This is a genomic window from Kitasatospora sp. NPDC093806, assembly GCF_040683335.1.
GTDB lineage: Bacteria > Actinomycetota > Actinomycetes > Streptomycetales > Streptomycetaceae > Kitasatospora.
Genome location: NZ_JBFBDO010000071.1, coordinates 1 through 44,543, shown reverse-complemented (window position 1 = coordinate 44,543; position 44,543 = coordinate 1). Strand labels below are relative to the sequence as shown.

Here is a 44,543-nt window from a genome sequence, read left to right as displayed (position 1 = left end):
GTCGAGTGCCTCTGGCTGCAGACCCTGCACGCCGAGGAGATGGCCGCCGCGATGTTCACTCTTGCGGGCTATTCGCACCAGGCCACCGTGCGCGGGGAACAGCTGCTGGTGGCGCTGTTCAGCCTGGATCTGGCGGGTGTGCCGCAGCCCGCCAACGGCGCCGCCGAGGCGCTGATGGAGACCGGCTGGACGTCCTGAGCCCCCGTCCGAACCCCGTCCGACCCCCGCCCACACCCCACCGGAACCACCCCCGCCCCTCCCCCACCCCCGTCATCCGGCCCCGCCGCCCGAACGCCCGGAGACCACCCCCACCACGCCCCTGACCGGCCGCTGATCGTTTAGACGAAAACCCGCCCGAGCGCAACAACCTCCGCTCGTGATCTGGTGCACAAGCTCGCCCCCGTGTTGAATTGCCGCCACAGCGCGGGCCGGTGGCGTGTCTTGCCACGTGTGGGGAGGCGTCCGCGTCCTGCTGGATGGCGCACACAAGGAGGTGGCGTTGTCGGAGCACGGATGGGGCCCGGAGAGCCGGGAGACGCGGGGGCGGACGGCGCCCCAGGAGCCCGGGGACACCGTGTGGCGGCTACGGTCCCGGGCCTGCTGGCGGGAGGCCGCCGAACTGTTACGACCGGCCGCCGAACGGGATCCGGCGGCCGCACTGATCCGGGCGGAACTCCTGATCGAGCAGTGCCTGTTCACCGCCGCGCACTGGAGTCAGGCCGAGCAGGCCCTGCGGCTGGCGGAGGCGGTCGCGACCGGCACCGAGCAACGCGCGTCGGCGGCCTGCGCCCGGGGCTTCCTGGCGTACGTGGCGAGCGTGCTCGGCGCGCGCGACCGGCTGGACGAGGCGCAGGCCGCGCTCGGCCGCACCTCCGCGCTGCTGCCGCCGGACGCACCGGGCCGGCCGCTGCTGGACTTCCGCCGGGGCCTGGTCGCGGAGAACCTGCTGCGCGACCCGACGGCGGCCTGGATCGCCTACCGCCGGGCGCACGACGGCGCGGGCGAGCGCGGGGACGAGCTGCTCCGCTCCTCGACCTGGCGGCACCTGGCCGCGTTGGCACTCGCGGCCGGCGACCGGGAGCGGGCCCGGGAGGGGTTCGACGCCTCGCTGCGGCTGCGCGAGCAGCTGGGCTTCACGGTGGGCGTGGCTCCGGCGCTGGCTGCGCTGGCCGAGGTCTCCGAACCGCCCGAGGCGGCGCGGCTACGGGCGGAGGCGAACCGGTTGGTGCAGGCTCTCGGGGGCGTGCCGGTCTGGCTCGCACGCCAGCTGGGCGGGGCGCGCGCGCCGGGCGCTCCCCCGGACGGACGCATCGAGAAGCAGACTCAGGGTCCGATCAGCTAAGGTGAGCCTAACCTGGCCGGGTCGAGCAGTGACCCGGCCGGGTTCGCCTTGCCGTTCCCGGGCTCCGCCAGGCTCCGGCCGGCCGGGCCCGGACCTGCGGTGCGGCCTGGCCAACGGGCGCACCGGCACGGGGCGCGCCGACGGGCGGACCGCCCCGCCGGGCGCGGACCGGACGGTCCGGCACGGGTCCCGGTCGACCCGATGGGGCCCGCACCATGACCGTGAGCAGCACCCGGACCGTGAGCAGTACCCGGACCGGCCCCGCGCCGCAGACCGACACCGCCGTGGGCGGCACCGAGGCCGACGACACCGCCACGCCCCCCGTCCCGGGAACCGCCCCCGGGGCGGCCGCCTACCGACGGCTCGGCGAGCTGTTCCCGGAGCTGCGGGTGCACTGCGCGCCCCCGCGCAGCGGACTCGGCTGGATCTCGGGCACCGACCTGCTGTCCCGCCCGACGGCCCTGCGCGAACTGATCGCCCACGACGCCGCACAGGGCCTGGCCCGCTACGGGCAGCCGCTGCGCCCGGACGTGGCGGCCGGCTTCGGCCTGCACCGGTTCGTCTGGCCGGTCTCGCTGCTGTTCACGCTGCCGTGGTTCCTGGAGCGCCGGGTGCCGCTGCTCGCCCCCGCCGACGTCTCGCTCCGCCGCGGCACCGGCGAACTGACGGTCCGTCCGGGCGCCTTCGTCTGCCTGCCCGACGACCCCGCGGCGCCCGCACCGGCGACGGCGACGGCGGACCGGTCGGCGGCGGCCGGGTCGTCCGGCGCCCGGACGGTGCCCGACGAGGCGGCGCTGGCGGGCGAACTGCGGTCGGCGCTGGCGGACTTCCTGACCCCGGTGCTGGCTGCCTTCCGCCCGGAGGTGCGGCGCGGCCCGCGCACGCTCTGGGCGATGGCGACCGACGCGGCGATCGAGGGCCTCTGGTACGTCGGCGGACTGCTCGGCGAGGAGGAGCGCGCCCGCGCCGAGCTGGCCGCACTGTTCGCACCCGGCGCATCCGGTGGGCAGGCGGTCGGCCCGGCGCCGGAGTGCGCGCCCTTCGCGCCGGGCGCCGGATTCACCGCCCCCGCGTCCGACGCCCCGGCGCGCTCCGACCGGCTCCGGGCCAGCTGTTGCCTCGTCTACACCGCCCAGGCCGAGGCGATGTGCGCGGGCTGCCCGCGCGTCACACGAGGTTGACGGCCGGATTGCCGTCGCCGGTGCCGCCGACCCAGGAATTCCGGGGAATATCCCCTCCAAATTAATATGACGATGCGACTTATCCCCCGCCAGAAATCCCTCTCGTCAGCGGATTGACAGCGAATCAGCCATTCTCCGGCCGAGCATCCGTCATGATGGTCCCCGCCATCACGGCGCAGGAATTGCGACGCAGGAAAGCGAGGCTGGTCCAGGCGATGAAATTGTCCGACATACCGCTCGGTTGGGCCGTCACCGGCGTTGCGGTGCTGCTGGTCAGCGCGCTCCTGGTGGCCCTGGCCCGGAGTCGGGGGTCCGCCGGCGGCCGGGGCGGCGCGGACTCCTGGGAGCGTTCCGAGGAACGCCGCCGCCGCAAGGAGTCCCTGTACGGCGGGGCCTCGTACACCCTGCTGTTCTGCTGCGCGGCCGTCGCCGCCGCGCTCTCCTTCCACGGCCTGGTCGGCTTCGGGGTGCAGAACCTCAACCTCTCCGGCGGCTGGGAGTACCTGGTGCCGTTCGGCCTGGACGGGGCGGCGATGTTCTGCTCCGTGCTCGCCGTCCGCGAGGCCAGCCACGGCGACGCCGCGCTCGGCTCCCGGCTGCTGGTCTGGCTCTTCGCCGGCGCCTCGGCCTGGTTCAACTGGGTGCACGCCCCGCGCGGCTTCGGCCACGCCGGCGCGCCGCAGTTCTTCGCGGGCATGTCGCTCTCGGCCGCCGTGCTGTTCGACCGGGCGCTCAAGCAGACCCGCCGGGCCGCCCTGCGCGAGCAAGGACTGGTCCCCCGCCCGCTGCCGCAGATCCGCATCGTCCGCTGGTTGCGCGCCCCGCGCGAGACCTACGCGGCCTGGTCGCTGATGCTGCTGGAGGGGGTGCGGAGCCTGGACGAGGCGGTCGACGAGGTCCGCGAGGACAAGCGCGAGAAGATCCTGGACAAGGAGCGGCGCAAACTGGCCGGGCGCCGCGAGCGGGCCGAGATCCGGGCGATCAACCGCACCCACAGCGTCTGGCGCCCGCGCGGCGGCGGCCCGTCCGGCTCCACGCCGCAGCTGGAACCCGGCCCGGAGTCCGCCATAGCGGGCGGCTCCGGCGGGCCCGGCGGCACCGGCGCGGAGCGGCCCGCCGTCGAACCGTCGCCCGGGCGGGCCAGGGCCGTCGGGCGGGGCAGGGCCGCCGGCGACCGCGCCGCCGGGGCGGCGGAGGACGTCGAAGCCGTCGAGGGCACGGTGGCGCAGTCCGGTCTGCCGGCCCGCCCGGAGCGGCGCACCATCGACCTCACCGCGGACGAGGACACCGTGGCGCTGCCCCGGCTGGACTCGCTGGAGCGCAAGCTGAAGGACCTGGAGCAGCAGTTCGGCTGAGATCCGGGTTCGACGTTTCGGGGTTGCGGGGTTGCGGGGGGCTCAGGGCCGAGAAGCCCTGAGCCCCCCGCTCAGCCCACTCAGCCCGCTCAGCCCTCGGAGGCCGCGGTGAGCTCCGGCGCCGAGGCGTGCTCGGGCGTCACGGTGAGCTCGAACCACATCCGCTTGCCCGAACCCCGCGGCTCCACGCCCCAGCCGTCGGCCAGCGCCTCGACCAGCATCAGCCCGCGCCCGGAGGAGGCCTGCTCCCCGGGCGTGCGGCGGGTCGGCCAGAGGTCCGACTCGTCCTCCACCTCGACCCGCAGCCGGCCCCGGCCGCCCTCCGCCGCCGGCTCGCGGTAGAGCCGGGCGGTGAACATGGCGTCCCGGTCGGTGTGCCGGATCGCGTTGGTGACCAGCTCGGAGGAGAGCAGCTCGGCGGTGTCGATCAGCTCGGCCACGCCCCAGCGGCGCAGCGCGTCGCGCAGCTCGGCGCGGACCTCGGAGATCCGGGCCAGGTCGGCCTGCCCGATCCGGCGGCGCAGCTGCTGGGCGGCCAGACCGCCCTCGGGGCCGTCCCAGCGCAGCAGCAGCAGCGCTATGTCGTCCTCGCGCTCGCTGGAGTCGGCCGCCTGCGAGGCGATCCGGTCGGCCAGGTGCTCCAGCGGGTCGCGGCCGGTCCGGGCGGGGTCGGCGAGCGGCTCGGCGAGCACCGAGGTGAGCCGGGCGATGCCCTCGTCGAGGTCCATGCCGCGCGCCTCGACCAGGCCGTCGGTGCAGAGCAGCACCGTCTCGCCGGGGTCCAGGCTGAACCGGGTGACCCGGTACTCCTCGTCCGGGGCGATGCCGAGCGGGAGCCCGCCGGCCACCGGGACGGTGCCGGCCGTGCCGTCGGCGCGCCGGACCACCGGGTCGAGGTGGCCGGCCCGGACGGCGTAGACCACGCCGTAGTCGACGTTGACCTCGGCGTAGGTGCAGGTGGCGAAGTGGTCGGTGTCGAGGTCGGCGAGGAAGCGGGAGGCCCGGGCCATCACCGCGGCGGGCGGGTGGCCCTCGGCGGCGTAGGCGCGCAGCGCGATCCGCAGCTGGCCCATGATGCCGGCCGCGTGCACGTCGTGGCCCTGGACGTCGCCGATCACCAGGCCGACGTGGCCGCCGGGCAGCGGCACCACGTCGTACCAGTCGCCGCCGATCTGCAGGCCGGAGCCGGCCGCCAGGTAGCGGACGGCGGTGGTGACGCCGGGCACGGAGGGCACGGTGCGCGGCAGCATGACCCGCTGCAGGCCGGCCGCCAGCTCGTGCTCGGCGTCGTGCAGCCGGGCCCGGGCCAGCGACTGGGCGACCAGGCCGCCGAGGGTGGAGAGCAGGGTGCGCTCGTCGGCGTCGAGCTGGCGGTCGTCGTCGAAGCTGACCACGCAGACGCCGATCGCCCGGCCGCTGGCGACCAGCGGCAGGAAGGCCCAGGAGCTGCGGGTGGTGCGGCGGGCCTGCTCCCAGACGTCCGGGTAGCGCTCGCGGTACTCCTCGCGGCTGGCGCAGAACACCGGGGCGCGGTTGCGCAGCGCCTCGGCGGCCGGGTGGGTGGGCGGCAGCACCGAGCGGTCGTAGCCGGCCAGCTCCTCGGCCCGGTAGCCGGAGGCGCCGAGGATCTGCACCCGGCCGGCCTCGAAGGAGGCCAGCACCAGGCCGTCCGGCGGCAGGCCGGGCAGCGGCAGTTCGGTGAAGACCCGGGCCACGTCGCGGACGGTGACCGCCTCGGAGAGCGCGCGGGCGGCCTCCTTGATGAAGCGGGAGCGCTCCTCGCGGAGCAGCGCCATCCGGTCGGCGCGGTCGCGCTTGTGCAGCTCGACGGTGGCGTCCCAGACGAAGCCGACCATCCGGGAGGCGCGGCCGAAGGCGTCGGCGAGGACCCGGCCGCGGAACCGGACGGCGCGCATGGTGCCGCTCGGGCCGACGGTGCGGTAGTAGGCGCCGCACTGGCCCAGCTCGGCGACGGCGCGCTCGACCCGGCGGCGCACCACGGGGGCGTCCTCGGGGTGGAGCAGGGCCAGGAAGGAGGCGGAGGTGCGGTCGAAGCGGCCCTTCTCGGCGGTGTCGAGGCCGACGATCGTGCAGGCCCGCTGGTCGCCCTCCAGGACGTCGCGGCGGATGTCCCAGTCGAAGGAGCCGATGCCGTTGGCGGCCATCGCCGGCTCCAGCCAGTCCGGCGTGGAGTCGCCCGGGGAGAGCGGCAGGCCGCCGGAGAGCATCGGCGCCAGCCGGCCGGCGGCGAGGCCGGGGGCGGTGCGCAGCGCGTGCCGTCGGACCGCCTGGGCGGGGGGTCGGGCCCGCCCGGAGCCGGTCGTGGACGGACCGGACGGGAGGGCCGGCCCCGGTGACTCTGGCTCTGTGGGCATGCTGCTCCTGCCGCTGCCGTGGCGGACCGCGCCGACCGTCCGGACGGGCCGCGTGGCGGTGTGATTGGGTGGTGCTCGGTGGGTCGGGTGCCGACGGGCGGTCACCGGTCGAGGTGGGGTTTCCCCGCCGCTTCTCGCACGTGGACACACATTCCCACCATCCTGGCCAATGTTCGGCCGAGCGGCAATGGCAACGGGCCGGAAATCTTGCCGCCCACCTTCACTTCCAGGCATCGTTCGGTGACGAACAGTGTTCGTACGGCAAACATCGGGCGGGGTCGGCGGGTGAAGGCCGACGAGGTCAGGCGGGTACCGAGGTCAGCTCGAACCAGGTGACCTTGCCGTCGCCGCGCAGCTGGACGCCCCAGGAGTCGGCGAGCGCCTCGACCAGCATCAGCCCGCGGCCCGAGGTGGCGTACTCGGCGTCCGGGTCGCGGCGGCGGCCGGGCAGCCGGGCGGCGCCGTCCTGGACCTCGATCCGCAGTCTCAGGTCGCTGCTGAGCACCGCGTCGAAGATCGCGCCCTGACCGGTGTGCTGCAGGGCGTTGGTGACCAGCTCGGAGGAGAGCAGCTCGGCCGTGTCGGCCAGCTCCGGCACGCCCCACAGGTCCAGCGCGGTGCGCAGCCGGTGGCGGACCGCGCCGACCGCGACCAGGTCGGCGGCCTCCAGCGCCAGATGGAGCCGGCGGTGCAGCGCGCACCCCGGCGCCGGGACGCCCGGCCGCGTGGTGCCGGTGACACCCGCCGCTCCGGTCGTGCCCGCGGTACTCGTGGTGCCCGTGCCGGTCGGACCGGCCGCGGCGCCCTGACCCGTCGCCGTGGACCGGTAGGCGCCCCCCGAACTCGTCCGCTGCCGCGGGAATCGCGACTGACCGTCCATCACCCCTGCCCCCGCCCTCGCTCCGGGCCCCCGGTCCGGATCCCCCGCCGGTCGGGTGGCCCCCTTGGTACTGACCAACCATCCTCATGCCCAGCTTTCGGCATTTGGAACAGTGCGCGGGCGATCACCTGGGGTGAAAGGGGCACGGGGCGGTTCGCGTGATCCGACTGCCCGCGCCGGACAGGTTTGCGAAGCACAGGGGCGCTTTTCGAGCACCGGCGGCCCACCGGCGATCATCCGGCGGCCCACTCGCCCCCCACTCCCGGCCCACCGGCGAGCATCCGGACGCCCCCGGCGAGCCGAACGGCGCGGGAGCGGCAACGCTGGACAGGGCGAGCGGCTCCGGGTTCAATGGCCCGATAAGTTTGAACGCCGTTCTAAGATCCCCACCCCTCCCGGCGACCGCGAGCGAGGAACCGTGCGACTGACCCCCACCGAGCGGGACCGGCTGCTGATCTTCACGGCAGCCGAGCTGGCCCGCGCCCGCCGCGCCCGGGGCGTGCGGCTCAACATCCCCGAGGCGACCGCGCTGATCGCCGACACCGTCTGCGAGGCCGCCCGCGACGGCCGGCGCCTGGCCGAGGCCATCGAGGCCGGCCGCTCCGTACTCACCGCCGCCGACGTGCTGCCCGGCGTGCCGGACGTGGTCACCGTGGTCCAGGTCGAGGCGGTCTTCGACGACGGCACCCGCCTCGCCGTGGTCAACGATCCCTTCAAGGGCGCCGGCTCGCTCGGCGACGAGGCCCCCGGCGGCGCGCTGATCGGCTCCGGCGCCGGCTACGACCCGGTCGAGGAGACGGTCGTCCTACTCGTCCACAACACCTCCGGGGTGCCGATCTCGGTCACCTCGCACTTCCACTTCTTCGAGGCCAACCCGCGGCTGGCCTTCGACCGCGCCGCCGCCTACGGCACCCACCTCGCGGTCCCGGCCGGCTCCTCGGTCCGCTTCGACCCGGGCGCCACCGTCGAGGTCGGCCTGGTCCCGATCGGCGGCGAACGCGTCGCGATCGGCTTCGCCGGCCTGGTCGACGGCCCGCTGGACGCCCCCGGCGCCAAGGAGGCCGCACTGGCCAAGGCCCGCGCCACCGGGTACCTGACCACCCTCGACGACGCGGAGGTCGAGTCATGAGCGCGATCACGCCGCACGACTACATCTCGGTGCACGGCCCGCGCGCCGGGGACCGGATCCGGCTCGGCGACTCCGGCCTGATCGTCCGGGTCGAGTCCGACTCCCAGGCGCCCGGTGACGAGTTCCTGGCCGGCTTCGGCAAGACCGCCCGCGACGGCCTGCACCTCAAGCCCGCCGCCGTCCGCGACACCTGCGACGTCGTGATCAGCAACGTCCTGGTGATCGACGCGGTGCAGGGCGTCCGGAAGACCTCGATCGGCCTCATCGGCGGCCGGATCGCCTCGATCGGCCGGGCCGGCAACCCCGACACCCTGGACGGCGTCGACGTGGTGGTCGGCACCGGCACCACGATCGTCTCCGGCGAGGGCATGATCGCCACCGCCGGCGCCATCGACACCCACGTCCACCTGCTCTCGCCGCGGATCATGGAGGCCTCGCTGGCCTCCGGCGTCACCACGATCATCGGCCAGGAGTTCGGCCCGGTCTGGGGCGTCGGGGTCAACTCCCCCTGGGCCCTGCGGCACGCCTTCAACGCCTTCGACGCCTGGCCGGTCAACATCGGCTTCCTCGGCCGCGGCTCCTCCTCCGACGAGGCCCCGCTGATCGAGGCGCTCGCCGAGGGCGGCGCGTCCGGCTTCAAGGTGCACGAGGACATGGGCGCCCACACCCGCGCCCTGGACACCGCGCTGCGGGTCGCCGAGGAGTACGACGTCCAGGTCGCCCTGCACACCGACGGCCTGAACGAGTGCCTCTCGGTCGAGGACACCCTGCGCGTCCTGGACGGCCGGACCATCCACGCCTTCCACATCGAGGGCTGCGGCGGCGGCCACGTCCCCAACGTGCTCAAGATGGCCGGCGTCCCCAACGTCATCGGCTCCTCCACCAACCCCACCCTGCCGTTCGGCCGCGACGCCCTCGGCGAGCACTTCGGCATGATCGTCTCCGCGCACGACCTCAAGGTCGACCTGCCCGGCGACGCCGCGATGGCCCGCGACCGGATCCGGGTCGGCACGATGGGCGCCGAGGACGTGCTGCACGACCTCGGGGTCATCGGCATCACCTCCTCCGACGCCCAGGGGATGGGCCGGGCCGGCGAGACCGTCCGCCGCACCTTCGCCATGGCCGGCAAGATGAAGGCCGAACTCGGCCCGCTGGAGGGTCCAGAGGGATCGGGCACAGTCGGCACCACCGAGGGCGGCGACGACAACGCGCGGGTGCTGCGCTACATCGCCAAGCTCACCATCAACCCCGCCATCGCCCACGGCCTCGCCCACGAGGTCGGCTCGATCGAGGTCGGCAAGCTCGCCGACATCGTGCTCTGGCGCCCCGACCACTTCGGCGCCAAGCCGCAGCTGGTCCTCAAGGCCGGCTTCCCCGCCTACGGCGTGGTCGGCGACCCCAACGCCTCCACCGACCGCTGCGAACCGCTCGTGCTGGGCCCGCAGTTCGGCGCCCACGGTGCCACCGCCGCCGACCTCTCGGTGGCCTTCGTCGCCCAGGCCGCCGCCGACGGCGCCTACCTCGACCGGCCCGCCGACGGCCTGCCCACCCGGCGCCGGCGCGTCGGCGTGCGCGGCACCCGCGGCATCGGCCCGCGCGACATGGTACGCAACGCGCGGATCGGCCGCGTCGACGTCACCGAGACCGGCCTGGTCTCGCTCGACGGCGACCCGCTGCGCTCCGAGCCCGCCGACAGCGTCTCGCTCAGCCGCCTCTACTTCCTCTGACCCACGTTTCCGCCCCCACCCCCACCCGAATTCCCCCGAAGGACGCCACGATGACCGCCACCCCCTCCTCGCTCGGCTACCGGATGCCCGCCGAGTGGCACCCGCACGACCGCACCTGGATGGCCTTCCCGACCGACAACCCGACCTTCGACACCCCCGAGCACCTGCACGCGGCGCGCGAGGCCTGGGCGAACGTCGCGAACACCATCGTCCGGTACGAGCCGGTCACCATGATCGTCAACCTGGGTGAGGGCGCGGAGGCCCGCAAGTACGTCGCCGAGCAGGTCGAGCTGGTCGAGCGCCCGCTGAACGACGCCTGGATGCGCGACATCGGCCCGACCTTCCTGATCGACGGCAAGGGCGGCCTGGCCGCCGCCGACTGGATCTTCAACGGCTGGGGCGCGCAGTCCTGGGCCCGCTGGGACAAGGACCAGCACATCGCCGAGCACATCAGCGAACTGACGGACGTTCAGCGCTTCGCCTCCCGGCTGATCAACGAGGGCGGCGGCATCCACGTCGACGGCGAGGGCACCGTGCTCGTCACCGACACCGTCCAGCTCGGCGAGGGCCGCAACGCCGACTGGACCAAGGAGCAGGTCGAGGCCGAGCTGCACGCCCACCTCGGCACCACCAAGGCGATCTGGCTGCCGCGCGGACTCACCCGCGACTACGACGAGTTCGGCACCCGCGGCCACATCGACATCGTCGCCTCCTTCGTCCGCCCCGGCGTCGTCGTCGCCCACGTCCAGCCCGACCCGGCCCACCCCGACCACGCGGTCTGCCAGGAGCTGGTGGCCATCCTGCGGGCGTCCACCGACGCGCAGGGCCGACAGCTGGAGGTCATCGAACTGCCCGCCCCCACCGTCCTGCTGGACGAGGAGGGCGAGCCCGTCGACTACTCCTACATCAACCACTACGTGGCCAACGGCGCCGTCGTGCTGTGCGCCTTCGACGACCCGCGCGACCAGGAGGCCGCCGACATCCTCGCCGAGGCCTACCCCGGCCGCACGGTCGAACTCGTCGACGCCCGCGAGATCTTCGCCAACGGCGGCGGCATCCACTGCATCACCCAGCAGCAGCCGCAGGCCTGACGCCGCCCGCGTTACCTGTGATACCTCCCCAGGTCGTCGGTGGTGAGGCCGTGGGTGCTGTGCATCGCGATCGAGCTGTAGGAGGAGCGGAGGGCCCGTAGCTGGGCCAGCCGCTCCTGCTCGGCGAGCACACCGTCGATGTTCTCGGTCGGGCGGCGGTGGCGGCGGTGCAGGTACACCGCCAGCCCGGCCACCAAGGCGGCGAGGCCGGCGAACAGGGCGATCAAGGTGGCCATGGCCACCCCCTCGGGTCGGGGAACTCCTGATCGGTACGTACCCGGAGGAGTGGGCGGTCGAACCGGCCGACTTCCCACTCCGTGGCCCACCGGACACGGCCGGTATCGTGACCGTGCCCAGGGCCGTCCGGCCGAGACCGAGGAGCAGAGCAGATGGCGGACCCCCGCCCGCGCCGACCCGCGCGCCCCCGCGAGGAGGTCTTCGCCACCGCGCGGGCCGCGATCGCCGAGCACGGGCTCGCCAAACTCACCATGGCCGGCCTGGGCAAGCAGCTCCAGATGAGCGCCGGGCACCTGCTCTACTACTTCGGCAGCAAGGACCAGCTGCTGCTGGAGACCCTCCGCTGGAGCGAGGACCAGCTCGGCGCCCGCCGCCGCGAGATGCTCACCGACGGCGGCCGCGACGTCCGGCAGCGGCTGGCCGAGTACGCCGCGCTGTACCTGCCGGAGGGCCCGGGCGACCCGCGCTGGATCCTCTGGGTCGAGGTGTGGGGCCGCTCTCCCGCCAGCGAGGAGCTGCGCCGGGGACAGCTGGAGATCGAGGCCCCCTGGCAGGCCGACCTGGTCGCCCTGATCGAGGAGGGCACCGCCGCCGCCCGCTTCGCCCCCGGGGACGCCACCGAGCGCGCCGTCCAGATCCGCGCCCTGCTCGACGGCCTCGCCGTCCCCCTCGCCCTCGGCCTCCCCGGCGCCGACCGCCTCCACGCCCACCATCTGGCCACCACCGCCTGCACCGCCCTCCTCGGCCCCCCGGGCGCGTAGGCGGGCACGCAGGGCTGCGCCCCCCGGCCGGATGCGGGCCGAAGCTCGGCCGACCGGTCGGTGCGGGCACCCGTCGCGGGGCCGGGCCGTCGGCGACGATCCTGGGGCAGGTGCAGGCCGAGCGGCTCACCGGCTACACCGCCGAAGGCCCCCGGCCACCGCGCGCGGGCCGGATGCGGGCGGGCGGTTCGGGGGCGGGCGGTTCGGGGGCGGTTCGCGGGTGACGAGGCGGCTACTCCGTCCAGACCGCGGCGGCGGTGCGGTCGTCGGCGTAGCCCTTGGCGCGGACCTGGACCTGGCGGAGGAAGTCGACGGTGCCCGGGGGGTGGGGGTGGGCCCAGTGGGAGGCCAGGAAGTGGGCGACCGCCGGTTCGTCGGCGATCGGCCGGGCCAGGCCCGGGGTGCAGAGCAGCAGGATGTCGCCTGGGGTCGCCGGGACCATCCGGAAGCGGAACGGGCGCGGGCCCGGCAGCGGTCCCTCCGGCGCCGGCGGCTGGCCGTCCGGGTGGTGCAGCAGCCGGGCCGCGTACGCGTCGATCCAGTGGCCCGAGCGCAGCAGGTACAGCCCGCCCGGGCCGACCCCGAACGCCGCCCGGTAGCCGGCCGCCGGGTCGAGCGACACCAGCAGGCAGTGCAGCGAGGCCGGGGACGACTCGGCCTCGCCGTCCGTCACGCCGCCCGCCGCGTCGTCCGGCGCGTCGTCCGGCGCCAGTGCGCGGAGCGGGGCGACGGCGCTGAGGGCGAGCCGCTGGAGGCCGTAGCGGAGCCGGTCGCGGGCCCCGTCGCGCAGGTCGGCGGCCAGGCCCTCGCGGCTGCGGCCGATCGCGCCCGCGAGCTGGCGGCAGGCCTCCCCGGCCGCCGTGGCGACCTCCTCGGCGGTCGGCCCGGACCGGTCGAAGGCGCCGAGCGCGGCGAGCAGCAGTCCGTCCGGCCCCTCGCCGAACCGGGTCACCAGCAGCGAGTCCCGCCGGCTCTCGCCCCGGTAGCGGGCGGAGTCGCCGCGGACGGAGACCGCGCGCAGGGTGGTGGCGGCGTACTGGGCGCCCTCCAGCACGGTGTCGGCGACGACGCCGCCCAGCGCGCCGGGGTCGGCCTCGGGCACGGCGGTCGGTTCGGGGCCGTAGGTGGGCGGGCGTTCGCCGATGTGCGGCACGGCGGGCGCGGTCTCGGCCCGCCCGGCCCGGACGGCCGGCCGCGGCACGGGCGGCGCCACGACGGCGGGCGCGGGCTCGGGCTCGGGTTCGGGCTCGGGCTCTTCGGCGACGACCGGCTCCGGCTCGGACTCCGGCTCCAGCTCCGGCTCCGGCTCCACCGCAGGTTCCGCGACGGGCTTGGGACGGGGCTCGGGCACCCGCGGCGCCACCGGTTCCGCCGCCGGTTCCGCCTCCGTCGCCGCCTCGGCCGCCCAGAAGGGCGCGGGGAAGCGGTGCGTCTCGTCGGCGGCCGGGCGCTGCGGGGTGATCACACCGACCGCCGTGTCGAACCAGTCGTCGATGCTGTCCCGCTCCAGCACCCCCTCATCGGTCACGGAGACCACCGGCTCGGGCTCGGGCTCAGGAGCGGGCTCGGGCTCAGGAGCGGGCTCAGGCTCGGGCCCCGGATCCGCCTCCACCGCGGCCTCGCTCCGCTGCGGTCCGATCAGCCCGGCCGCCGTCTCGAACCAGTCGTCGACGCTGCCCTCCCCCGGCGCCGCGTCCGGGGTGTCGGGGAGGGTGCCGGCCGGGCCCGCGTAGACCGTGTCCCACCAGCCGTCGTCCGGTCGGTGCTGCTGCGCGGGTGCACCCTGCTTGGTCATCTGGCGGCTCCTGGTCGCTCAGTCCTCGCGCCGCCCCCGGCGGGCCGGGCTCGACGTCATTGTTCTCCACGTGCAACGACGCTGTCCGGGTTTCGGCGACAACCGCGCACACATCGGCCGATACCGATCACCCGCGTCGCCGCCCGTTTCGCTTCCCTTTCTCCCACCGTCACCCGAACCGCCCCGACCAGGGCGTTTCCGGTGCATTCCAGCCTCTCGGCCGCCGAAAATGAGGGCCCAGGAGGGGGATCGCTTCACTCGTTCGGCTGATTAAATGTCCGCATGACCGCGTCGGCCCCCAGCACACCCCGACCGGGGAGGGCCGCACTCGCGGTCCGCCCGGTGGGCACGTTGTGGGTCCTGCTGCTGGTCGCACTGCTGACCGCGCTGCCGTGCGCGGGCCACGCCAAGGCGGCCACGGCCGAGCGTCCGGGCCCGCCGGCGGCCGTCCCGGACTGGCCCGCGGTGGGTCCGATCGCCGATCCCCTGACGCTCCTGCTCGGAGCCGCCGGCACGCCGACGGCCTCCGGTCCGGCCGAGGGGCACCAGCACCGCAGCGCGGCGAGCACCGGCCCGTCCGGCACTCCGCAGACCTTCGCCGAGCGCGTCCGCGCGGAGAGCCACCGGCACTGGACCTGGTGCTCGGTGGACGGCGACCCGCCGCACCACAACAACGGCTGCTCCAGCCACCCGTACTGCGCCCAGGACGCCCAGCTCCCCAACCCGCCGCCGCAGCCGCAACCCGCCGCGGCGCCCCGGACGGAGCTGCCCGAGGCGCTGCCCCGGGTGGCGCCCGCCGGGCTGCTGGTCGGTCCGCACCCCGCGCCCGACCTGCACGAACTCCAAGTACACCGGTCCTGAGCGGAACCCGCCGCCGGCCCTGCCCCCACCCTGCCCGCCGATCGGCGGTCCGGGCGGACGGGCCGACGGATCCGCCCCCTCCCGCCACCTCTTCAGACCGCCGCGCCCGATGCGCGGTGGGGACAAGGACACCACATGGGTTCCGCCTCCAAGCCGTCGACCAAGGCGCAGGCCAACAAGCCGAGCGGCAAGCAGGCCGGCCTCGACCGCCGCGCCCGGATCGCCGAGCTGCGCGCCGCCGAGCAGCGCCGTGACCGCCGCAACAAGATCATCGCCGGGTCGGTCGCCGGCGTGCTGGTGATCGCCGCGATAGCCACCGGCACCTGGATCGTGGTCGACGCCAACAAGGACAAGAAGGCCAAGGAGGCCGCCGCCAGCGCCCCGATCGACGGCGTGCAGACCTTCGGCGACCTGGGCCGCACCCACGTCAAGGAGAAGGTCACCTACCCGCAGACCCCGCCGGTCGGCGGCGACCACAACGCGATGTGGCTGGACTGCATGGGCCGCGTCTACGACCAGCCGGTCGAGAACGAGCGCGCCGTCCACTCGCTGGAGCACGGCGCGGTCTGGGTGACCTACAACGGCAAGGCCACGCCGGAGGACATCAAGGCCCTCTCGGACAAGGTGAAGGCCACCCCGTACTCGCTGATGAGCCCGTACCCGGACGAGAAGGGCACCATCACCCTGAGCGCCTGGTCGACCCAGCTCGTCGTGGAGAAGGCCGACGACCCCCGGGTGAACCAGTTCTTCACCAAGTACGTCCAGGGCAAGCAGACCCAGGAGCCCGGCGCCTCCTGCTCGATGGGGGCGATGTGACCGCCGCCGAGGGCACGGCGCCGGGGACGGAAGGCGGCGCGGAGGACGCGACGGAGCCCGTCGCCTCCGCCGCCCCGGCGACGTCCAACCGGCGGCTCTGGTGGCCGGCCGCGCTGGCCGCCGCGGTCGCGCTCGCGCTCGGCGTGCCGGCCCTGGTGGCCGGCGGGTCGCCGGCCTCCGGCTCCTCCGCCCTCACCGTGCCGGCGAACGACTCCCCCGAGGCCGGGTTCGCCCGCGACATGGCGACCCACCACCAGCAGGCGGTCGACCTGTCGTTCATCGTCCGCGACCGGACGACCGACCAGCCGACCCGCACGCTGGCCTTCGACATCATCAACACCCAGGCCAACCAGCGCGGCATGATGATGGGCTGGCTCGACCAGTGGGGGCTGCCGCAGCACTCCACGGCCAAGCCGATGGCCTGGATGTCGATGTCGATGGGCGGCCACGGCCATGGCGCCGACTACCAGGCGCACGACGGTTCGCTGATGCCCGGCATGGCCACCAACGCCCAGCTCGCCAAGCTCCGCACGCTGGACGGGCGGGAGGCCGAGGTGTTCTTCCTGCAGCTGATGCTGGAGCACCACAAGGGCGGCGTCGACATGGCCCAGGGCTACGTCGACATGGCGCGCAACGAGTCGGAGAAGCGGCTCGCGCAGACGATGGTGATCGGGCAGTCCTCGGAGATCGAGCTGATCACCGACATGCTCAAGGAGCGCGGCGCGGCCCCCGGGGTGCCCGCCTCCTGACCTGCGGGACGCAGCACGCACCAGGCACCAGGCACCATGCACCAGGCACGACACGGCCGGGCGGCGGACGGGAGTACTCGTCCGCCGCCCGGCCGTTTCCGTCCCCGACCTCCCGGCCGTCCTCAGCGGCGCCGGACCGACCGGGTGAGCACCGCACCCACGGCCGCGACGACGGCGAGCGCGAGCAGCACCGACCGGCCGCCCTGCGCCGGGCCGGCCAGGTGGACGCCGAGCACCGGCAGCGCGGTGCCGAGCGCCGTCCCGAGGCTGCGGGCCATGTTCACCATGCCGCCGCCGACCGCCGAGCACTCGGCCGGGATCGCCCGCATCACCAGCGCGTTGTTGGCCGGCAGCAGCAGGCCGAGCCCGCCGCCGGCCAGCAGCAGCGGGACCGCGACCAGCAGCGGGACCGTCGCCCCGGCGGCCGGGAGCAGCGCGCAGCAGAGCAGTCCGGTCCCGGCCAGGGCCGCGCCGAGACGGCAGCGGGTGACGTCCGTCCAGCCGCGCGGCAGCAGCGCGCCGCCGACCGTCGCGGCCACCGCGAACGCGGCCGGGAGCAGGGTGATCAGCAGGCCGGCCCGGGCGGTCGACAGGCCCGCCTCGGCGAGCAGCACCGGGCCGAGCACCAGTGGGCAGAACAGCAGCAGGTAGCCGATCAGCGAGACGGCCAGGCCCGGGCGGACGCCGGGGGTGTTGACCAGGCCGGGGGCGAGGATCGGCCGGGTGGCGCGGCGTTCCTGGCGGACCAGGCCGAGCGCGCACAGGACGGCGGCGAGCAGCAGGCCGGCGACCGCCGGGCCGGGCAGCGGCAGACCGGAGGCGGCGGAGAGGGCGAGCAGCAGGGCGGTGGTCGAGCCGGTGAGCAGCAGCAGTCCGCCCAGGTCGAAGCGGCCGGCCTGCCGCCCGTCGTCGGAACGCCGCGGCCCGGGCACCCGCTGGGTGCCGGATTGCGTGCGGGGCAGCAGGAACCAGCCCGCCAGGATGCCGACCAGCCCGATCGGCACGTTGATCCAGAACACCCAGCGCCAGGAGGCGTGCTCCACCAGCAGCCCGCCGAGGCTGGGGCCGAGCGCGAGGCCGAGGCCCTGGGCGGCGGCCTGGACGCCGAGCGCCCGGCGCATCGCGTGCTCGGGCACGCCGCGCGCGACCAAGGCGACGCTGTTGGCCTGCATCATCGCGCCGCCGACCGCCTGGACGGCGCGGCAGGCGACCAGGGTGGCGAGGTTGCCGGCGAATCCGGCGCCGAGCGAGGCGAGGGCGAAGACGGCGAAGCCGCCGAGGTACATCGTCTTGCGGCCGACCAGGTCGGAGAGGCGTCCGACCGGCGCGAGCAGCGCGACCAGCACCAGCAGGTAGGCGAGGGCGACCCATTCGACGGCGGCGAAACCGGTGTGGAAGTGGCGCTGGAGCGCCGGGTAGGCGAGGGCGGTGACGCTGGCGGTCAGCTGGCCGAGGAACGCCCCGAGGCAGACGGTGCCCACGGCCAGCCAGTGGGCGTACCGCCGGCCGGCTATGACGCGCGGCCGGGGGTGCTCGGTGAGGAGCCGAGCGGTGAGGGTTGACGCGGCGTTCATACGGCGAAATATATCGGATACAGATATGTTCCCTCTACGATCTGATCTGCCGACGATCGAAGCGGCCCCGTCGGGGGTCGGTCGCCCCCGGCCGGGGATCGGTCGTCCGCGACCGGCCGAGGGCCGTCAAGGACCGTCCGGACCAGGCGATACGCTTTCCGCCATGCCGTCGTCGCCCCCCGTTCCCGACCCCGCCAGCACGCCCGACCCCGCCGCCGCGCCCGTCACCGGATCCGCCGTCGAGCCCGCCGCCGGACCGCGGGACCCGGAGCCGACGGCGATCGAACGCGCCCGACGGCTCACCGACGCGGTGACCCGGCTCCGCCGCGCCCTGCGCAGCAGCATCCGCACCGACTACCCGTGGGAGTCCCTGCCGATGGCGCAGGTCGAACTCCTCCAGACGCTCGCCGCCGCGCCCCTGCGGGTCGGTGAACTGGCCGCCCGGCAGCGGCTCGCCCCGAACACCGTCAGCGGCCTGGTCGGCAAGCTCCTGGAGGCCGGGTTCGTCGACCGCCAGGCCGACCCCGGCGACCGCCGCACCGCCCGGATCGCCCTCACCCCGGCCGGCCGGCGCCAGCTCGACGACTGGCAGCGCGCCCACGAACGCCGGATCGCCACCGCGCTCGACACCCTCTCCCCCGCCGACCGCGACGCCGTCATGCTCGCCCTGCCCGCCCTGGAGCACCTCGCCCGCGCCCTCGCCGACCCGACCGCCGACTGAGCCGGCCGACCGGGCCGCGCAAACCGGTGGCCGCCGGTCGATCGGCCGACTATCGTCCTGACATGGACCCCTCACTGCTGCGCCTCGAACCCTGGACCGACGCCGATCTCGCACTGCTGCGTCTGATCAACACCCCGGAGATGCGCAAGCACGTCGGCGGCCCGGAGACCGAGGAGCAGGTCCTCCACCGCCACCGCCGCTACCTGGACTTCGTCCCCTCCGGCATCGGCTGCATGTACCGCATCGTGCTGGCGGAGGACGGAACGGCCGTCGGGTCGGTCGGCTACGCGGAACGCACCTGGCAGGGCGAGGCCGTCTACGAGATGGGCTGGAACGTCCTCACGCCCTACCAGGGCCGGGGCATCGCCGCGGCCGCGACGACCGCCGCCGTGGCCGCCCTCGCCCGCCTCGCCCGCCTCCCCCACCTGCACGCCTTCCCCGCCATCGACAACCCCGCCTCCAACGCGGTCTGCCGCAAGGCCGGCTTCACCCTCCTCGGCGAGACCGACTTCGAGTTCCCGCCCGGCCGCTTCACCCGCAGCAACGACTGGCGGGTGACCCTCGCTGACCGCCCGGCCTGACCCCGCCCGGCCAGGGGCTCAGGGCCCTCCGACTGCCACCCGCCGCGGCGGACACCGGCTCCGCGTCCTCGAAGACCTCGCCGAGCCCACCGGGCGGCGGGGCATCGGGCAGCCGGGTGGGCGGGTGGGCGGGTGACCTCTTCCAGCGGTCAGAACAGGGCGCCGCTTTCGAGGTCGAGGAGCCAGCGCTTGCGGTCGGTGCCGGCGGCGAAGCCGGTGAGGGTGCCGTTGGCGCCGAGGACGCGGTGGCAGGGGCGGACGATCAGGAGCGGGTTGGCGCCGACCGCGCCGCCGACCGCGCGGACGGCCCTCGGGGACTCGCCGGCCAGCTCCGCGAGCCGGCCGTAGGTGACCGTCTCGCCGTAGGGGATCTTGTCGAGCGCGGCCCAGATCCGGCGGCGGAACTCGGTGCCGACCGGGGCGAGCGGCAGGTCGAAGGCGGTGCGCTCGCCGGCGAAGTACGCGGTGAGCTGGGCCACCGGTTCGGCGAGGGCGTCCGGGTCGTGCACCCAGTCGTCGGCGGGTTCGGCGAGCGCGTACTTCTGGCCGGGGGCGGTCACGGTGGCCAGCGCGGCCGGGCCGCCGTCCGCGGGCAGGACGCCGCTGAGCAGCAGCCGGCCGAAGGGGCTCTCCATGAAGGTGAAGACGGTGGTGGTCTTCTCGGTGGCGGTCTTCTCGGTGGCGCTCATGCTCGGGTGTTCTCCGTTCCGGTGGTGCCGGTGGTTCCGGTGCGGTGGTCGTCGGCCGGGCCCGCCCACAGGCGGTGCACGGCGTAGGAGCGCCAGGGGGCCCAGGCCTCGGCCGCGCGGGCGGCGGACTTCGGGTCCCCGGGGGCGTCGAGCCGGAGCAGTCCGTGCTTGACGCCGATGTCGCTCGGGAGGAAGACGTCGGGGTCGGCGAGGGCGCGCATCCGCAGGTAGCCGACGGTCCACGGGCCGATGCCGGGCAGGGCGAGCAGCTGCGCGGCCGCCTCCTCCCGGTCGACGCCGCCGTCGAGCCGGACGGCGCCCTCGGCGAGCGCGGCGCAGAGGCCGATGAGGGCGCGGCGGCGGGCGGCCGGCATCGCGAAGTCCTCCGGGTCCGCGGCCGCGAGGGCGGCCGCGGTCGGGAAGAGCAGCCGCAGTCCGCCGCTGGGTTCGGGCAGCTCGGTGCCGTACTTCGCGGCGAGCCGGCCGGCCAGGGTGCGGGCGGCGCCGACGGTGACCTGCTGGCCGAGGACGGCGCGGACGGCGAGTTCGTGCGGGTCGACGTGGCCCGGCGAACGCAGCCCGGGGCGGGCGCGGACCAGCGGGCCGAGCAGCGGGTCGGCGCCGAGCTGGTCGTCGACCGCGAGCGGGTCGGCGTCCAGGTCGAACAGGATCCGCAGGCGCTGGACGGCGGTCGGCAGGTCGCGCAGGTCGGTGAGGAGCAGCCGGCAGTCCAGCCAGCCGCGGGTGCGGGGCCGGTCGGGGGCGAGGCCGTCGACCTCGGCGATGCCGTGGCCGTACGGGAGGGCCAGGGTGCGGCGGTAGGTGCGCACGCCGGGGACGGCGCCGGGCACCACCTCCTCCACGCCGGGGACGGCACGCAGGGCGAGGAAGTCGATCAGGTGGTCGCTGTCGAGCGGGCCCCGGTAGGCGAGCCGCAGGGCGAGGCCGCCGGCCGGGGTGGCGGTGCGGCGTCCGGCCGCGACCTCGGCGCGCAGTCCGCTCGGGGTGCGGTCGTAGACCTCGCGGACGGTCTCGTTGAACTGCCGGACGGAGGCGAAGCCGGACGCGAAGGCGATCTCGGTGACCGGCAGCTCGGTGGTCTGGAGCAGCAGCCGGGCGGTCTGGGCGCGGCGGGCGCGGGCCAGCGCGATCGGGCCGGCGCCGAGTTCGGCGGTGAGCTGGCGCTGGAGCTGGCGGGAGCTGTAGCCGAGGTGCTGGGCCAGGCCGGCGACGCCCTCGCGGTCCACGACGCCGTCACCGATCAGGCGCATCGCCCGGCCGACCAGGTCGGCGCGGTGGTTCCACTCGGGCGAGCCGGGGACGGAGTCGGGGCGGCAGCGGCGGCAGGCGCGGAAGCCGGCGCTCTGCGCGGCGGCGGCGCTGGGGTAGAAGGTGCAGTTGACGCGCTTGGGGGTCACGGCCGGGCAGCTCGGCCGGCAGTAGATGCCGGTCGAGGTGACGGCCGTGAAGAAGACGCCGTCGAAGCGGGCGTCCCGGCTGTCCACGGCCCGGTACCGGATGTCGTCGTCGATCACGCTGTCCAGTCTGCGGCACCCGGCGGGCTCCGACTGGCGGAAATCGGACGTGGGCGTGGGGGCGAGTGGGGCGCGGCGACGGGCGGCGGTGGGCGGCGGAAAACCGCGCGCGGGCGGGCCGGGCGGCCGGATAGCCTGCGCACGACCCCGCCCCCACAGCCAAGGAGCTCCCGTGCCCGAGCCGACCGACGACGGCTACACCGGTCCGGACGACCCCCGGGTCACCGCGCTGCGCGTCGAGCAGTTCGCCTTCCCCGGTCCGCTCCGGGACCAGCTGGTCGGCGCCGTGCTGTCCGGGGCCAAGACCAGCACCACCGGCCTGCTCGTCGAGTACGAGACCGAGGGCGCGCCGCTGCCGGTGAGCGGTACCCGCGGGGCGGTGGTGGACTCGGCCGGGCTGATCGTCGCGGTGACCGAGACCACGGACGTCCGGGTCGTCCCGCTCGGCGAGGTGGACCTGCGGCACGCGCTGGACGAGGGCGAGGGCTACGCGACGGTCGCCGAGTGGCGGGCCGGGCACGAGCGGTTCTGGCAGAGCGCGGAGCTGCGCGCGGCGCTCTGCGACCCGGGCTTCACGGTGGACGACAGCACGCCGGTCGTGCTGGAGCGGTTCCGCCTGGTCGCCGACCTCCGCTGAGGCCCCGGCGGCGGAGCCCTCGACGGGTGCGGCGCCCTTGACGGGTAGGCGCCCTTGACGGGTGCGGCGGCGGGCGGCAGCCTCCGGAGCAGTCCGCCACCGCTCCCCCCGGAGGCACCGATGACGAACCCGACGCCCGCGACGCCGGCCACGAAGACGCCCACCCCGACGCCCGCCTTCCCGCCCGGTTTCCGCTGGGGCGCCGCCACCGCCGCCTACCAGGTGGAAGGCGCCGCCGCCGAGGACGGCCGTACGCCCTCCGTCTGGGACACCTTCTGCCGCACCCCCGGCCGGGTGCACGACGGCGACACCGGCGACGTGGCCACCGACCACTACCACCGCTACCGCGAGGACGTCGCGCTGATGGCCGGGCTGGGCCTCGACGCCTACCGGTTCTCGCTCGCCTGGCCCCGGGTGCGGCCGGGCGGCAGCGGCCCGGCCAACCGGGCCGGCCTGGACTTCTACGACCGGCTGGTGGACGAGCTGCTCGCGCACGGCATCACGCCGGTCGTCACCCTCTACCACTGGGACCTGCCGCAGCCGCTGGAGGACGCGGGCGGCTGGACGACCCGGTCGACCGCGCACCGCTTCGCCGAGTTCGCCGCCCTGGCGGCGGGCCGGCTCGGCGACCGGGTCACGTCCTGGACCACCCTGAACGAGCCCTGGTGCAGCGCCTTCCTCGGTTACGGCAGCGGCGTGCACGCCCCCGGCCGGGCCGATCCGGTGGCCGCGCTGACCGCCCACCACCACCTGCTGCTGGCCCACGGGCTGGCCGTCGGGGCACTGCGCGCGGCACTGCCCGCCGGGGCCGAGGTGTCGCTGACGCTCAACCTCGCCGACGTCCGCGCGCGCACCGACGACCCGGCGGACCGGGACGCGGCACGGCGGATCGACGGCCTGGCGAACCGGATCTTCCTGGACCCGGTCTTCCACGGCCGCTACCCCGCCGACGTGCTCGCCGACACCGCGCACCTCACCGACTGGGCGTTCGTCCGCGACGGCGACCTCACCGCGATCGCCCGGCCGCTGGACGCGCTCGGCCTCAACTACTACACGCCCACCGTGGTCTCCGCCGAGCAGCCGACGGCCCCGGACCACACCCCGGCCGAGGGCCCGCGCGAGGACGGCCACGGCGGCGGCGAGCGCTCGCCCTGGCCGGCCGACGAGGGCATCCGGTTCCACCCCGCCGCCGGCCCCCGGACGGCGATGGGCTGGCCGGTGGACCCGGACGGGCTGTACCGGCTGCTGAGCCGGCTGCGCACCGAGCTGCCCGGACTGCCGCTGCTGGTGACCGAGAACGGCGCCGCCTACGAGGACCGCCCGGACGCGACCGGCGCCGTGCACGACCCGGAGCGGATCGCCTATCTGCACGGCCACCTGGACGCCGTCCGCCGGGCGATCGCGGACGGCACCCCGGTGCGCGGGTACTTCCTCTGGTCCCTGCTGGACAACTTCGAGTGGGCGTACGGCTACTCGAAGCGGTTCGGCATCGTCCACGTGGACTTCGCGAGCCTGCGCCGCACGCCCAAGTCGAGCGCGCACTGGTACGCGGAGCTGATCCGGACCGGCCGGCTGCCCGAGGCGGGCCACCACCCCACGGAGCGCCGACCGCTCACCTGAGCGGGAGTCACCACTTCACGGTGCCTCCCGCCGCGCGCATCGTCTTGGTGATGGTCTTCCACTTCTTCACCCGGGCCGTGGCGAGCCGGGCGTCCGAGCGGGAGGCGATCCACTCGTTCTCCCGCTGGAGCTTGCGGTAGCTCTCCATCCGCCGCTCCGGGAGGGTGCCGTCGGCCAGCGCGGCCCGCACCGCGCAGCCGGGCTCGCTCTCGTGGTGGCAGTCGTGGAAGCGGCACTCCTCGGCCAGCTCCTCGATGTCGGCGAAGGCCAGCGCGACGCCCTCGCCACCGTAGAGGCCGACCTCGCGCAGGCCGGGGGTGTCGATCAGCACCCCGCCGCCGGGCAGCGGGACGAGCTCGCGGGTGGTCGTGGTGTGCCGGCCCTTCTGGTCGCCGGAGCGGGCCTCCTGGACGGCCATCACGTCGGCCCCGGCCAGCACGTTGGTGAGGGTGGACTTGCCGACGCCGGACTGGCCGAGCACGGCGGTGGTGCCGGGCGTGCAGGCGCGCAGCACGTCGATCCCCTCGCCGGTCTCGGCGCTGACCACCAGGACGGTGACCCCGGGCGCGGCGGCCTCGACGTCGGCCCGGATGAAGTCGGCGTCGTCGACCAGGTCGGCCTTGGTGAGGGCGACCAGCGGCTCGGCGCCGGACTCCCAGGCGAGGGCGAGGAAGCGCTCGATCCGGCCGAGGTCGGGCTCGGCGGCGAGCGAGGCGGCGACCACCACGGTGTCGACGTTGGCGGCGAGCACCTGGCCGTCGGAGCGCTTGCCCGCGACCTTGCGGATGATCGCGGTGGAGCGCGGCAGCAGGGCCACGACGGCGGGCATGGGCAGGCCGGCCGAGAGGTCGACGGCGGCCCAGTCCCCGGTGCACGGGCAGTTGATCATGTCGGCGTCGCCGACCTGCCGGGTGTCGGCCCGGACGGTGCGCAGGTCACCGCTCTCGGGGTCGACCAGGACGGCGTCGCACTGGCCGCGGTCGACCCGGACGATCCGGGCCGGGACCAGCCCGGCCGCGGCGAACGGCGCGAACAGCTCGGCGAGCTCGGCCGTCCAGCCGTAGCCGGTCAGCGAGAAGACATCGTCCGAGGCGGAGATGGAGGAAATGGAGGAAGGAGAAGAGACGGAAACGGAGGCAGCGTTGGACAACGCAGTGGGCCCTTCGGGAGGAAAGTGATCCCGCCAGGGCTCGGCTGCACGCGCGAAAGGGCTACGTCAGCCGGCGGCCGGCAGGGAGAGGTGGATGCGGGCGCTGCCCAGGGCAGCCGTCATGACAGTCGTGGCCATGGGACTCACCTCCTGCTTTCTCTCCTCGGGCCGGCGACGACGCCGCCCGAACCGGACTGCTCACACCGTAGCCAACCCGTTCCGCCCTGCCAACAGGTTTTTCACCTGCGGATTCACCCGCGAGGACAAGGCCTCAGCGCTGGTCCCACGGCGGCCGCGGCGGGTGGCTGGGCAGCGGGTACTCCGGCGGCGGCGCGGTCGGCCGGTCGCTGTCCGGCGGCGGCGGGGTGGGCCGGTGGTGCGGGCCGCCCCCGCGCGCGCCGAGCCGGCCGCGGAGGTTGTCGGCGGCGAGCACGTCGGCCCACCGCTCGGGGTACTCGGAGGGCACGTCGAGGTCGTCGCCCTCGTCCTCCCAGTACTCCTCCTCGCCGCCCTCGGCGAGGCCCAGCTCGCGCGCCCGGCGGGCCCGTTCGACGGCGCGCCGGGCGGCCACCTCGCGGACCACGGCGGCGGCCGCCTCCTCGTGCGCGCGCTCGTTCTCGGCGCGGGCGTCGGCGGTCTCCAGGGTGGGCCAGCGGCGGTCTATGGCGGCGTTCATCGCGGCGCCGATGAGCACCGCGAGCGCCACCACGAAGATCCAGAGCAGCACCGCCACCGGCGCGGCCAGCGAGCCGTAGACCGAGTGGCCCTCGATCGAGCTGACCAGGTAGAGGCGGAGCGCGACGCTGCAGAAGACCAGCACCACCAGCGCCACGAGCGCTCCCGGGATGTCCTCCCGCCAGGGCGTGGAGACCGGCACCGCGAGGTGGTAGAGGGTGGTCAGCGAGACGATCAGCAGCAGGATCGCGAACGGCCAGTAGGCGGCGTTGATCAGCGCCGCGCTCTCCGGGACGGCGTTGGTCACCAGCCCCGGCCCGGCCATCAGCAGCGGCAGCACCAGCGAGCCGATGACCAGCGCGCCGAGGTAGAGGCCGAGCGACATCAGCCTCGTCTTGACGATGCCGCGCTTGCCGTCGAGCCCGTACATCACGGTGATGGTGTCGATGAAGATGTAGAGCGCCCGGGAGCCGGACCAGAGCGACAGCAGGAAGCCGATCGAGATCAGGTCGGGTCTGGTCTGGTCGAAGACCTGCCGCAGCAGCGGCTGGACCACCTCGGTGATGGAGGAGTCCGAGAGGACCGTCCCGGCCGCCTTGACGATGTCGGCCTTGAGCTTGTCGATGGTGCCCGCGCCGAGGAAGTCGTCCAGGTAGCCGAGCGTGCCGGCCAGGCAGAGCAGCAGCGGCGGGATGGAGAGGAGGGTGAAGAACGCCGCCTCCGCGGCGAGCCCGGTGACCCGGTACTCGACGCAGGTGTTGGTGGTGTCCTTGACCAGGGCCCAGGCGGTGGTCCGCCAGGTGATCTGCTTGGCCGCCCGCCGGGATCCCTTGCCCCGACGACGGGAGGGCCGCTCGGGGTTCGGTCTCGTCGTTTCGCCTGCTGCTTGCACAGGGGTAACGGTATCGGGACCTGCTGGGGACCCGGCACGGGCCCGCCGCAGGCCGCGGTTCACGGAGCGATTCCCCGAGCGTTTCGGCAAGGGATCCGGGGAGCGATCCGGGGAGCGATTCCGGGAGCGGCCGGAACGCTCGGGCATCTCGTCATTCGAAACTCTGGCGTCCAGAATACGGACGTTAGTGGACCGCGAGTCGTGCGCCGTGCGAATCTCTTGCCATGCCAAGCGCCGGAGCCACCCTAGTAGGTCGACTGCACGTCGATCTCCTTCGCGTGTCCAGCGCCATCTGTCCGGTGACCTGAGCCTCACTCCGCCGTCCCACCGCCCCCGGCGCCACCTCCCCGCCGTCCCCGCCGAAGCGGATGCGCGGGACGCCTGCCCGGCCACCGCTCCCTGCGTCTCAAGTCCTGAGAAAACCGCAGGTCACAGCAGTCCCGCCGGGCCGAGCCCGCCCAGCGACCCACCCGGCGTCAGAGCCACCTGCCCCGAAGGACTTCACCATGGCCACCACTCCCGAGAGCGCCGAGCCCACGGCCGACCGCGCCCCCGAGCGCCGCCCCGCCGCGGCGCGCAAGGTGACCCGTCACCGCGGCGAGGGCCAGTGGGGCATGGGCCACTTCACTCCTCTGAACGCCAACGAGCAGTTCAAGAAGGACGACGACGGTCTCAATGTGCGGACACGTATTGAGACGATCTACGCGCACCGGGGCTTCGACTCGATCGACCCGGCCGACCTGCGCGGCCGGATGCGCTGGTGGGGTCTGTACACCCAGCGCAAGGAGGGCATCGACGGCGGCAAGACCGCGATCCTCGACCCGCACGAGCTCGACGCCGAGTTCTTCATGCTCCGGGTCCGGATCGACGGCGGCCGGCTGACCGTCGCCCAGCTGCGCGCCGTCGCCGAGGTCTCCGAGCAGTACGGCCGCAACACCGCCGACCTGACCGACCGGCAGAACATCCAGTACCACTGGATCCGGATCGAGGACGTCCCGGCGATCTGGCAGAAGCTGGAGGCCGTCGGCCTCTCCACCACCGAGGCCTGCGGCGACACCCCGCGCGTCATCCTCGGCTCCCCGGTGGCCGGCATCGCCGAGGACGAGATCATCGACGGCACCCCCGCCATCGACGAGATCCAGCGCCGCTTCATCGGCAACCCCGACTTCTCCAACCTGCCGCGCAAGTTCAAGTCCGCCGTCTCCGGCTCCCCGCAGCTGGACGTCGCGCACGAGATCAACGACGTCGCCTTCGTCGGCGTGGTCCACCCGGAGCACGGCCCCGGCTTCGACCTCTGGGTCGGCGGCGGCCTCTCCACCAACCCCAAGCTGGGCGTCCGGCTCGGCGCGTGGGTCCCGCTCGACGAGGTCGCCGACGTCTACGGCGGCGTCATCGGCATCTTCCGCGACTACGGCTACCGCCGGCTGCGCAACCGCGCCCGGCTGAAGTTCCTGATCGCCGACTGGGGCGTGGAGAAGTTCCGCCAGGTGCTGGAGGACGAGTACCTCAAGTACCAGCTCATCGACGGCCCCGCCCCGCAGGAGCCGGCCGGCCGCTGGCGCGACCACGTCGGCGTGCACCGGCAGAAGGACGGCAACTACTACGTCGGCTTCGCCCCGCGGGTCGGCCGGGTCGACGGCGCGCTGCTCGGCCGGATCGCCGACCTCGCCGAGGCGCACGGCAGCGACCGGCTGCGCACCACCGCCGAGCAGAAGATGCTGGTCCTCGACGTCGCCGAGGAGCGGGTCGAATCGCTGGTGGCCGGCCTGGAGGCGCTCGACCTGCGGGTCACCCCCTCGCCGTTCCGCCGCGGCACCATGGCCTGCACCGGCATCGAGTACTGCAAGCTCGCCATCGTCGAGACCAAGGAGCGCGGGCGCACCCTGATCGACGAGCTGGAGCAGCGGCTGCCCGACTTCGAGGAGCCGCTGACCATCAACATCAACGGCTGCCCGAACGCCTGCGCCCGCATCCAGGTCGCGGACATCGGTCTCAAGGGCCAGCTGGTGACCGACGACCAGGGCAACCAGGTCGAGGGCTACCAGGTGCACCTGGGCGGCGCGCTCGGCCTGGAGGCCGGCTTCGGCCGCAAGGTCCGCGGCCTCAAGGTCACCAAGGACGGCCTGCCGGACTACGTCGAGCGCGTGCTGACCCGCTACCGGGCCGACCGCGCCGAGGGCGAGCGCTTCGCCCAGTGGGCCGCCCGGGCCAGTGAGGAGCAGCTGTCGTGAGCGAGCGCGCCGCACCGTTCTTCTGCCCGTACTGCGGGGACGAGGACCTGCGCCCGTCCGAGGCCGGACACGGCGCCTGGGAGTGCCACGGCTGCCGCCGGGCCTTCCAGCTGAAGTTCCTCGGCCTGCTGTCGCCGACCAACGGAGCACCGACCGGCGGGGCTTCGACCAACGGAGCACCGACCGGCGGGGCGTCGACCAACGGGGGTGGCCAGGGTGACCGGCACGACCACTGACCACGAGGAGCTCGCGACCAGGGCCGCGCTGGAGCTGGAGGAGGCCACCCCGCAGGAGATCCTGCGGTGGGCCGCCGACACCTTCGGCAAGCGCTTCTGCGTCACCTCCTCGATGGAGGACGCGGTCGTCGCCCACCTCGCCTCCTCGGTGTTCCCCGGCGTGGACGTGGTCTTCCTGGACACCGGCTACCACTTCCCGGAGACCATCGGCACCCGGGACGCGGTGGCGGCGACCATGCCGGTCAACGTCATCACGCTCACCCCGACGCTGACCGTGGCCGAGCAGGACGCGCGGTACGGGCCGGAGCTGCACGACCGCGACCCGGACCTGTGCTGCTCGCTGCGGAAGGTCGAGCCGCTGAACCGCGGCCTCGGCGGGTACGACGCCTGGGCCACCGGGCTGCGCCGCGACGAGTCGCCGACCCGGGCGAACACCCCGGTGGTCGCCTGGGACGCGAAGCGCCGCAAGGTCAAGCTCGCGCCGATCGCCCGCTGGACGCAGGAGGATGTGGACGCCTACGTCAACGCCAACGGCGTGCTGCTCAACCCGCTGCTGTGGGAGGGGTACACGTCCATCGGCTGCTCCCCGCTCTCCTGCACCCGCAAGCCGGGCGAGGGCGAGGACGCCCGGTCCGGCCGCTGGTCCGGCTCCGGCAAGACCGAGTGCGGCATCCACCTCTGAACCACCGCACGAGACCACCGCACGAGCACCACCCCGCAGGACCCCGCACCACCCCGAACCACCGTCAACACCCCTCTGGAGACCCCACCGTGACGACAGCCGACACCCTGGCCGCCGACGGAGCCGCAGAGGCGGCCCCCGCGGCCGCCCCCTGCGAGCGCGGCGCCACCGTGTGGCTGACCGGGCTGCCGAGCGCGGGCAAGACCACGCTCGCCTTCGCCCTGGCCGAGCGGCTGCGCGCCGAGGGCCACAAGGTCGAGGTCCTGGACGGCGACGAGATCCGCGAGTTCCTCTCCAAGGGCCTCGGCTTCACCCGCGAGGACCGGCACACCAACGTCACCCGGATCGGCTTCGTCGCCGAGAAGCTCGCCGCCAACGGCGTCAAGGTGCTCGCCCCGGTGATCGCCCCCTACGCCGACTCCCGCGCCGCCGTGCGCGAGCGGCACGGCGCCCACGGCACCGAGTTCCTGGAGATCCACGTCGCGACCCCGGTCGAGCTGTGCGCCGAGCGCGACGTCAAGGGGCTGTACGCGAAGCAGGCGGCCGGCGAGCTCTCCGGCCTGACCGGCGTCGACGACCCGTACGAGGCCCCGGAGAACCCGGAGCTGCGCCTGCAGACGCAGGGCCGCGCGGTGGCCGAGTCCGCCGCCGAGCTGCACGCCTTCCTGACCGAGAGGGGCCTCGTATGAGCACCGTGACCGACCGCCCGGTCCACACCGGCGACACCCCCTTCGCGCTGTCCCACCTGGACGCGCTGGAGGCCGAGTCGGTGCACATCTTCCGCGAGGTCGCGGGGGAGTTCGAACGCCCGGTGATCCTGTTCTCCGGCGGCAAGGACTCCATCGTCATGCTGCACCTGGCGCTCAAGGCCTTCTGGCCGGCCGCCGTCCCGTTCTCGCTGCTGCACGTCGACACCGGCCACAACTTCCCCGAGGTCATCGCCTACCGGGACCGCGTGGCCGCCGAGCACAACCTGCGCCTGCACGTCGCCCACGTCCAGGACTTCATCGACGACGGCCGGCTGCGCGAGCGCCCCGACGGCACCCGCAACCCGCTGCAGACGGTGCCGCTGCTGGACGCCATCGAGACCAACCGCTTCGACGCCGTCTTCGGCGGCGGCCGCCGCGACGAGGAGAAGGCCCGGGCCAAGGAGCGCGTCTTCTCGCTGCGCGACGAGTTCGGCGCCTGGGACCCGCGCCGCCAGCGCCCCGAGCTGTGGTCGCTGTACAACGGCCGGCACGCGGTCGGCGAGCACGTGCGCGTCTTCCCGCTGTCCAACTGGACCGAGCTGGACGTCTGGCAGTACATCGAGCGGGAGAACATCGAGCTCCCGGAGATCTACTACGCCCACGAGCGCGACGTCTTCGCCCGCAGCGGCATGTGGCTGACCGCCGGCGAGTGGGGCGGCCCCAAGGAGAACGAGCCCGTCGAGCGGCGGCTGATCCGCTACCGCACCGTCGGTGACATGTCCTGCACCGGCGCCGTCGACTCCGACGCCAGCACCATCCAGGCCGTCATCGCCGAGATCGCCGCCAGCCGCCTCACCGAGCGCGGCGCCACCCGCGCCGACGACAAGCTCTCCGAGGCCGCGATGGAAGACCGCAAGCGCGAGGGATACTTCTAATGAGCACCACCCAGGCCGACACCACCCAAGAGGCCACCGCCACCTCCCTGCTGCGGTTCGCCACCGCCGGCTCCGTCGACGACGGCAAGTCCACCCTGGTCGGCCGGCTGCTGCACGACTCCAAGTCGGTGCTCGCCGACCAGCTGGAGGCCGTCGAGCACGCCTCCCGCAACCGCGGCCAGGAGGCGCCGGACCTCGCGCTGCTCACCGACGGCCTGCGCGCCGAGCGCGAGCAGGGCATCACCATCGACGTCGCCTACCGCTACTTCGCCACCCCCCGGCGGCGGTTCATCCTCGCCGACACCCCGGGCCACGTGCAGTACACCCGGAACATGGTCACCGGCGCCTCCACCGCCGAGCTCGCCGTGGTCCTGGTCGACGCCCGCAACGGCGTGGTCGAGCAGACCCGCCGGCACGCCGCCGTCGCCGCGCTGCTGCGGGTGCCGCACGTCGTGCTCGCCGTCAACAAGATGGACCTGGTCGAGTACGCGGAGCCGGTCTTCGCCGCCATCGCCGCCGAGTTCACCGCCTACGCGGCCTCGCTCGGCGTCAAGGACGTCGTCGCGGTGCCGATCTCCGCGCTCGCCGGGGACAACGTCGTCGAGCCGTCCGCGCACATGGACTGGTACGGCGGCCCGACCCTGCTGGAGCACCTGGAGACGGTGCCGGTGGGCAGCGACCCGAGCGTCGAGCCCGCCCGCTTCCCGGTCCAGTACGTGATCCGCCCGCAGACCGAGGAGCACCCCGACTACCGCGGCTACGCGGGCCAGCTGGCCTCCGGCGTGCTGCGGGTCGGCGACCCGGTGACGGTGCTGCCCTCGGGCCACACCACCACCGTCGCCGGGATCGACGCGCTCGGCCGGGAGACCGACATCGCCTGGGCCCCCCAGTCGGTGACCGTCCGGCTCGCCGACGACCTCGACATCTCCCGCGGCGACCTCATCGCGGCCGGCTCCGTCCCCGTCCCCACCAAGGACATCGAGGCCACCGTCAGCCACCTCTACGAGCGCCCGCTGCGGGCCGGCGACAAGGTGCTGCTCAAGCACACCACCCGCACCGTCCGCGCGCTCGTCAAGGAGATCACCTACCGGATCGACATCGACACCCTCGAACAGCGCTCCGGCGCCGAGGGGTTGAACGTCAACGACATCGGCCACGTGGTGCTGCGCACCGCCGAGCCGCTGGCCCTCGACGGCTACTCCGACAACCGCCGGACCGGATCGTTCCTGCTGATCGACCCGGCCGACGGCACCACCCTCACCGCCGGCATGGCGGGCGAGGCCTTCGAGACCGTACGCACCACCGACGCACCCGACGCATCCGAAGAGGAGGACTGGGTCTGATGCCCAGCGAGGCGTTCTCGGGCATGGACAAGGAAGGCGGCCGCATCGGCAGCGGCGTCCTCGGCAGTGGCCAGGGCGGCCTGACGCGATGTGGAGGCTGACAGGAGCTCCGTCTCCTGTCACCGGGCCGTCCTTCCCGGACAGCCCGGCCTGCCCGGCAATCCGATGCCGCGAGCACCACTTCCGCCCTTCCTTCCCACGAACAGGACGACTCCGATGGCAGTCAACACCGGGATCCCCCATACCTCCGAGCGCCCCCGCGGCGGCCGGATCAGACGCGCGGCCGCCGCGGCCGCCGCCGTCGTCACCGCCGCCGGGCTGCTCTCCGCCTGCGGCTACGGCTCGAAGAGCGAGGACAACAAGCCGGCCGCCGCTCCGGCCGGTGACTCCGCCTCCGCCGCCAAGCTCTCCGCCGACACGGTGAAGATCGGCTACTTCGCCAACCTGACCCACGGCACCCCGCTGGTCGGCCTCCAGGAGGGCATCCTCCAGAAGGAGCTGGGCGCCACCCAGATCAAGACCCAGGTCTTCAACGCGGGCCCGGCCGAGATCGAGGCGCTCAACGCCGGCTCGATCGACATCGGCTGGATCGGCCCCTCCCCGGCGATCAACGGCTTCACCAAGTCCGAGGGCAAGTCGCTGAAGATCATCGGCGGTTCGGCCTCCGGCGGCGTCAAGCTCGTGGTCAACCCCGAGAAGATCACCTCGCTGGACGACCTCAAGGGCAAGAAGATCGCCACCCCGCAGCTGGGCAACACCCAGGACGTGGCGCTGCTCAACTACCTGGCCGGCAAGGGCTACAAGGTCGACGCGTCCTCCGGCGCCGGCGACGTCAGCGTGGTCCGCTCGGACAACAAGGTCACCCCGGACGCCTACAAGCAGGGCTCCATCGACGGCGCCTGGGTCCCCGAGCCCACCGCGTCCAAGCTGGTCACCCTCGGCGCGAAGGTCCTGCTCAACGAGAAGGACGTCTGGCCGGACAAGAAGTTCGTGATCACCAACATCATCGTCTCGCAGAAGTTCCTCGCCGAGCACCCCGACGTCGTCGAGGCCGTGCTGCGCGGTTCGGTGACCACCAACGCCTACATCAAGGCCAACCCGGACAAGGCCAAGGCCACCGCCAACGAGGCCATCAAGAAGGAGGCCGGCAACGCCCTGGAGCCGGCCGTCCTCGACCCGGCCTGGGCCGACATCGACTTCCTGGACGACCCGCTGGCCGCCACCCTGCAGGCCGAGGCCGACCACGCCGTCACCGCCGGCCTGCTCAAGAAGCCCAACCTGAACGGGATCTACGACCTCACCCTGCTCAACAAGGTGCTCAAGGAGAAGGGCCAGAGCCCCGTCGCGGACGCCGGACTCGGCGCCAAGTAGCGCCCGCGGCCGCCGACGCGCGGCCGCGCCCAGCACGGCCGCCCCGTCGCGGCCACGCACCCGAACCCCGCGGTCCGGCCCCCCGCCAGCCCGGTCGATGCCCAGTCGATTGCCCGCTCGATGCCCCGAGCACGGGCCTGGCGGGGCCCGGACCCCGGCCCCAGCTCCCGAACGCCACAGGCCAGACCACACCACGCAGGAGGTGCCCGGATGTCCCCGGCACTGACCACCTCGGACGACGCCACCGGCGTCGGCACCCGCGACGGCGCCCCCGCCGTCCGGCTCTCGCACGTGCACAAGACCTTCGGCCGTCCCGGCGCGCAGACGCACGTCCTGGACGACATCACCCTCGACGTCGCGCCGGGCGAGTTCGTCACCCTGCTCGGCGCCTCGGGCTGCGGCAAGTCCACCCTGCTCAACCTGGTCGCCGGCCTCGACGCGCCCACCGCGGGCAGCATCGAGGTCCCCGGGGGACGCCCCGCGCTGATGTTCCAGGAACACGCGCTGTTCCCCTGGCTCACCGCCGGCAAGAACATCGAACTCGCCCTCAAGCTCGCCGGCGTCCCGCGCGCCGACCGGCGGGCCGAGGCCGAGCGGCTGCTCGAACTCGTCCGCCTGCACGGCTCCTACGGCAAGCGCGTGCACGAGCTGTCCGGCGGCATGCGCCAGCGCGTCGCGATGGCCCGCGCGCTCGCCCAGGGCAGCTCCGTACTGCTGATGGACGAGCCGTTCGCCGCCCTCGACGCCATCACCCGCGACGTCCTGCACGACGAGATCACCCGGATCTGGGCCGAGCGGAAGCTCACCGTCCTGTTCGTCACCCACAACGTGCGGGAGGCCGTCCGGCTCGCCGAACGCGTCGTCCTGCTCTCCTCCCGCCCCGGCCGGGTCGCCCGCGAATGGCGGATCGACCTGCCGCAGCCGCGCCGCATCGAGTCCACCGGTGTCGCCGACCTGTCCATCGAGATCACCGAAGAACTGCGTGGGGAGATCCGTCGCCATGGCCAGCACTGACACCGCACCCGACCTGGTCAAGACCCTCACGACCGACACCGCCGACGTCGGCGCCGGCCTCGACGTGCTGGACGCCGTCACCGCCCAGCGCAGCTCGCTCGCCGAGACGCTCCGGCAGAAGGCGCTGCCGCCGCTGCTCGGCGTCGTCCTGGTGCTCGCCCTCTGGCAGGGCGCCTACAGCCTCCACCTCACCACCGCGTACAAGCTCCCCAGCCCCGCCGACGTCTGGCGGGCCGCCGGGGACCTCTGGAGCGCCGGGACGCTGTTCTCGATCATCTGGACCAGCGTCTGGCGCGGCCTGTCCGGCTTCCTGGTCGCCCTCGTCATCGGCACCCCGATCGGCCTGCTCGTCGCCCGGGTCAAGCCGGTCCGCGCGGCGCTCGGACCGGTCCTCTCCGGCCTCCAGTCGCTGCCCTCGGTCGCCTGGGTGCCCGCCGCCGTCATCTGGCTCGGCATCAACGACTCGATGATGTACGCGGTCATCCTGCTCGGCGCCGTCCCGTCCATCGCCAACGGCCTGGTCGCCGGCATCGACCAGGTGCCGCCGCTGTTCCTGCGCGCCGGCCGCACCATCGGCGCCACCGGCCTCACCGGCGCCCGGCACATCCTCATACCCGCCGCCCTGCCCGGCTACCTGGCCGGCCTCAAGCAGGGCTGGGCCTTCTCCTGGCGCTCGCTGATGGCCGCCGAACTCGTCGCCTCCTCCCCCGACCTGGGCCTCGGCCTCGGCCGGTACCTGGAGAACCAGCGCGAGTTCTCCGACATGGCGGGCGTCCTGCTCGGCATCATCCTCATCCTGTTCGTCGGCATCGCCATCGAACTGCTCGTCTTCACCCCGGTCGAGCGCCGCGTCCTGCGCAACCGCGGCCTGCTGGCCGCCGTCAAGTAAGGCCGACCCCGCCCATGTCCGCACGCCGGCTGCCCGCCGCCCCCGCCACCCCGGTGGCGGCGGGCAGCCCCGCCCTGCTGCTGATCGCCCACGGCAGCCGCGACCCCCGGCACGCCGCCACCGTCGCCGCCCTGGTCGGGCAGATCCGCGCGCTGCGCCCGGACCTCGACGTCGCGACCGCCTACCTGGACCACTGCGCCCCCGGCATCCCGCAGGTCGCCGGCCGCCTCGGCCCGCACGCGGTGGCCGTCCCGCTGCTGCTCAACCGGGCCTTCCACGCCAAGCACGACATCCCCGCCGCCCTCCGCGCCGCCGGCCTCTCCCTCCCGGTGGCGGACGTCCTCGGCCCGTCCCCGCTCCTCCTCGACGCACTCGACCGGCGGCTCGGGGAGGCGGGGCTGGACGTCTCCTCCCCCGCCGTCCGGGCCCGCACCGGCGTCGTCCTCGCCGCGGCCGGCTCCTCCGACCCGGCCGCCGACGCCGCCACCCGCGCCGTCGCGGCCGAATGGCGCCGCACCCGCGGCTGGGCCGCCGTCGAGGTCGCCTACGCCTCCGCCGGCGGCCCCCGCGTCCCCGAAGCCCTCGCCGCCCTCCGCGCGGCGGGCGCCACCCGCACCGCCGTTGCCCCCTACCTCCTCGCCCCCGGCCGCCTCCCCGACCGCATCGCCGGGGCCGCCACCGCCGCCGACCACCTCGCCGACGTCCTCGCCCCCACCCCCGAACTCGCCCACCTCCTCCTCCACCGCTACACCGAGGCCCACACAGCCGCGGCCGCACCCCGGGCCGCCCTCACCGCCTGAGCCGTCAAGACGCCTTGCGGTGCTGGTACTCCGCGACCGCCGCGGTGATCACGCTGAGCGGCACCACGACATCCTGGTCCGCCACGGCCGCCTCGATCCATTCCCTCATGATCGCCGTCGGCTTCACACCACGGGCCTGCGCCCGTCGCCGCACCTCGTCCATCACGGGCTTGGGCAGCCGGAGCGAGGTCGTGATCATCACCGACTCCACGGGCACCGGCTCCACCGGCTCGGCCGCCATGATCTCGTCCTCGGTCAGCTCGTGCGTCTCGTAGTACTCGGCCAACGCCTCGAGGTCCGCACCGTTGTCAGTCATCTGCCACCCTCAACTCGTCCGCTTGAGGAACAAGCGCCGCTCGGAGCCGGTCATGTCCCGCGCCGTGGCGCAGTACCAGCTGGATTCCACTGCCGTGCTCGCAACCAACACCACCAACAGGTGACGCCCGGCATCCGTCACGCCGAGGCAGAGCGTCGAACCGTCGCGCCCGGAGCTGAGCCATCTCGGCCGGGTGAACACGACCTGCTCCACCTCGTCGGGTGTCACCCCGTGCCTGGCGATGTGGTCCTCGGACCGGTCGGTCCAGTAGATCTCACTATGCACGACAGGAAGCGTGTTGCAAACGCATTGCACTCGGCCACCTCGTCTCACTCGATCGGGCGAGGCGCGCAAGCGCAGGCGACCGGCGCGCGGTAGCGTCGCGCGCCGTCCCGGGAAACCGGGACCCGGCGTCAGTGGGCCTGACCGGTGAGGTGGATGGTGAGGACGCCGGCGGTGATGAGGGTGAGGCCGAGGAGGGCGGCCGGGGGTGGGGTCTCGTGACGGAGGGCGAGGGCGGTCAGGACCGTGCCGAGGGTGCCGATGCCGGTGAAGACGGCGTAGGTGGTGCCGACCGGGAGGTCCCGGAGGGCGAGGGAGAGCAGGTAGGCCGCGCCGAACATGAGGGCGAGGCAGAGGGCGGTCGGCGCGGGGCGGGTGAAGCCCTCGGTCGGCTTGATGGACTGGGCCCAGGCGACCTCGACCGCGCCGGCCAGCAGCAGCCAGATCCACGGCACGGCGGTCAGCCCTCCCGCGGGACGCGGTGGCCGGCCAGCTCCGCGCCGAGTTCCCCGGCCCGGCGCAGCGCGCCGGCGAAGGAGTCGACGTGCTGGTCGCGGCGCCCGGCGAGGGCGGGGTCGACCAGGGAGTTGACCAGTTCGGCGGCGACGACCTCGCCGTCCGCCACGGCGTAGTGGCCGTTGAAGAAGTCGAGCAGGTAGCGGCCGTGGTGGTCGAAGGGCTCGCGCGGGGTGCCGGGGCCGTAGGCGCCGCCGCGACCGGCGACGACCACGAACCTGCGGGGCGCGAGGACCATCTTGGGGAAGGTCACCTGGTCGATCCAGGCCTTGAGCGCGGCGGGGATGCCGAAGTTGTACATGGGAGCGCCGATCAGCACGACGTCGGCCGCGACCAGTTCGTCGAGCAGGGGGCGGACGACCGCCCACGCCGCGCGCTCCTCCCCGGTGCGGACGGCCTCCTCGTAGCGCGCGATGTCGGTGATGCCCTCGCTCAGCAGGGTGTCGCAGATCCGGGTCCAGCCCGTACGGATCGGCGGGACGGGGTCGGCGGCGAGGTCGCGGTGGGTGACCTCGCCGCCGCCGGCCTCGCGCCAGGCGCCGACGAAGGCCGCGCCGAGGCGGCGGGAGAAGGAATCGCTGCGCGCACTGCTGTCGAGGTGCAGGAGTCGGGACACGGTGAACCCCCAGATGAGGACGGCACGGGTCGGGGAAAGGGCAAGTGGACACACTGTCCGCTTGCCGACCCACCAAACGGTAGAGGGAAGTGGACTGCGTGTCCACTTCCCTCTAGCGTTGGTCCCATGACGCCCGAACTCCCCCTGGCCGACGGCCCCCCGCCCCGCGAGCGGGCCGACGCGGCCCGCAACCGGGCCAAGGTCCTCGCCGCCGCCGAACGGCTCTTCGCCGCCGGCGACCCGACCGCCGTCACCATGGACGACATCGCCAAGGCCGCCGGCATCGGCCGCGGCACGCTCTACCGCCGCTACCCGGACCGGGCGTCGATCGCCCGCGCCCTCCTCGACGAGCACGAGCGCGCCCTCCAGGAGCGGCTGCTGCGCGGCGCCCCACCGCTCGGCCCGGGCGAGACCGAGGAATCCGGCCCCGCCCCGGCCGACCGCCTGGCCGCCTTCTACGCGGCGATGGTCGAGCTGCTGGAGACGCACAGCCACCTGGTGCTCGGCGCCGAGACCGGCGCGGCCCGCTACCGGACCGGCGCCTACGGCTTCTGGCGGCTGCACGTCGCCCATCTGGCCAGGCAGGCCGGCAGGCCGGACCCGGAGGTCCTGGCCGACCAGTTGCTCGCCCCGCTGGCCCCCGAGCTCTTCCGCCACCAGCGCGAGGCCGGCCGCACCCCCGAACGGATCGCGGCCGGCCTCGCCGTGCTGGCCCATGGCGTGCTGGGCTAGGCCGGCACGCGCCAGACCTGGTTGGCGTAGCCGTTGCAGTCCCAGATGACGATCGCACCGCCGTTGGTGGCGGAGAACGCGTACTCGTCCAGGCAGCGGCCGGACTGCGGGTTGTACAGCGAGCCGTCGGCGCGGGCCTGCCACTGCTGGGCGCCGGTCCCGTTGCAGTCGTAGACCTGCACCGGGGTGCCCTGGGCGGTGCGGCCGCCCTGGACGTCCAGGCACTTGCCGAGGGCGCGGACGGTGCCGTCGGCGCCCATCTTCCAGTTCTGGGCGGTGTTGCCGAGGCAGTCCCAGATCTGGACGGGGGTGCCGTTGGCGGTGTTGCCGTCCTTCACCCCGACGCACTTGTTGCCGTACCCGACGATCGGGCCGGTCGGCCCGGTCGGGACCCGCGGGCCGAAGCCGATCGCGGCGTAGGACGGTATCCCGCCCTGGATGCAGTAGCCGGTCACGCTGCCGTCACCGGAGACCGTCGGGCTCCAGAGCGGCTTGCTGACCTGCCAGCCGTTCTCCCAGACCGTGCACCAGCCCCCGACGCCCCAGGTCTGGTACGGGTCGAGGCCCGTGCAGGTGCCGGTGACGTTCAGGCCGTTGTAGGTGACGGAGCAGTTCTCGGCGGCCAGCGTCTCGTTGGACTTCGAGGACTCGGCGGCCGGCGCGCCCCCGGTGGACGGCGCGGCACCCGCCGGCGAGGCGGTGAGCGCGGCGGCCCCGGCCAGCAGGGCGGTCGCGAACAGGGCGGCGGTACGACGCATGCGGAAACTCCTCGGGTGGGATGGTGTTCCGGTGGACCGGGCTGCCATGCGCGTCACGCGGGCCTGGGGCCGAAGACGACGCCTATGTACCAGACGAACATCGCGCCGCCGCACGAGGCGGTGGTGCTGGTGTTGCCGGTGACCCAGTCGCTGCTGTAGCCCGGCGTGATGATCGGGACCCCGGGGTTGTTCCAGTCGTAGTTCGCGCAGGTGGCCGAGAGGAGCCAGGTCTGCCTCGGGTCGAGGCCCGAGCAGGTGCCGCGGTAGACCAGGCCGTCGGGCTTGACGGTGCAGTTCTGGTCCGGACTGGCGGCCTGCACGGCGGGGGTCTCGACAAGACCGGCGGCACCGGCCGCCGGCGCGGTGCTGAGCGCGGCGGCCCCGGCCAACAGGGCGGTGGCGAACGACGTGACGATACGGCGCACGGGGAATCTCCTTGGGGGTGAGGGCGGTCGACCGGTCAGGCGGGCACGTGCCACAGCTGGTTGGCCGTGTTGTTGAAGTCCCAGAGCTGCACGGCCACACCGTTGGCCGTGTCGTAGTTCCGTACGTCCAGGGCGCGGCCGGACTTGACGTTGACGATCGCGCCGTCGGCCCTGACCCGCCATTGCTGACTGACGGCGCCGTTGCAGTCCCACATCCACACCGACGTGCCGTTGCCGGTGTTCCCGCTCTGCGGGTCGAGGCACTTGCCGACGGCGCGGATGGTGCCGTCGGAGGCCATCCACCAGCGCTGGTTGACGTTGCCGAGGCAGTCCCACATCTGGACCGGGGTGCCGTTGTTGCTGCTGCCGCCGGTCACGTCCAGGCACTTGCCGGCCTGACCGGTGATCTGGCCGGTCGGCCCGGACGGGGGCGTGGGACCGAAGGTGATCCCCGCCTGCTGGATCGTCTCCAGGTAGCCGCACCACGCGCGGCCGATGCCGTTCCCGGTCACCCACCCGTTGCTCGCGGCCCCGGTCACCCTGAAGAAGCCGTTGGCGTCGACGCCATAGCACAGAGCGCTGACCCGCCAGGTCTGCGCCGGGTTGATGCCCGTGCAGGTACCGGTGGCGTCCCCCATGCCCTCGGTGAGGGTGCAGCCCGCGGGGACGGCGGCCTGGGTCGACGGGGCGGCCTGGGTGCCGACCGGGGCCTCGGCGGCACCGGCGGCACCGGCGGCCGGGGCGGTGGTCAGGGCGGCGACCCCGGCGAGCAGGGCGGTGGCGAACAGCGCGGCGGTACGACGCATGCGGAATGTCCTTACGGGTGAGGGTGATCCGGTCGAGGGGGCCGACGCGTTCGTCACGCGGGCGCGTGCCACAGCTGGTTGGCGGTGTTGTTGAAGTCCCAGAGCTGCGCGATCGCACCGTTGGCGGTGTCGTAGCCCCGGACGTCCAGGGCGCGGCCGGACTTGACGTTGATGATCGCGCCGTCGGCCCGGACCCGCCATTGCTGGCTGATGGCGCCGTTGCAGTCCCACATCCACACCGGCGTGCCGTTGCCGGTGTTACCGCTCTGCGGGTCGAGGCACTTGCCGACGGCGCGGATGGTGCCGTCGACGCCGACGCGCCAGGTCTGGTTGACGTTGCCGAGGCAGTCCCACATCTGGACCGGGGTGCCGTTGTTGGTGCTGCCGCCGCGCACGTCCAGGCACTTGTTCACGTAGCCGGTGATCTGACCGGTCGCTCCGGCCACGGGCGCGGGGCCGAAACTGATCCCCACTCCCCACGAGAACTGGGGGCACGAACCGATGGTGGTGCTGGTGTTCCCGGCCGCCCAGCTGAGCCAGGTCGGCCCGGGGACCGGGAGCCCGGGGTTGTTCATGTCGTAGCTGTAGCAGGAGATCGAGAGGACCCAGGTCTGCATCGGGTCGAGGCCCGAACAGGTGCCGCGGTAGCCGTACCCCTCGGGCCGGACGGTGCAGTTCTCGTTCGGGCTGACGGTCTGCACGGTCGGCGCGGTCGGCGCGGCCTGGGCGGCCTGGGCGACGGCGGTCGGTGCGGTGGTGAGCGCGGCGGCCACGGCCATCAAGGCGGTGGCGAGCAGCGTGACGATACGACGCACGGGGAAGCTCCTAGCGAGGTGAGGGTGATGGTCCGTCAGGCGGGGAGGTGCCACACCTGGTTGGCGGCGCCGTTGCAGTCCCAGATGCCGAGCTGGTTGCCGTTGTTCGTGGCGAAGCCCAGGTCGTCCAGGCAGCGGCCGGACTGCGGGTTGAGGATCGAGCCGTCGGCCCGGGCCTGCCACTTCTGGGCGCCGGTGCCGTTGCAGTCGTAGAGCTGCACCAGGGTGGCGTTGCCGGTGCGGCCGCCCTGGACGTCCAGGCACTTGCCGAGGGCGCGGACGGTGCCGTCGACGCCGACCTTCCAGGTCTGGCCGGTGGTGCCGAGGCAGTCCCAGATCTGCACCGGGGTGCCGTTGGCGCGGTTGTTGCCGCGCACGTCCACGCACTTGCTCGCGTAGCCGCTGATCTGGCCGGTCGGGCCGGCCGGGACGGCGGAGCCGAGCGAGATCCAGGCCTGCTGGAGCGTCGACAGGGCGCCCATGCAGCCGGCGGTGCCGGTGCCGTTACCGGCCACCCACCCGCTGCTGATGGCCCCGGTCCAGGTCTGGTTGGTGCCGTCCCAGCCGTGACAGAGGCCGCCGACGATCCAGGTCTGGTTCGGGTCCATGCTGGTACAGGTACCGGTGGCACCGTACGCGTTGTAGGTGATGCTGCAGCCGGCCGGATCGGCGGCCTGCGCGGCCGGGGCACCAGCGGTCCGGGCGCCGGCCGGGGCCGCGGTCTGGGCGCCGGCGGCCGGCGCGGTGGCGAGCGCGGCCGCTCCGGCGAGTACGGCGGAGGCCAGCAGTGTGGCGGTACGACGCATCGGAAGATCCTTCCGGGAACGGGGAACCGGTCGGCCCGCTTGCCAGGGAATCGCGATGACGATGCATCAGTTGTGCGGGCCGTGTGAAAGCTTCGGGTGCGGCATGACCACGGTCAACAATGCGGGGTGGAGATCACGCCAACGGTCCGTCCACGGAGGGGGCGCATACGGTGCGGTCCGGCGCACGCCGGAGCAGGCCGGAGCGCTCGGCGATCCGGCCGGAATGACAACGGCCCGGCGGGAACAACAACGGCCCGGCACCCCTCCGTCGAGGGGTGCCGGGCCGTCGGGCGCGGGGCGGGTGCGGTCAGTCGGCCTTGCGGCGCTGGCGACCGGTGCCGTAGTTGGAGCCGGACTTGGAGCCCGTACCGGCCTGGGGCCGGCCCGAGGAGCGGCCGATGAAGCCGGCCGCCTGGCGGCGCCCGCCGTTCTCGCCGCCGCCGGCACCGCCGACGCGCTGCTTGGGGCGGGGGCGGCGCGGGTTGCCGTTGATGTCGACGTCGGTCGGCAGCGTCGAGCGCTTGCCGGGGCGGCGGCGCGGGGCGCCCGAGGCCTTGGCGGCACCGTCCGCGGCCGGGGCCGCGGCGGGGACGGGCACGGCCACGGTGACCGGGACGCCGCTGGGGGTGCGGGCGCCGGTGATCCGGGCCAGCTCGACGTCGCCCGGGCGGACCTTGGTGGTGGTCGGGCGGATGCCGGCCACCGTCATCAGCCGGCTGACCTCGCGGCGCTGCTCCGGCAGCACGAGAGTGACGACCGTGCCGGACTCGCCGGCCCGGGCGGTGCGGCCGCCGCGGTGCAGGTAGTCCTTGTGGTCGATCGGCGGGTCGACGTTGACGACCAGGTCGAGGCCGTCGATGTGGATGCCGCGGGCGGCCACGTTGGTGGCGATCAGCGCGGTGACCAGGCCGTCGCGGAACTGGTCGAGCACCCGGTTGCGCTGCGGCTGGGACTTGCCGCCGTGCAGGGCGGCGGCCTTCACGCCGTTGGCGAGCAGCTGCTTGGCCAGCCGGTCGGCGCCGTGCTTGGTGTGCACGAACATGATCACGCGGCCGTCGCGGGAGGCGATGTGGGCGGTGGTGGACGCCTTGTCGGCCGGCTCCAGCTGGAGCAGGTGGTGGTCCATGGTGGTGACCGCGCCGGCCGACGGGTCGACCGAATGGGTGACCGGGTCGGTCAGGAAGCGCTTGACCAGCCGGTCGACGTTGCGGTCCAGGGTGGCGGAGAACAGCATCCGCTGCCCGCCCTCGGCGACCTGCTCCAGCAGCTTGGTGACCTGCGGCAGGAAGCCCATGTCGGCCATCTGGTCGGCCTCGTCCAGCACGGTGATCCGCACGTCGGAGAGGTTGACGTCGCCGCGGCCGATCAGGTCGTCCAGTCGGCCGGGGGTGGCGACCAGGACCTCGGTGCCCCGCCGCACGGCGTTGGCCTGCCGGTTGATCGACATGCCGCCGACGACGGTGGTGATCCGCAGGTTGACTGCGGTGGCGTACGGGGTGAGCGCCTCGGTGACCTGCTGGGCGAGCTCGCGGGTCGGCGTCAGGACCAGCGCCAGCGGGTGGCGGGCGTCGGCGCGCCGGCCGGCGGTGCGGGCGAGCAGCGGCAGGCCGAAGGCCAGGGTCTTGCCGGAGCCGGTGCGGCCGCGGCCGAGCACGTCGCGGCCGGCGATCGAGTCGGGCAGCGTGGCGGCCTGGATCGGGAACGGCTCGGTGACGCCCTCGCGGGTCAGCGCGCTGAGGATGGCCTTGGGCAGCTCCAGCTCGGCGAAGCTGGCCGCCGGGGGCCGGGGCGGGGTGCCCTCGACCACGGTGAAGTCGGCGGCCTCGGCGACGCGCGGGGCGTTGCGGCGCGGGGCGCGCGAGGCGCCTCCGGAGCGGGCGGCGCCCCGCGTACCGGCGGTGCCCCGCG

General features: G+C 74.1%; 45 protein-coding genes and 1 pseudogene. 27 read left to right on the top strand and 19 right to left on the bottom strand.

Annotated features, from left to right (window positions below; translation table 11 throughout):
* The 4 genes and pseudogenes from AB0N76_RS27385 to AB0N76_RS27370 form a co-directional block, all read left to right on the top strand.
* Positions 1-198, top strand: a pseudogene (locus AB0N76_RS27385) (hypothetical protein); the annotation flags it as partial.
* A gap of 376 nt (positions 199-574) precedes the next feature.
* A complete protein-coding gene (locus AB0N76_RS27380) occupies positions 575-1,342 on the top strand; it encodes a hypothetical protein (protein ID WP_363561398.1) in 768 nt (255 codons plus the stop codon).
* Positions 1,343-1,557: 215 nt separating this feature from the next.
* Positions 1,558-2,523: a (2Fe-2S)-binding protein gene (locus AB0N76_RS27375; RefSeq protein ID WP_363561383.1), complete on the top strand. Its 966-nt coding sequence runs from the start codon at positions 1,558-1,560 to the stop codon at positions 2,521-2,523.
* 215 nt (positions 2,524-2,738) lie between these two features.
* Complete coding sequence (locus AB0N76_RS27370) at positions 2,739-3,878, top strand: DUF2637 domain-containing protein (RefSeq protein WP_363561381.1); 1,140 nt, start codon at positions 2,739-2,741, stop codon at positions 3,876-3,878.
* A gap of 89 nt (positions 3,879-3,967) precedes the next feature.
* On the opposite strand, the gene AB0N76_RS27365 is transcribed toward AB0N76_RS27370, so the two are convergent.
* Together AB0N76_RS27365 and AB0N76_RS27360 are read right to left on the bottom strand one after the other, a co-directional pair.
* Positions 3,968-6,253, bottom strand: coding sequence for a SpoIIE family protein phosphatase (locus AB0N76_RS27365; protein WP_363561379.1), 2,286 nt, complete (start codon positions 6,251-6,253; stop codon positions 3,968-3,970).
* A gap of 301 nt (positions 6,254-6,554) precedes the next feature.
* Complete coding sequence (locus AB0N76_RS27360; RefSeq protein ID WP_363561377.1) at positions 6,555-7,133, bottom strand: ATP-binding protein; 579 nt, start codon at positions 7,131-7,133, stop codon at positions 6,555-6,557.
* Between the two features lie 418 nt (positions 7,134-7,551).
* Here AB0N76_RS27360 and ureA point away from each other — a divergent pair, with 418 nt between their 5' ends.
* From ureA to AB0N76_RS27345, 3 genes are read left to right on the top strand one after another with little or no spacing between them, the layout of a single operon-like run.
* Positions 7,552-8,262 carry an urease subunit gamma gene (gene ureA / locus AB0N76_RS27355; RefSeq protein WP_363561375.1) on the top strand — a complete coding sequence of 237 codons (711 nt, stop codon included), beginning with the start codon at positions 7,552-7,554 and terminating at the stop codon, positions 8,260-8,262.
* Positions 8,259-9,989: an urease subunit alpha gene (locus tag AB0N76_RS27350; RefSeq protein ID WP_363561373.1), complete on the top strand. Its 1,731-nt coding sequence runs from the start codon at positions 8,259-8,261 to the stop codon at positions 9,987-9,989. Before ureA ends, AB0N76_RS27350 begins: the two co-directional genes overlap by 4 nt.
* Before the next feature lie 50 nt (positions 9,990-10,039).
* Complete coding sequence (locus AB0N76_RS27345) at positions 10,040-11,080, top strand: agmatine deiminase family protein (RefSeq protein ID WP_363561371.1); 1,041 nt, start codon at positions 10,040-10,042, stop codon at positions 11,078-11,080.
* 11 nt (positions 11,081-11,091) lie between these two features.
* Here the strand turns inward: AB0N76_RS27345 and AB0N76_RS27340 are convergent, their stop codons facing one another.
* Positions 11,092-11,316: a hypothetical protein gene (locus AB0N76_RS27340; RefSeq protein WP_363561369.1), complete on the bottom strand. Its 225-nt coding sequence runs from the start codon at positions 11,314-11,316 to the stop codon at positions 11,092-11,094.
* 153 nt (positions 11,317-11,469) lie between these two features.
* Between AB0N76_RS27340 and AB0N76_RS27335 the strand changes: the two genes are divergently transcribed.
* The gene (locus tag AB0N76_RS27335; protein WP_363561367.1) at positions 11,470-12,078 is read left to right on the top strand and encodes a TetR family transcriptional regulator C-terminal domain-containing protein; all 609 of its coding nucleotides are present in this window, start codon (positions 11,470-11,472) and stop codon (positions 12,076-12,078) included.
* Between the two features lie 232 nt (positions 12,079-12,310).
* On the opposite strand, the gene AB0N76_RS27330 is transcribed toward AB0N76_RS27335, so the two are convergent.
* Complete coding sequence (locus tag AB0N76_RS27330; RefSeq protein ID WP_363561365.1) at positions 12,311-13,873, bottom strand: hypothetical protein; 1,563 nt, start codon at positions 13,871-13,873, stop codon at positions 12,311-12,313.
* A 342-nt stretch (positions 13,874-14,215) separates the two neighbouring features.
* On the opposite strand from AB0N76_RS27330, the gene AB0N76_RS27325 reads away from it, so the two are divergent.
* The 3 genes from AB0N76_RS27325 to AB0N76_RS27315 all read left to right on the top strand — a co-directional run bounded on the left by AB0N76_RS27325 (position 14,216) and on the right by AB0N76_RS27315 (position 16,299).
* Positions 14,216-14,734, top strand: a complete 519-nt coding sequence (locus tag AB0N76_RS27325; RefSeq protein ID WP_363561363.1) for a hypothetical protein — start codon at positions 14,216-14,218, stop codon at positions 14,732-14,734.
* Positions 14,735-14,869: 135 nt separating this feature from the next.
* Positions 14,870-15,550 (top strand): DUF3105 domain-containing protein, encoded by a 681-nt coding sequence (locus AB0N76_RS27320; RefSeq protein ID WP_363561361.1) that lies wholly within the window; start codon positions 14,870-14,872, stop codon positions 15,548-15,550.
* Positions 15,551-15,693: 143 nt separating this feature from the next.
* Positions 15,694-16,299 carry a DUF305 domain-containing protein gene (locus AB0N76_RS27315; RefSeq protein ID WP_363561396.1) on the top strand — a complete coding sequence of 202 codons (606 nt, stop codon included), beginning with the start codon at positions 15,694-15,696 and terminating at the stop codon, positions 16,297-16,299.
* 122 nt (positions 16,300-16,421) lie between these two features.
* Here AB0N76_RS27315 and AB0N76_RS27310 read toward each other — a convergent pair whose 3' ends face one another.
* Positions 16,422-17,873 carry an MFS transporter gene (locus AB0N76_RS27310; protein WP_363561359.1) on the bottom strand — a complete coding sequence of 484 codons (1,452 nt, stop codon included), beginning with the start codon at positions 17,871-17,873 and terminating at the stop codon, positions 16,422-16,424.
* Between the two features lie 163 nt (positions 17,874-18,036).
* Here AB0N76_RS27310 and AB0N76_RS27305 point away from each other — a divergent pair, with 163 nt between their 5' ends.
* Positions 18,037-18,594 carry a MarR family transcriptional regulator gene (locus tag AB0N76_RS27305; protein WP_363561357.1) on the top strand — a complete coding sequence of 186 codons (558 nt, stop codon included), beginning with the start codon at positions 18,037-18,039 and terminating at the stop codon, positions 18,592-18,594.
* Positions 18,595-18,656: 62 nt separating this feature from the next.
* A complete protein-coding gene (locus AB0N76_RS27300; RefSeq protein WP_363561355.1) occupies positions 18,657-19,175 on the top strand; it encodes a GNAT family N-acetyltransferase in 519 nt (172 codons plus the stop codon).
* Positions 19,176-19,324: 149 nt separating this feature from the next.
* Here AB0N76_RS27300 and AB0N76_RS27295 read toward each other — a convergent pair whose 3' ends face one another.
* Together AB0N76_RS27295 and AB0N76_RS27290 are read right to left on the bottom strand one after the other, a co-directional pair.
* Positions 19,325-19,864 carry a methylated-DNA--[protein]-cysteine S-methyltransferase gene (locus tag AB0N76_RS27295; RefSeq protein ID WP_363561353.1) on the bottom strand — a complete coding sequence of 180 codons (540 nt, stop codon included), beginning with the start codon at positions 19,862-19,864 and terminating at the stop codon, positions 19,325-19,327.
* Entirely contained in the window at positions 19,861-21,399 is a 1,539-nt protein-coding gene (locus AB0N76_RS27290; protein ID WP_363561351.1) for an AlkA N-terminal domain-containing protein, read from the bottom strand. Before AB0N76_RS27290 ends, AB0N76_RS27295 begins: the two co-directional genes overlap by 4 nt.
* A 229-nt stretch (positions 21,400-21,628) precedes the next feature.
* Here AB0N76_RS27290 and AB0N76_RS27285 point away from each other — a divergent pair, with 229 nt between their 5' ends.
* Together AB0N76_RS27285 and AB0N76_RS27280 are read left to right on the top strand one after the other, a co-directional pair.
* Positions 21,629-22,036 (top strand): ASCH domain-containing protein, encoded by a 408-nt coding sequence (locus AB0N76_RS27285; protein ID WP_363561394.1) that lies wholly within the window; start codon positions 21,629-21,631, stop codon positions 22,034-22,036.
* A gap of 120 nt (positions 22,037-22,156) precedes the next feature.
* Positions 22,157-23,656: a family 1 glycosylhydrolase gene (locus AB0N76_RS27280; RefSeq protein WP_363561349.1), complete on the top strand. Its 1,500-nt coding sequence runs from the start codon at positions 22,157-22,159 to the stop codon at positions 23,654-23,656.
* A gap of 7 nt (positions 23,657-23,663) precedes the next feature.
* On the opposite strand, the gene rsgA is transcribed toward AB0N76_RS27280, so the two are convergent.
* Positions 23,664-24,728: a ribosome small subunit-dependent GTPase A gene (gene rsgA, locus AB0N76_RS27275; protein WP_363561389.1), complete on the bottom strand. Its 1,065-nt coding sequence runs from the start codon at positions 24,726-24,728 to the stop codon at positions 23,664-23,666.
* Between the two features lie 349 nt (positions 24,729-25,077).
* Positions 25,078-26,373, bottom strand: a complete 1,296-nt coding sequence (locus AB0N76_RS27270) for a YihY/virulence factor BrkB family protein (protein WP_363561347.1) — start codon at positions 26,371-26,373, stop codon at positions 25,078-25,080.
* 224 nt (positions 26,374-26,597) lie between these two features.
* Here AB0N76_RS27270 and AB0N76_RS27265 point away from each other — a divergent pair, with 224 nt between their 5' ends.
* From AB0N76_RS27265 to AB0N76_RS27215, 11 genes are all read left to right on the top strand, one after another.
* Complete coding sequence (locus AB0N76_RS27265) at positions 26,598-26,681, top strand: putative leader peptide (protein WP_317634116.1); 84 nt, start codon at positions 26,598-26,600, stop codon at positions 26,679-26,681.
* Between the two features lie 198 nt (positions 26,682-26,879).
* Complete coding sequence (locus AB0N76_RS27260; protein ID WP_363561345.1) at positions 26,880-28,604, top strand: nitrite/sulfite reductase; 1,725 nt, start codon at positions 26,880-26,882, stop codon at positions 28,602-28,604.
* A complete protein-coding gene (locus tag AB0N76_RS27255) occupies positions 28,601-28,840 on the top strand; it encodes a hypothetical protein (RefSeq protein ID WP_363561343.1) in 240 nt (79 codons plus the stop codon). Before AB0N76_RS27260 ends, AB0N76_RS27255 begins: the two co-directional genes overlap by 4 nt.
* Complete coding sequence (locus AB0N76_RS27250) at positions 28,821-29,522, top strand: phosphoadenylyl-sulfate reductase (RefSeq protein WP_363561341.1); 702 nt, start codon at positions 28,821-28,823, stop codon at positions 29,520-29,522. Before AB0N76_RS27255 ends, AB0N76_RS27250 begins: the two co-directional genes overlap by 20 nt.
* A gap of 107 nt (positions 29,523-29,629) precedes the next feature.
* Positions 29,630-30,211, top strand: a complete 582-nt coding sequence (cysC, locus tag AB0N76_RS27245; RefSeq protein ID WP_363561387.1) for an adenylyl-sulfate kinase — start codon at positions 29,630-29,632, stop codon at positions 30,209-30,211.
* Positions 30,208-31,146, top strand: coding sequence for a sulfate adenylyltransferase subunit CysD (gene cysD, locus AB0N76_RS27240; RefSeq protein WP_363561339.1), 939 nt, complete (start codon positions 30,208-30,210; stop codon positions 31,144-31,146). Before cysC ends, cysD begins: the two co-directional genes overlap by 4 nt.
* On the top strand, positions 31,146-32,489 hold the full coding sequence (locus AB0N76_RS27235) for a GTP-binding protein (protein ID WP_363561337.1): 1,344 nt from the start codon (positions 31,146-31,148) through the stop codon (positions 32,487-32,489). The genes cysD and AB0N76_RS27235 overlap by 1 nt, the downstream gene beginning before the upstream one ends.
* Positions 32,490-32,705: 216 nt before the next feature.
* A complete protein-coding gene (locus AB0N76_RS27230) occupies positions 32,706-33,860 on the top strand; it encodes an aliphatic sulfonate ABC transporter substrate-binding protein (RefSeq protein ID WP_363561335.1) in 1,155 nt (384 codons plus the stop codon).
* A gap of 210 nt (positions 33,861-34,070) precedes the next feature.
* A complete protein-coding gene (locus tag AB0N76_RS27225) occupies positions 34,071-34,874 on the top strand; it encodes an ABC transporter ATP-binding protein (RefSeq protein ID WP_363561333.1) in 804 nt (267 codons plus the stop codon).
* On the top strand, positions 34,861-35,763 hold the full coding sequence (locus AB0N76_RS27220; protein WP_363561331.1) for an ABC transporter permease: 903 nt from the start codon (positions 34,861-34,863) through the stop codon (positions 35,761-35,763). Before AB0N76_RS27225 ends, AB0N76_RS27220 begins: the two co-directional genes overlap by 14 nt.
* Positions 35,764-35,777: 14 nt before the next feature.
* Complete coding sequence (locus tag AB0N76_RS27215; protein WP_363561329.1) at positions 35,778-36,563, top strand: sirohydrochlorin chelatase; 786 nt, start codon at positions 35,778-35,780, stop codon at positions 36,561-36,563.
* A 4-nt stretch (positions 36,564-36,567) separates the two neighbouring features.
* Here the strand turns inward: AB0N76_RS27215 and AB0N76_RS27210 are convergent, their stop codons facing one another.
* From AB0N76_RS27210 to AB0N76_RS27195, 4 genes are all read right to left on the bottom strand, one after another.
* Positions 36,568-36,879, bottom strand: a complete 312-nt coding sequence (locus AB0N76_RS27210) for a CopG family antitoxin (RefSeq protein ID WP_363561327.1) — start codon at positions 36,877-36,879, stop codon at positions 36,568-36,570.
* A 9-nt stretch (positions 36,880-36,888) separates the two neighbouring features.
* On the bottom strand, positions 36,889-37,164 hold the full coding sequence (locus AB0N76_RS27205) for a hypothetical protein (RefSeq protein WP_363561325.1): 276 nt from the start codon (positions 37,162-37,164) through the stop codon (positions 36,889-36,891).
* Between the two features lie 128 nt (positions 37,165-37,292).
* Positions 37,293-37,616, bottom strand: a complete 324-nt coding sequence (locus AB0N76_RS27200; RefSeq protein ID WP_363561323.1) for a multidrug efflux SMR transporter — start codon at positions 37,614-37,616, stop codon at positions 37,293-37,295.
* Positions 37,617-37,621: 5 nt separating this feature from the next.
* Entirely contained in the window at positions 37,622-38,293 is a 672-nt protein-coding gene (locus AB0N76_RS27195; protein WP_363561321.1) for an NAD(P)H-dependent oxidoreductase, read from the bottom strand.
* 126 nt (positions 38,294-38,419) lie between these two features.
* Here AB0N76_RS27195 and AB0N76_RS27190 point away from each other — a divergent pair, with 126 nt between their 5' ends.
* A complete protein-coding gene (locus AB0N76_RS27190; protein WP_363561319.1) occupies positions 38,420-39,025 on the top strand; it encodes a TetR family transcriptional regulator in 606 nt (201 codons plus the stop codon).
* On the opposite strand, the gene AB0N76_RS27185 is transcribed toward AB0N76_RS27190, so the two are convergent.
* The 6 genes from AB0N76_RS27185 to AB0N76_RS27160 all read right to left on the bottom strand — a co-directional run bounded on the left by AB0N76_RS27185 (position 39,022) and on the right by AB0N76_RS27160 (position 44,442).
* On the bottom strand, positions 39,022-39,783 hold the full coding sequence (locus AB0N76_RS27185) for a ricin-type beta-trefoil lectin domain protein (protein ID WP_363561317.1): 762 nt from the start codon (positions 39,781-39,783) through the stop codon (positions 39,022-39,024). The genes AB0N76_RS27190 and AB0N76_RS27185 overlap by 4 nt on opposite strands.
* Positions 39,784-39,836: 53 nt before the next feature.
* Positions 39,837-40,208, bottom strand: coding sequence for a hypothetical protein (locus AB0N76_RS27180; RefSeq protein ID WP_363561315.1), 372 nt, complete (start codon positions 40,206-40,208; stop codon positions 39,837-39,839).
* A gap of 35 nt (positions 40,209-40,243) precedes the next feature.
* Positions 40,244-41,014, bottom strand: a complete 771-nt coding sequence (locus tag AB0N76_RS27175) for a ricin-type beta-trefoil lectin domain protein (RefSeq protein ID WP_363561313.1) — start codon at positions 41,012-41,014, stop codon at positions 40,244-40,246.
* A gap of 53 nt (positions 41,015-41,067) precedes the next feature.
* Positions 41,068-41,829 carry a ricin-type beta-trefoil lectin domain protein gene (locus AB0N76_RS27170; protein WP_363561311.1) on the bottom strand — a complete coding sequence of 254 codons (762 nt, stop codon included), beginning with the start codon at positions 41,827-41,829 and terminating at the stop codon, positions 41,068-41,070.
* Positions 41,830-41,864: 35 nt separating this feature from the next.
* Positions 41,865-42,635 carry a ricin-type beta-trefoil lectin domain protein gene (locus tag AB0N76_RS27165; RefSeq protein ID WP_363561309.1) on the bottom strand — a complete coding sequence of 257 codons (771 nt, stop codon included), beginning with the start codon at positions 42,633-42,635 and terminating at the stop codon, positions 41,865-41,867.
* Between the two features lie 307 nt (positions 42,636-42,942).
* Complete coding sequence (locus tag AB0N76_RS27160) at positions 42,943-44,442, bottom strand: DEAD/DEAH box helicase (RefSeq protein ID WP_363561385.1); 1,500 nt, start codon at positions 44,440-44,442, stop codon at positions 42,943-42,945.
* Positions 44,443-44,543: the final 101 nt, after the last annotated feature.

What these genes read in the sequence shown, in the direction of transcription:
- AB0N76_RS27350 (WP_363561373.1), top strand. Translation starts at nt 8,259, where the DNA reads ATGAGCGCGATCACGCCGCACGACTACATCTCGGTGCACGGCCCGCGC.
- AB0N76_RS27165 (WP_363561309.1), bottom strand. Translation starts at nt 42,635, where the DNA reads ATGCGTCGTACCGCCACACTGCTGGCCTCCGCCGTACTCGCCGGAGCG.
- AB0N76_RS27335 (WP_363561367.1), top strand. Translation starts at nt 11,470, where the DNA reads ATGGCGGACCCCCGCCCGCGCCGACCCGCGCGCCCCCGCGAGGAGGTC.
- AB0N76_RS27225 (WP_363561333.1), top strand. Translation starts at nt 34,071, where the DNA reads ATGTCCCCGGCACTGACCACCTCGGACGACGCCACCGGCGTCGGCACC.
- AB0N76_RS27320 (WP_363561361.1), top strand. Translation starts at nt 14,870, where the DNA reads ATGGGTTCCGCCTCCAAGCCGTCGACCAAGGCGCAGGCCAACAAGCCG.
- AB0N76_RS27210 (WP_363561327.1), bottom strand. Translation starts at nt 36,879, where the DNA reads ATGACTGACAACGGTGCGGACCTCGAGGCGTTGGCCGAGTACTACGAG.
- AB0N76_RS27330 (WP_363561365.1), bottom strand. Translation starts at nt 13,873, where the DNA reads ATGACCAAGCAGGGTGCACCCGCGCAGCAGCACCGACCGGACGACGGC.
- AB0N76_RS27185 (WP_363561317.1), bottom strand. Translation starts at nt 39,783, where the DNA reads ATGCGTCGTACCGCCGCCCTGTTCGCGACCGCCCTGCTGGCCGGGGCC.
- AB0N76_RS27340 (WP_363561369.1), bottom strand. Translation starts at nt 11,316, where the DNA reads ATGGCCACCTTGATCGCCCTGTTCGCCGGCCTCGCCGCCTTGGTGGCC.
- AB0N76_RS27365 (WP_363561379.1), bottom strand. Translation starts at nt 6,253, where the DNA reads ATGCCCACAGAGCCAGAGTCACCGGGGCCGGCCCTCCCGTCCGGTCCG.
- AB0N76_RS27370 (WP_363561381.1), top strand. Translation starts at nt 2,739, where the DNA reads ATGAAATTGTCCGACATACCGCTCGGTTGGGCCGTCACCGGCGTTGCG.
- AB0N76_RS27175 (WP_363561313.1), bottom strand. Translation starts at nt 41,014, where the DNA reads ATGCGTCGTACCGCCGCGCTGTTCGCCACCGCCCTGCTCGCCGGGGTC.
- AB0N76_RS27295 (WP_363561353.1), bottom strand. Translation starts at nt 19,864, where the DNA reads ATGAGCGCCACCGAGAAGACCGCCACCGAGAAGACCACCACCGTCTTC.
- AB0N76_RS27235 (WP_363561337.1), top strand. Translation starts at nt 31,146, where the DNA reads ATGAGCACCACCCAGGCCGACACCACCCAAGAGGCCACCGCCACCTCC.
- AB0N76_RS27300 (WP_363561355.1), top strand. Translation starts at nt 18,657, where the DNA reads ATGGACCCCTCACTGCTGCGCCTCGAACCCTGGACCGACGCCGATCTC.
- AB0N76_RS27265 (WP_317634116.1), top strand. Translation starts at nt 26,598, where the DNA reads ATGCCAAGCGCCGGAGCCACCCTAGTAGGTCGACTGCACGTCGATCTC.
- AB0N76_RS27310 (WP_363561359.1), bottom strand. Translation starts at nt 17,873, where the DNA reads ATGAACGCCGCGTCAACCCTCACCGCTCGGCTCCTCACCGAGCACCCC.
- AB0N76_RS27260 (WP_363561345.1), top strand. Translation starts at nt 26,880, where the DNA reads ATGGCCACCACTCCCGAGAGCGCCGAGCCCACGGCCGACCGCGCCCCC.
- AB0N76_RS27220 (WP_363561331.1), top strand. Translation starts at nt 34,861, where the DNA reads ATGGCCAGCACTGACACCGCACCCGACCTGGTCAAGACCCTCACGACC.
- AB0N76_RS27215 (WP_363561329.1), top strand. Translation starts at nt 35,778, where the DNA reads ATGTCCGCACGCCGGCTGCCCGCCGCCCCCGCCACCCCGGTGGCGGCG.
- AB0N76_RS27375 (WP_363561383.1), top strand. Translation starts at nt 1,558, where the DNA reads ATGACCGTGAGCAGCACCCGGACCGTGAGCAGTACCCGGACCGGCCCC.
- AB0N76_RS27305 (WP_363561357.1), top strand. Translation starts at nt 18,037, where the DNA reads ATGCCGTCGTCGCCCCCCGTTCCCGACCCCGCCAGCACGCCCGACCCC.
- AB0N76_RS27280 (WP_363561349.1), top strand. Translation starts at nt 22,157, where the DNA reads ATGACGAACCCGACGCCCGCGACGCCGGCCACGAAGACGCCCACCCCG.
- cysD (WP_363561339.1), top strand. Translation starts at nt 30,208, where the DNA reads ATGAGCACCGTGACCGACCGCCCGGTCCACACCGGCGACACCCCCTTC.
- AB0N76_RS27345 (WP_363561371.1), top strand. Translation starts at nt 10,040, where the DNA reads ATGACCGCCACCCCCTCCTCGCTCGGCTACCGGATGCCCGCCGAGTGG.
- AB0N76_RS27360 (WP_363561377.1), bottom strand. Translation starts at nt 7,133, where the DNA reads ATGGACGGTCAGTCGCGATTCCCGCGGCAGCGGACGAGTTCGGGGGGC.
- AB0N76_RS27190 (WP_363561319.1), top strand. Translation starts at nt 38,420, where the DNA reads ATGACGCCCGAACTCCCCCTGGCCGACGGCCCCCCGCCCCGCGAGCGG.
- AB0N76_RS27230 (WP_363561335.1), top strand. Translation starts at nt 32,706, where the DNA reads ATGGCAGTCAACACCGGGATCCCCCATACCTCCGAGCGCCCCCGCGGC.